The sequence below is a fragment of the Bifidobacterium aerophilum genome (genome assembly GCF_010667685.1).
Classification (GTDB): Bacteria; Actinomycetota; Actinomycetes; order Actinomycetales; family Bifidobacteriaceae; genus Bifidobacterium; species Bifidobacterium aerophilum.
This window is the reverse complement of sequence record NZ_WHZW01000014.1, coordinates 50,025-97,822: the sequence shown is the minus strand read 5'-3', so window position 1 is coordinate 97,822 and position 47,798 is coordinate 50,025. Positions and strand designations below refer to the sequence as shown.

At 63.0% G+C, this 47,798-nt stretch carries 39 protein-coding genes and 1 pseudogene; 15 read left to right on the top strand and 25 right to left on the bottom strand.

Going from position 1 to position 47,798, the window contains the following annotated elements; translation table 11 throughout:
- Nucleotides 1-202: 202 nt before the first annotated feature.
- Nucleotides 203-1,522 (bottom strand): MFS transporter, encoded by a 1,320-nt coding sequence (locus GFD25_RS07815; protein WP_204314824.1) that lies wholly within the window; start codon nt 1,520-1,522, stop codon nt 203-205.
- A 124-nt stretch (nt 1,523-1,646) separates the two neighbouring features.
- Complete coding sequence (locus GFD25_RS07810) at nt 1,647-2,288, bottom strand: helix-turn-helix domain-containing protein (RefSeq protein ID WP_163231585.1); 642 nt, start codon at nt 2,286-2,288, stop codon at nt 1,647-1,649.
- 147 nt (nt 2,289-2,435) lie between these two features.
- On the opposite strand from GFD25_RS07810, the gene GFD25_RS07805 reads away from it, so the two are divergent.
- The 3 genes from GFD25_RS07805 (at nt 2,436) to GFD25_RS07795 (ending at nt 6,429) form a co-directional block, all read left to right on the top strand.
- Nucleotides 2,436-3,947 carry an MFS transporter gene (locus GFD25_RS07805; RefSeq protein ID WP_163231583.1) on the top strand — a complete coding sequence of 504 codons (1,512 nt, stop codon included), beginning with the start codon at nt 2,436-2,438 and terminating at the stop codon, nt 3,945-3,947.
- 399 nt (nt 3,948-4,346) lie between these two features.
- Nucleotides 4,347-5,009 (top strand): TetR/AcrR family transcriptional regulator, encoded by a 663-nt coding sequence (locus GFD25_RS07800; RefSeq protein ID WP_163231581.1) that lies wholly within the window; start codon nt 4,347-4,349, stop codon nt 5,007-5,009.
- Nucleotides 5,010-5,157: 148 nt separating this feature from the next.
- A complete protein-coding gene (locus GFD25_RS07795) occupies nt 5,158-6,429 on the top strand; it encodes an MFS transporter (RefSeq protein ID WP_163231607.1) in 1,272 nt (423 codons plus the stop codon).
- A 95-nt stretch (nt 6,430-6,524) separates the two neighbouring features.
- Here GFD25_RS07795 and GFD25_RS07790 read toward each other — a convergent pair whose 3' ends face one another.
- Nucleotides 6,525-6,836, bottom strand: a complete 312-nt coding sequence (locus GFD25_RS07790) for a DUF2442 domain-containing protein (protein ID WP_163231579.1) — start codon at nt 6,834-6,836, stop codon at nt 6,525-6,527.
- Nucleotides 6,837-7,063: 227 nt separating this feature from the next.
- Complete coding sequence (locus GFD25_RS07785; RefSeq protein WP_163231577.1) at nt 7,064-7,888, bottom strand: HAD family hydrolase; 825 nt, start codon at nt 7,886-7,888, stop codon at nt 7,064-7,066.
- Between the two features lie 383 nt (nt 7,889-8,271).
- Here GFD25_RS07785 and GFD25_RS07780 point away from each other — a divergent pair, with 383 nt between their 5' ends.
- Nucleotides 8,272-8,928 (top strand): hypothetical protein, encoded by a 657-nt coding sequence (locus GFD25_RS07780; protein WP_163231576.1) that lies wholly within the window; start codon nt 8,272-8,274, stop codon nt 8,926-8,928.
- An 11-nt stretch (nt 8,929-8,939) separates the two neighbouring features.
- Here the strand turns inward: GFD25_RS07780 and GFD25_RS12240 are convergent, their stop codons facing one another.
- From GFD25_RS12240 to GFD25_RS07765, 4 genes are all read right to left on the bottom strand, one after another.
- Nucleotides 8,940-9,164 carry a hypothetical protein gene (locus GFD25_RS12240; protein ID WP_239512479.1) on the bottom strand — a complete coding sequence of 75 codons (225 nt, stop codon included), beginning with the start codon at nt 9,162-9,164 and terminating at the stop codon, nt 8,940-8,942.
- Nucleotides 9,165-9,236: 72 nt separating this feature from the next.
- A complete protein-coding gene (locus GFD25_RS07775; RefSeq protein ID WP_239512478.1) occupies nt 9,237-9,812 on the bottom strand; it encodes an MBL fold metallo-hydrolase in 576 nt (191 codons plus the stop codon).
- 243 nt (nt 9,813-10,055) lie between these two features.
- On the bottom strand, nt 10,056-11,153 hold the full coding sequence (gene ychF, locus GFD25_RS07770; RefSeq protein ID WP_163231574.1) for a redox-regulated ATPase YchF: 1,098 nt from the start codon (nt 11,151-11,153) through the stop codon (nt 10,056-10,058).
- A 143-nt stretch (nt 11,154-11,296) separates the two neighbouring features.
- The gene (locus GFD25_RS07765) at nt 11,297-13,093 is read right to left on the bottom strand and encodes a CocE/NonD family hydrolase (protein WP_163231571.1); all 1,797 of its coding nucleotides are present in this window, start codon (nt 13,091-13,093) and stop codon (nt 11,297-11,299) included.
- A 176-nt stretch (nt 13,094-13,269) separates the two neighbouring features.
- Here GFD25_RS07765 and GFD25_RS07760 point away from each other — a divergent pair, with 176 nt between their 5' ends.
- Entirely contained in the window at nt 13,270-15,618 is a 2,349-nt protein-coding gene (locus tag GFD25_RS07760; RefSeq protein ID WP_163231569.1) for a beta-L-arabinofuranosidase domain-containing protein, read from the top strand.
- Nucleotides 15,619-15,677: 59 nt separating this feature from the next.
- Here GFD25_RS07760 and GFD25_RS07755 read toward each other — a convergent pair whose 3' ends face one another.
- The 3 genes from GFD25_RS07755 to GFD25_RS07745 form a co-directional block, all read right to left on the bottom strand.
- Nucleotides 15,678-17,327 carry a peptide ABC transporter substrate-binding protein gene (locus GFD25_RS07755; RefSeq protein WP_239512477.1) on the bottom strand — a complete coding sequence of 550 codons (1,650 nt, stop codon included), beginning with the start codon at nt 17,325-17,327 and terminating at the stop codon, nt 15,678-15,680.
- A 129-nt stretch (nt 17,328-17,456) separates the two neighbouring features.
- Nucleotides 17,457-18,260, bottom strand: coding sequence for a pyrroline-5-carboxylate reductase (proC, locus tag GFD25_RS07750; protein WP_163231568.1), 804 nt, complete (start codon nt 18,258-18,260; stop codon nt 17,457-17,459).
- A gap of 43 nt (nt 18,261-18,303) precedes the next feature.
- The gene (locus tag GFD25_RS07745; protein ID WP_163231566.1) at nt 18,304-19,650 is read right to left on the bottom strand and encodes an alpha/beta fold hydrolase; all 1,347 of its coding nucleotides are present in this window, start codon (nt 19,648-19,650) and stop codon (nt 18,304-18,306) included.
- Nucleotides 19,651-19,844: 194 nt separating this feature from the next.
- On the opposite strand from GFD25_RS07745, the gene GFD25_RS07740 reads away from it, so the two are divergent.
- Entirely contained in the window at nt 19,845-22,502 is a 2,658-nt protein-coding gene (locus GFD25_RS07740; RefSeq protein ID WP_420837550.1) for a sensor histidine kinase, read from the top strand.
- Nucleotides 22,503-22,652: 150 nt separating this feature from the next.
- Nucleotides 22,653-23,384, top strand: coding sequence for a response regulator (locus GFD25_RS07735; RefSeq protein WP_163231562.1), 732 nt, complete (start codon nt 22,653-22,655; stop codon nt 23,382-23,384).
- A gap of 135 nt (nt 23,385-23,519) precedes the next feature.
- On the opposite strand, the gene GFD25_RS07730 is transcribed toward GFD25_RS07735, so the two are convergent.
- Both GFD25_RS07730 and GFD25_RS07725 read right to left on the bottom strand, forming a co-directional pair.
- Nucleotides 23,520-26,267, bottom strand: coding sequence for an ABC transporter permease (locus GFD25_RS07730; RefSeq protein ID WP_163231560.1), 2,748 nt, complete (start codon nt 26,265-26,267; stop codon nt 23,520-23,522).
- Nucleotides 26,268-26,280: 13 nt separating this feature from the next.
- Complete coding sequence (locus GFD25_RS07725) at nt 26,281-27,036, bottom strand: ABC transporter ATP-binding protein (protein ID WP_239512476.1); 756 nt, start codon at nt 27,034-27,036, stop codon at nt 26,281-26,283.
- A gap of 481 nt (nt 27,037-27,517) precedes the next feature.
- Here GFD25_RS07725 and GFD25_RS07720 point away from each other — a divergent pair, with 481 nt between their 5' ends.
- A complete protein-coding gene (locus tag GFD25_RS07720) occupies nt 27,518-29,269 on the top strand; it encodes an acetolactate synthase large subunit (RefSeq protein WP_420837551.1) in 1,752 nt (583 codons plus the stop codon).
- Nucleotides 29,270-29,294: 25 nt separating this feature from the next.
- On the opposite strand, the gene GFD25_RS07715 is transcribed toward GFD25_RS07720, so the two are convergent.
- The 5 genes from GFD25_RS07715 to GFD25_RS07695 form a co-directional block, all read right to left on the bottom strand.
- Nucleotides 29,295-30,329 carry an Lrp/AsnC family transcriptional regulator gene (locus GFD25_RS07715; RefSeq protein WP_239512475.1) on the bottom strand — a complete coding sequence of 345 codons (1,035 nt, stop codon included), beginning with the start codon at nt 30,327-30,329 and terminating at the stop codon, nt 29,295-29,297.
- An 8-nt stretch (nt 30,330-30,337) separates the two neighbouring features.
- Nucleotides 30,338-31,174, bottom strand: a complete 837-nt coding sequence (locus tag GFD25_RS07710; protein ID WP_239512474.1) for an energy-coupling factor transporter transmembrane component T family protein — start codon at nt 31,172-31,174, stop codon at nt 30,338-30,340.
- Complete coding sequence (locus GFD25_RS12400; protein WP_163231557.1) at nt 31,137-32,765, bottom strand: ABC transporter ATP-binding protein; 1,629 nt, start codon at nt 32,763-32,765, stop codon at nt 31,137-31,139. The genes GFD25_RS07710 and GFD25_RS12400 overlap by 38 nt, the downstream gene beginning before the upstream one ends.
- Nucleotides 32,766-32,898: 133 nt before the next feature.
- Nucleotides 32,899-33,438 carry an ECF transporter S component gene (locus GFD25_RS07700; RefSeq protein ID WP_163231555.1) on the bottom strand — a complete coding sequence of 180 codons (540 nt, stop codon included), beginning with the start codon at nt 33,436-33,438 and terminating at the stop codon, nt 32,899-32,901.
- 346 nt (nt 33,439-33,784) lie between these two features.
- Complete coding sequence (locus tag GFD25_RS07695) at nt 33,785-35,101, bottom strand: O-acetylhomoserine aminocarboxypropyltransferase/cysteine synthase family protein (RefSeq protein WP_163231552.1); 1,317 nt, start codon at nt 35,099-35,101, stop codon at nt 33,785-33,787.
- Between the two features lie 366 nt (nt 35,102-35,467).
- Here GFD25_RS07695 and GFD25_RS07690 point away from each other — a divergent pair, with 366 nt between their 5' ends.
- The gene (locus tag GFD25_RS07690; protein ID WP_163231550.1) at nt 35,468-36,343 is read left to right on the top strand and encodes a bifunctional hydroxymethylpyrimidine kinase/phosphomethylpyrimidine kinase; all 876 of its coding nucleotides are present in this window, start codon (nt 35,468-35,470) and stop codon (nt 36,341-36,343) included.
- 44 nt (nt 36,344-36,387) lie between these two features.
- Here the strand turns inward: GFD25_RS07690 and GFD25_RS07685 are convergent, their stop codons facing one another.
- From GFD25_RS07685 to GFD25_RS07670, 4 genes are read right to left on the bottom strand one after another with little or no spacing between them, the layout of a single operon-like run.
- Nucleotides 36,388-36,951, bottom strand: coding sequence for a M23 family metallopeptidase (locus GFD25_RS07685; RefSeq protein ID WP_163231548.1), 564 nt, complete (start codon nt 36,949-36,951; stop codon nt 36,388-36,390).
- 59 nt (nt 36,952-37,010) lie between these two features.
- A complete protein-coding gene (locus GFD25_RS07680) occupies nt 37,011-38,063 on the bottom strand; it encodes a class C sortase (RefSeq protein ID WP_239512473.1) in 1,053 nt (350 codons plus the stop codon).
- Complete coding sequence (locus GFD25_RS07675) at nt 38,015-39,103, bottom strand: hypothetical protein (protein WP_163231543.1); 1,089 nt, start codon at nt 39,101-39,103, stop codon at nt 38,015-38,017. The genes GFD25_RS07680 and GFD25_RS07675 overlap by 49 nt, the downstream gene beginning before the upstream one ends.
- Nucleotide 39,104: 1 nt before the next feature.
- Nucleotides 39,105-40,739, bottom strand: a complete 1,635-nt coding sequence (locus tag GFD25_RS07670; RefSeq protein WP_163231541.1) for a SpaA isopeptide-forming pilin-related protein — start codon at nt 40,737-40,739, stop codon at nt 39,105-39,107.
- A gap of 231 nt (nt 40,740-40,970) precedes the next feature.
- Between GFD25_RS07670 and GFD25_RS07665 the strand changes: the two genes are divergently transcribed.
- The 4 genes from GFD25_RS07665 to GFD25_RS12560 all read left to right on the top strand — a co-directional run bounded on the left by GFD25_RS07665 (nt 40,971) and on the right by GFD25_RS12560 (nt 43,083).
- On the top strand, nt 40,971-41,255 hold the full coding sequence (locus tag GFD25_RS07665) for a hypothetical protein (protein WP_163231425.1): 285 nt from the start codon (nt 40,971-40,973) through the stop codon (nt 41,253-41,255).
- A 77-nt stretch (nt 41,256-41,332) separates the two neighbouring features.
- Nucleotides 41,333-42,289 carry a tyrosine-type recombinase/integrase gene (locus tag GFD25_RS07660; RefSeq protein WP_163231539.1) on the top strand — a complete coding sequence of 319 codons (957 nt, stop codon included), beginning with the start codon at nt 41,333-41,335 and terminating at the stop codon, nt 42,287-42,289.
- Between the two features lie 179 nt (nt 42,290-42,468).
- Nucleotides 42,469-42,792 carry a hypothetical protein gene (locus GFD25_RS07655; RefSeq protein WP_163231538.1) on the top strand — a complete coding sequence of 108 codons (324 nt, stop codon included), beginning with the start codon at nt 42,469-42,471 and terminating at the stop codon, nt 42,790-42,792.
- Nucleotides 42,793-42,879: 87 nt separating this feature from the next.
- On the top strand, nt 42,880-43,083 hold the full coding sequence (locus GFD25_RS12560) for a helix-turn-helix transcriptional regulator (protein WP_163231536.1): 204 nt from the start codon (nt 42,880-42,882) through the stop codon (nt 43,081-43,083).
- 101 nt (nt 43,084-43,184) lie between these two features.
- Here GFD25_RS12560 and GFD25_RS07645 read toward each other — a convergent pair whose 3' ends face one another.
- Entirely contained in the window at nt 43,185-43,646 is a 462-nt protein-coding gene (locus GFD25_RS07645; protein ID WP_163231534.1) for a hypothetical protein, read from the bottom strand.
- Between the two features lie 157 nt (nt 43,647-43,803).
- On the opposite strand from GFD25_RS07645, the gene GFD25_RS07640 reads away from it, so the two are divergent.
- Together GFD25_RS07640 and GFD25_RS07635 are read left to right on the top strand one after the other, a co-directional pair.
- The gene (locus GFD25_RS07640; protein ID WP_163231532.1) at nt 43,804-45,966 is read left to right on the top strand and encodes a type IA DNA topoisomerase; all 2,163 of its coding nucleotides are present in this window, start codon (nt 43,804-43,806) and stop codon (nt 45,964-45,966) included.
- A 14-nt stretch (nt 45,967-45,980) separates the two neighbouring features.
- A complete protein-coding gene (locus tag GFD25_RS07635) occupies nt 45,981-46,163 on the top strand; it encodes a hypothetical protein (protein WP_163231529.1) in 183 nt (60 codons plus the stop codon).
- 82 nt (nt 46,164-46,245) lie between these two features.
- On the opposite strand, the gene GFD25_RS07630 is transcribed toward GFD25_RS07635, so the two are convergent.
- Both GFD25_RS07630 and GFD25_RS12025 read right to left on the bottom strand, forming a co-directional pair.
- A complete protein-coding gene (locus tag GFD25_RS07630; protein ID WP_338024640.1) occupies nt 46,246-47,097 on the bottom strand; it encodes a zeta toxin family protein in 852 nt (283 codons plus the stop codon).
- A 46-nt stretch (nt 47,098-47,143) separates the two neighbouring features.
- Nucleotides 47,144-47,798 (bottom strand): annotated as a pseudogene (locus tag GFD25_RS12025) (hypothetical protein); the annotation flags it as partial.

Genomic DNA, 47,798 nt, shown 5'->3' with positions numbered 1-47,798 from the left:
TACGTTTTTCAAACAACACCACGCATGGTGCGAGCGTCAGCGTCGCCACTCAATCCATCAGTTAACTAAACACGGTGTCGGACTGCGGCATCACCAGTCGAGCATGCGACGCCAACGCCGCATATCCTCGCCCGTCGGACGACGCAACGGCAAAGGCATGCGACCTGATGCCGCCCGCCTGCACGGACATTGCCCGATTGCGCTACTTGACCTTCCTGATGCAGAAGAACAGGCACGCACCCAGCAGCGAGATCACGAACGAAGCCGGGAACACGGCGCGGTAGGTACCGAACAGCGTGATGATGCCTCCGGCGATCGCGGTGCCGATGATCTGCGAGAGCGTGTTCGCGAAGTTGATGATGCCGAGATCCTTGCCCGCGGTGTCCTTGTTCGGCAGCACGGCGAGGTTGAGGGCGCCGTCGATGGAGTTGTAGACGCCGTTCGCCACGCCGGTGATCACGCCGAACGCGTACATGGCCCATGCCTGCGGCCAGATGAACGGGAAGATCGCGGCGATGCCGATGAAGATGACGGAGATCGCGACCGGCGCCTTGAGACGGCCGAATTTGTCGGCAAGCGGGCCGGCGATGACGCCGAAGACGATGCCTGTGAACATGGAGATTGAGGTCATGGTGGCGACCGCGATCTTGGTGGCGTCGACGCTCAGGTGGATGTAGTCGGTGAAGATGTACAGCTGGTACAGGCTCACGCAGGTGCCGCCGACTACCATGAGCAGCTTGCCGCCGAGCGCGAGGTAGTAGTCGCGCGCGCCGTGGACGGGCAGGAAGAAGTGGCTGAGCAGGCTGCCGGCGTCGAAGCGGACGCGCGGTTCGTCGAGGTTGGACTGCTCGTTCATGAGCAGCACGTGGACGAGACCAAGTACGAGCGAGATGCCGGCGAGCAGATACATGCCGGCCCGCGGATTGCCGAGGAACTGCGATGCGATGATGGTGATGATCTGGCAGCAGGTCCAGCCGACGCCCCAGCACATGGATGCGGTGCCACGCCAGCGCGGCGCAATGCGGTCGGACTGCTGGGCGACCATTGCCGCGGCGATGGCGTTCTCCGCGACGGCGACGACGACCCAGCCGGCGATGATCGCGCCGATCGAGGTCACGTTGGCGATGACGACGAACATAAGCGCCTGAACGATCAGCCCGCCGACAATGTACGGCTTTCGTTTGCCCCAACGCGTGCGGGTCACATCGGAAAGCGCGCCGAACACGAAGTTGGCGATCAGGCCGGCAAGCGACACGAACGACGACATCAGGGCGACGGCCGCGACCTTGCCGGCCGGGTCGAGATTGCTGAAGATCTGCGGGGTAAGGATGTTGCGTCCGGCACCGACCGGACCCATCCAGGTCAGCGGCCCGAAGAACAGGCCGGCACACAGGAGATACGGCAGCTTCGGCTGCTGCTCGTTGGTCACGCTGGAACCACCGGACTGCGGAGCTTCGGTATGCTGCGAGACCGTTTGCTTGCGACTGGCCCGACTTTGCTTCGGCATGCTGATCGACGTCATTTCGGTTCCTCTCTTTTCCGCCATGGGATCATCCGCCGCGGATGACCGTCGTCGATGAAAACGGCAGTCACAATACTCCCCCGAGAAGATTATCGTTAACCCATCGGCGCGTCGCAGCTCAACCTCACCCCGCCGCATTCGTCGGCACACCCCTGCCGACAGCTCTCGCCCGACGCTCGTAGTGGTCGACGAGCGGCAGGAACAGCTCGTCGACCGTGGCGACGATGTCCGCTTCGGACAGGGGACGCATGTCGCGCAGGATGATCGCGCGCCCGAGTTCTCCGGGCATGCGCAGCAGCGATTCCGGCAGCTCGCAGGTGATGTCGCCTCGCGCTCGCGCGTTGTCGACGGCCATCATGATGCTGGGCCGGTCGCTCATCATCGTACGTTCGTACAGTTCGTGCGCGCTCACGCCAAGCCAGCTGGCGTACACGCCGAACTTGGCCAATACCATCACCGCATCGGACTGCTTGCGGTTGAGCTGCAGGAGGATGGAGATGACGTCCCCCCTGAGCGTGCCGGTTTTCGGACACTCGATGACGGCACGTCCTCGATGCCATCGCACTGCGGCCACGAACAGTTCCGCGCGGTTCGCCCATCGCCGGTAGAGCACCGGCTTGCTGGTGTGCGCCCTGGCAGCCACGTTGTCGAAGGTGAATTCCTCGGCGCCGCATGTGGACAGTTGCTCCCACGCGGCTTCCAGAATGGCCGTCTCCAAGACCTTGCCTCGACGGCGCGTCCGCTTCTGCGTGATATCCGCTTCCATAGTCTCATCTCCATCGCACGGCATGGGCTCTGCGTTCGATCATCGTTCACGCCACCCATCACAAGATACTATAGCGTTTCTTATTCGCAGCTATCTATAATGCCCTATGGCTTATAAGAAACTAGTTCGTATCTTAAAGGATTGATTATGAATGATGCAACAGGAAAGGATCCGAACCGATCCCTGGTGTGCCTGTGCGCGGCCGAACTGGTGATGATGATCAACACCACGGCGTTCAATGTGGCGCTGCCGGACATCGCCGAATCGCTCGGAGCTGGCATGGCGGAACAACAGTGGATCGTGTCCAGCTACAATCTCGTATTCGCGGCCGTGGTGCTACTGGCCGGATTCCTCGGCGATAGGATCGGCCATCTGCGAACCATGCTTGCCGGATTGAGCATGTTCGTAGTCGCATCCGCGATCGGACTCATGGCCGGAAACGTGCCGGCGCTGCTCGTCTCGCGGTCGATCATGGGCGCCGGCGCGGGCGTGGTCATTCCGATGGGACAAGCGCTGCTCGGCATCCTGTTTCGAGGCTCCGAACTATCCCGCGCAATGACCGCATGGGCGATAGCCGGCACCTTGGGCGTCCCGTTCGGTCCACTCGTCGGCGGCGCGCTCACCGCGACGCTAGGTTGGCGCGGCATTTTCGGGTTCGACGGCGCGGTGTTTCTCGCCGTGATCGCGGTTATCCGCATGTACGTTCCATGGACGAACGCATCGCACGAATCCCGGTCGCTGCGTATGCCGTGGATGTCGGTGGCGATGATGTTCGCCGGATTCACCCTGTTTTCGACCGGTCTGGTCAATGCACAGCACGGCATCCTGTCCGCAAACGCTTGGATTCCGATGATGATCGGCGTCGTGTTGATCGCAGGATTCGTACTGCATGACCGCGCATCACGCAATCCGCTGATGGAACTCGACCTGATGAAGGACCCGTCGTTTGCCGCCTGCGCACCGGCGTTGATGATGCTGAACTTCTCGATGTACGGCATCATCTTCATCATGCCCGCTTATCTGGAAACGGTGCTGCGTCACGGCGCGCTGATCGGCGGCATGCTGCTGATGCCGTTGGTCGTCGCATCCATCGCGGGATCACGGATGAACGATTGGATCGTCTCCCGAATCGGCTCGCGCGGCACAAGCCTGCTGTCCTTGGGATGCCTGGCCGCCGGCATGCTGACGATCGGCGCCGCCATGAGATGGTCAGACGGGACGCTGCAGCAGGCGACGATGCTGACAGGCCAGATCATGGCCGGTCTCGGATTGGGAACGGGTCAGCCGGCAATGCTGACATGGGCCATGGGCCGGGTGCCGGTCGAGCGATCCGGCGCCGGCTCCAGCCTGTTGACCGTGTTCCGTCAGTTCGGATCCATCATCGGCGTGGGCATCTTCGGCAGCATACAGAGCGGACTGTATGCGGAGAGATTCCACGATCTCGCACAGTCAGCCGGGCTGAGCGCGCAATCGGCCGGTTCCGTGATGCTGGATTTCCAACAGGCGACCGAATTCGCGGACACGACGGGCGAGCTGATACGGCAGACAGCTTCCCGCGCCTACGAATCCGCGATGACCGGCAGTTTCGCCACGGCCGCCGCGGTCATTCTCGTCACCCTAGGAATCGTCGCGCTGATATCCCGCACAACGACGAGGTGAGTATCGGAAAACCGCGTGGACGTACACAATGGAAACCCCATCCCCACGGAAGGCAGTGACGCGCCGCCGTTTCTTACCCACTCGGGGTGCGCGGCGCTACCCGACGATCGCTTCTTGGAGATGTTGAGTCTGGACTCAACCGACTTGCCGTACCGCGACAGCCGTCCATTCCCTCGCACTTGCGCAGTCGGCGGATGGTCATCCAGACAGTGAAATCATGTCATGCCAAAAGTCATGTATCTGTCCTCAGACACGTTGAATTGAAGCTCGCTGCTTGTCGGTCTTTTTCATCCTGCCGCGTTGTGGATATTCAAGCACAGCGCGCGATAGTCTATTCGACCATTTGACAGACCGACCGACGGTCTGTATGCTCTGGGGAAGAAAAGAAAGGAGGAGGTCATGGCGCACCATACGCACCACGAGGACACTGAACGGCGAATCCTCGATTCCGCACGAAGGCTCTTCGCCGAGAAGGGCTACGAGAAGACATCCATCCAGGACATCCTGAACGATCTGGGTCTTTCCAAGGGCGGGCTCTATCACCATTTCAAATCGAAGGAGGCGATTCTCGACCAGCTGAACGCCGATGAGTGGGCCGTCACCTCGCGTCTCCTCGACGAACTCATCGAGCGTGATGACATGAGCGCGTTGGAGAAGTTGCGCGCACTCGTCATTTCCGCCGTGGACGCCCCCGATCACTTGGATCTCGTTCGATCCCAGCTCGCGCTCCTCAAGGATCCCGCGTTCTTCACCGCGAATATGCGCTTCTGGTCAACGAGGCTGCCGGAGTCCTTCCGCTCGCTCATCGACATGGGCGTGCAGGACGGTTCGATTCCCACGGCATATCCCGAGGAGGCGGCGCAACTGCTCTCGCTCCTCGGCAACTATTGGCTCATGCCCTGCTTCTATCCCGCCGACCGTACCGACATGGAACGGCGTATCCGCTGCCTCGCCACGATGCTTGACGCCATCGGCGTACCGGTATTCGACGAGACGCTCATCCTGCGAGCGGTCAAGGGCCTCACGGCCCTGATGCCGGAAGGGGAAGCGGCGTCCGCATAGGCCGTGCCCAGGCACACTGGTTTGCAAATTACAGCGCCCAAGTGAAAGGGCGTTTGTGCGCCCTTTGCCGGGCGCATTTTTATCATCATGACAGACCGACGGTCGGTCTGAATGGATATCCATGAATACCAAGGAAAGGAACTCGATAATGACGAACACGTCCGAATACACGACTCAACCGCAAAGCAGCCAAGCTGCAGACCCTCTTCGAGTACGCGACTTCTATCTGCTTGTCGCAGGTCTCGGCATATCGCTCTTCGCCAACCTCATGTTGCGGTTCGCCATGTCCATGTGGGTGCTTGACGAGACCGGCTCGGCCGCGGCGTTCGCTTCCATCCTCACGGCGAGTATCCTGCCCACGATTCTGCTCTCGCCCCTCGGCGGCGTGGTGGCGGACCGCAGGAACCGCCGGACCGTCATGGTGGCCCTCGACACGCTCTCCGCCGCAACGGTGCTCATTTGCGCGGCGATTTTCTCGGCTACCGGATTCAATCTGGCGGCGATCGCCGTGATGCAGGTGGTGCTCGCCGTGCTCGACGCCATGGAGACGCCCACGGTGCAGGCGGCGTTGCCGCAGATGTTCCGCTCCCACGGCGAGGACGTGATGCGCCGCGCGATGGCCGTGGTGAACGTGGTGAACCAGACGAGCACGCTCGTGCCCGCCGTGCTCGGCGGCGTGCTCTACGCGGCGGTGGGCGCCATGCCCATGATGGGCGTCACCATCGTGGGATTCGGCACGGCCGCGGTCGTGGAGTGCTTCATCCGGCTCGGCGCTCCCGAACGCGGTGACGATGGGCGCACCTCGGCCCTCGATGACCTTGTGCGCGCCGGACGTTTCCTCACTCGCGAGCGCCCCCATGTACTGCATCTGGTGCTGCTCTGCGCTGCGCTCAACTTTCTGGTGACGGGCTATGCGGAGGTCGGTTTCCCCTACATGGTGCGGACCGTGCTGGGGTTCGACTCCACGGCATACGGCCTTGCATACGGCCTCGTGGGAGTATCCGGACTGCTTGGCGCGCTCGTCGGAGGACGGGCCGCAAAGTCGCTTTCCAAGCGACGATTCCCGACGACAATCGCCGCCTTCTCGCTCACCATCCTGCCCCAGGCGCTCGTCATGGCGCTTCCCGCCGGCGATGGAGTGCGCCTTGCGACGCTCACGGCGAGCACCTGCGGAACCATGGTCGCCATCACCCTCGCGAACCTCATCGCCGTGCCGGCGATCCAGATGAGCTGCCCCGAGGACATGACCGGCAAGGTGATGTCGCTCGCGCTTTCCACGAGTATGTGTGCCCAGCCTCTCGGGCAGATCGCATACGGCTGGGCGTACAGCGTTTATCCAGCGGGAGCGGTTCTGGCGATGACGTTCATGCTGGCCGTTGCCATGTTGCCATTGGTCGCACACGTAGCGCGGAGGTTCTAGGACATGCTCCCCATCTAAAACTCCCGATGCTGCCCGACAATCACTTCTTAGTCATTGGTGAGAACTTGAACTCGGCGTGATGTCGCTTTACGACATCACGCCGAAATCAGTTCGCCATGAGCGGCGTACTCATACGAATGTTCGTACAGATACGTGGGAGAGATGTCGATGTCGCCATCACACCAAGTCAGAATCCCGTGATCAATGCGAAAGTCCTCGAACGTCTTCTCATCCCGCAGCGGGTCGAAGGCGGGGACATCGTCGTACATTTCGGTGAAATCGCACAGGCGCGTCTCGCCGGTGGAGAACGTCACCAGCATGACATGATCATCCGTGACGCGGGCCGACCGGACCTCCAGCTCCCGGGCGGGTTCATCCGCATACAGGATGCCGTTTACCTCGAACATGACGGGCTCCCTTCCTCACGAAAGCGGCTTGATACGGTCGAACGGACGTCCGGACACAGCCTCGTTCCACGCCTTGTACATCATGCGAACGATGATTCCGAAGAACCGACTCAGCTCCGGCATGCCGCACCTCCCATCCGATACCGCATATGAGTTAAATCTCTGTCTTGAGTATATTCCCGCAGCAAGAGCACCGTCGTTAGCAATCGACATGTGCATGGTCATGGTCACACAAAAAGACCCTCATCCCTTAATAAGTCGGTAAGGAAAACGCCTACCCCATCCTGCTGGTTGGACGGAGCAACGGCATCAGCGGCGGCTTTGATCCGATCATCAGCGTTTGCCATAGCGACGCCCCTCCCTGCCGCGCGCAACAATGGAACATCATTGAGCCCATCACCAAAAGCGATAACATTCCTCAAATCAGCGTCCAAGCTTTTTGCCCAGATTTGTGAAGCATGCGCCTTGTTCGCATTGGCATTTGAGATTTCCATAACACCGCCACTGGAATCGGTAACCGTAAAGTCCCTGCCAATTAGCTCACGGCAACCGTCAATATACTGATCCGCTTTGTAGTCAGGTGTTGCCATGACAAGCTCAAGAACAGGAGCATTTGGAATTGACGACATGCGTTGAGGATTCGGATCACGCAGTATTCCTCCCTGCACGTGCAGATCCCAAAATGCTTGATCGCAACCGAATCCTTCCCCGTACTCCCACCCGAATCCAGCCTGTGGATATTTATTTTTCAGCATAGCAATAATGTCAACACACTGTCTCTCATCAAGCGGTTCGGAATGAATAACATGGCACGTGGCTGTATCCACAATCTGTGCGCCGTTAGATACAAGCAAAGCGGAAAATAAAGGCAATACCGGTTCTAGTACCTGCTTTGCTAAACGGAACGGACGCGCTGACGCCGCGGCAAAAAGAACACCAGCATTTTTAGCTCGGTCAAGCATGTTTTGTAATCGAGAAGAGACCTGCTGGTTCTCGTTGAGTAACGTGCCATCGAGATCGGTAACAACGAGAATCGGCAACTTAAGACTCATAACGGCCCCCGTTCGTGCATTACAGCGATGCACATAATCGTGTCCGGCAAAAAGAGCAATTATAACAGGAATAGCCGAGGGCCTTGGAATCATCAGAATTCCAAGGCCCTCGGCGCTATGCGGCAATCACTTCTTGCTGACGTTGGGGAGAACTTGAACTCGACCGGCTCGCCCTTCTGTAACAGTCGCTCGTTCCCACGCATTGATCTCAGTCATCCGCCTTGACAGCGACTTTGCCGGCAATGTACCAGTATTCCTGAGTAAGACCACGCGAAACCCCACGAGTCGGGATGCACGCCGGGTGAACAACGCCTTATCACCCTTGGCGATGGCGCCCTCGGCGATGGAGTCGCCTGTCCGGAATGGCGGATATGAGTTGAGACATGGAGACCTCACATGCCAATCCGCCGCCCGTTGCGCCTAAGCCGCGGGACGACGTCGAGTCTGCCATCGAGCGCGCGCTCATCGATCTGCTCAACGAAGGCGCCGATCCGTCCGGCCCGACGGGGCGCGTCGAGCTGCCATCGGTCAGAACGCTGTGCGCGAAAGCGTTCGTGGCGCGCAGCACGTTCTATGCGCACTACCACCACGTTGGCGAGGTGCTCGAGACGTTGGAACGTCGACTGGTGAGGGACCTCGAGGAGCTGAACGAGCCGTTGACCGTCAGGGATGCCGATGGCGGGGATGCACATGGAGCAGCGCGCGTCACGCTCATGCCCACGCTGGACTACATCCGGGCCAACGAGGACGCGTTCCGCGCGCTGCTCGTCTCGGCGCCCGACGTTCGGTTCATTGAACGATGGAAGGACGCCATCAAGCGGCAATGCAGACTGCGGATGACCGACGGCGGTGGGGAGCCACGGACGGAAGGTCCGCGCCGTCCCACCGTCAACCGCGAGTTGATTCTGGAGATCGTCGCCTCATCGATGGTGTCGGCCACCACGTTCTGGCTGCACGACCCTTCCAAGGTACACGAGCAGGGAGTGGACGGAATCGTCAACACGGTGTTCGCCGCACTGGACGCACTGATCGTGCCGTGACGTGCGCCACTTCAGCTCAGCAGGATCGTCTCGGGACGATTCGCCGTGTCGTGGCAGGCGACCGACCGCACGCACAGCGGCGACAGGCTCTGCTCGCGGATCCATTCGAGCGAGGAGCGCTGCGCGTGACGGTCGTAGACGATGCCCGACGTAACCATGTCCCTCCATGATCGCGTGGCGTAACCGCCGTCGGCGAACAGCAGTACGTACCGGCCCGACGGCGCCGTGATCTTCATGGCCACCTGACCGTCGGTGTGGCCAGGGATGTTGATGAGCTGCACGCTGCGGTCGCCGAACAGGTCGTAGGATCATCCGGCGGGGCCCTCATGGTCGTTCCAGTCGTACAGGTCGAGGTCGATTCCCCTCCACCACGAGGCGTTGAAGCGCACGAGGCTGTTCGGGAACCGCGTGGCGCACCGCATCTCGTCCCTGGATACCATGATGCGCCGGGCGTCCCTCACGCCGCGCAGTCCATTCGCGTGATCGCAATCAAGATGGGAGATCGCCACCACGTCGAGATCGACCGGGGACAGGCCCTGCGCGGCCAGCTGCTCAGGCACGGTCATCCCCGGACCCACTACACCCTGGTTGACCCGATACAGGGACCATGAGCCGAGAGAGCGGATCTGCGCTCCACGGTCGTAGACGCCGTCCGGACTCATGTCCCGGCCCCAGCCGGTATCAAACAGGATACGGCCGTGCGGCGTGGTGACGAGGAACGCGCACACGGGCAGCCATATGCGCTTGGACGCGGGCACGAAAAAGCCCGAACCGCGGACCAGTCCGCACCCGTTGCCGAAAGGCAGATCCGGTGAGACACGCACACGACCGGCCACCATAACCTGAATGGAGATTGCTGAATTGTTGGCACTGTTGTTGGTCATGACTCCATTACAGAACGCCGTGTGATGGAGAGGCCCCGTTTCGCGCTACACAAAACGCGATTATGTCCACGATTGGCACCGTGGCTTTCTCTCCGATCCAATCGTCCGTCACGCCGGGCGCAGACCCCGGTGATACACCGTTCCCAACACAGACCACACCGCAACAGCCAGCGACCACCATGTGACGAGGGCCTTGGAATCACTGGAATTCCAAGGCCCTAGCGCTATGCGACTATGCGGCAATCACTTCTTGCTGACATTGAACTTGAACTCGACGATATCGCCGTCCTGCATGACGTAGTCGCGGCCTTCCTGGCGGAGTTTGCCTTCCTCCTTGATCTTGACCATCGAGCCGTCGGCGGCGACGAAGTCGTCGTAGGAGACGATGTCGGCCTTGATGAAGCCCTTTTCGAAGTCGGTGTGAATGACGCCGGCGGCCTGCGGGGCGGTCCAGCCCTTGTGGATCTGCCAGGCGCGCACCTCCTTCTCGCCGGCGGTCAGGAAGGTCTGCAGGCCGAGGATGTCGAAGCCGACACGGGCCAGCTGGTCGAGACCGGATTCCGCAAGACCCGCGTCCGCGAGCATCTCGCGCGCGTCGTCCTCGTCGAGATCCGTGAGGTCGGCCTCGAACTGGGCGTTGAGGAACACGGCCGGGGCCGGCGCGACGGACGCGGCAAGCTTCGTCTTGAGCTCGTCGTTGGCGAGTTCGTCGTCGTCCACGTTGAACACGTAGATGAACGGCTTGGCGGTCATCAGGTGCAGGTCGTAGATGTCGGCCTTGTCGATCTCGCCGGCGGAAGCCGCCTGGTCGATGGTGCGACCGTCTTCGAGGATGGCCTTCGCCTTCTTGACCGCGTCGAGGTACGCCGGCTCGATCTTCTTGCCGCGCAGGTCCTTCTCGAGCTTCGGCAGCGCGTTCTCGATGGTCTGCATGTCGGCGAGGATCAGCTCGGTGTTGATCGTGTCGATGTCGTCGGCCGGATCGACCTTGCCGTTGACGTGGACGATGTCGTCGTCCTTGAACGCGCGCACGACCTCGCAGATCGCGTCCGCCTCGCGGATGTTGGCGAGGAACTTGTTGCCCAGGCCTTCGCCTTCGGACGCGCCCTTGACGATGCCGGCGATGTCGACGAACGTGACGGTGGCGGGCACGACCTTCTCGGTGTGCACGAGCTTGGCGAGCACGGGCAGGCGCTTGTCGGGCAGCGGCACGATGCCGGTGTTCGGCTCGATGGTGGCGAACGGATAGTTTTCCGCGAGGACATTGTTGCGCGTCAGCGCGTTGAACATGGTGGACTTGCCGACGTTCGGCAGACCGACGATTCCGATAGTAAGAGACATGAGTCCCAGTATTGGCGGCAAGGTGGACGTTGCCGGGCGGGTCCGCGATGCGGTATGTCGTCGTCCGCCGGCCGGACGGATCAGCGGACGGCGACATATCTGTACTGGACCGCGGATAGAAACCGCCTCGTCCGCACGTGCGATCAGGCCATCGGCACCGTCAACTGCACCGAGTCGAGATCGATCTCGAAATCGGACAGCGGCACGGCGGCGAGCCGTTTCGAGTTGTTGCAGACCGCGAGCGCGATCCGGTGCCCTGCGCGCACGGTCCAGTCGGTGGCGAGCAGGTCGAACGAGACGTCCATCCATTCGCCGGTCGCCGTGGGCGTGAACGTGTCGAATGAGTCCTTGTGCGCGGTGGCGATCCAGCCGCGCGTCACCATGTTCTGCATCTCATGCGATTTGCGCGGCACGCACACCGGGTAGACAGCCTTGTCGTCGTCGGACGAGCCGCCGACCGCGGGCCGTTTCTCCTTGAGTTCGACGAGCGCGTGGATGTCCTCGCTCACCTGCACGTAGTTGCCTTCGCCGTATTCGATGAGCGAGACGCACAGGTTCGTGTCGGGTGCGGATGCCTTGACGCGCAGGCTGATGTGCGGCGTGCCGGAGATGTGCCGGTCGGCGGCGAGCGGGTCGCTCACGTACAGCAGCCGTTCGTCGCTCGCGTGACCGGATTCGCGGAACGGGATGAGTTCACGGATGCGCGCGCCCTTGATCGTGGCGACATGATCGCCCTGATCGGATTCGTCATCATCCACCGCAAACTCGCGCAGCTCGCCCAGCCGCACGTCCGCTCCCCCGCGTACGCCGAACGTATGCGCCGTCGTTCCCGGCACCGGCCAGCTCGCATATTCGTGCCAGTTGCCGTCCGGGTCCTCGATCGAAGCCTCCGGCTCGTCCATGATGCCGTTGTCGACGCCCTTGAGCCAATAGTCGAACCAGCGTTCCAGGGTCGTAAGCCACATGTCGTGGCGCACGTCGAACGGGTCGTCGTGAGCGTACTGGTGCAGCCAGATCTTGCGCGGCACGCCGTGCTCCCCCAGCGCCTTCCAGTATGTATCGACCTGGTTCATCATCACGTTGAGGTCGTTGACGCCGTGCACGAGGAACACGCTGGCCTTGAACCGATCGACATGCGCCCGGTAGTCACGCTCGGACCAGAACTCGTTGTAGTTGCGGTGTTCCTTGTCCGATCCGTCGTGCAGCCGCTGCCAGCCGCCCTTGGTGTTGAACCGCTGGAGTTTGCCGTCGGCCGTGGATTGCAGGGTGACGGCGAAGTTGTCCGGTTCGAACCAGCCGCCGTCGGCGTCGTCGCCGTTGAGCAGCGCGCCGTGCGGATGATACCAGTCGTACTGGCTGGAGATCGCGGAGATCGGCACGATGGTCTTGAGGCCTTCGATACCGGTGGCGGCCATGCCGTTGGGTACGGAGCCATCGTAGGATTTGCCGATCGCACCGACGAGTCCGGACGCCCAGTAGGCGGTCATCTCGTTGTCCGCGGTACGCTTGTCGCGGGTCATGTAGCCGGTCGCGCGGCCGTTGAGCCAGTCGACGACCGCGTTGGCGGAGGCGATGTCCTTCGGTCCGCCGATGTCGCAGAAACCTTCGGACAGCGCGGTGCCGGACGTGGCGAGCATGACGACCGCATAGCCGCGCGGCACGAAGTAGTTGTCGTAGAAGAACGGGAACTGTTTGAGCGGGCTGTTCCACTTGTCTTCGGGGTGCATGTATTCGAATTTTTCGCCATGGCGGTCATACAGCTCGTAGTACGGGCTGGGGTCCATGATGACGGGGATCGTCGCCTTCCCGTCGAGTTCGCGCGGACGGATGATGTCGGCGCGCACCAGGTCGTTGCGCCCGTCCGCGTCGCCGTCGAACGGCAGCTCGATGTAGACGAATTCGCGGATCGCGTTTTCGTATGAATGCAGTGCCTCGCTCATGCCGGCCGTCTCCTTGTTCGCGTGTCGTGTCCCATGCAACGCTACCCGCGGCCGTGCCCATCCCTGCGCGAATCTTCGGTCGCCTGCGTTCCCTAGATTGGACGGAAGGACGCTTCCGGCGCCGTATCGATGGCGGCGGCGCGACCGGTCTGGTTTTCATCGTCGGGAGGCACATCATGGCAGACACCGTTGCGGACGATCGGCGGCTTGCCGCACAGGATGCGGCGCTGTTGTACATCGGCAACACCGGCACCGTCGAATTCGATCTCGACCTGCCGAAGACCGGCGCAAACGACTCCGAAATCGTCTGGTCAAGCGATGACGAACGTTGGATCAAGCCGGACGGTACCGTGCATCAGCCGGAATACGGCCGCGGCTATCGTGATGTGACGTTGACCGCGACGGTGACGCATGGCACGGCGAGCGCGACGCGAACGTTCACGGTGCGAGTGATCGAACGGCATCATCAGGTCGCGGTGCGCGATGTGCTGCCGGTCGAGTTGGCGGTGCGGTCCGGCGCGGAGTATGCGCTGCCGACGTACACCGCCGTGCGCACCGAGGATGGCATGACGATCTCGCGGAGGATCGCCTGGCATGACGGCGTGGAGCATACGGCCCCGCGTCTGCCGCATGGCGACGGCCATTCGCATGACATACGCTGGCGTGGCGTGATCGACGGCACGGGGACGCCGGTGACCGCCGTCGTGCATGTCATCGACCATGATCCGGACGTGAGGGTGGATGCGACGGCGCGACGCGTGCCGATCGGCATCGATCATGTGCGGCTGACCGGGGACGGCGCGCTGGCCGCCGACCAACGGCATCGGATCGCCTATCTGCGCGGTCTGGACAACGACCGGCTGCTGGTCGAGTTCCGTCGTGCCGCAGGACTGGATACGCGCGGCGCACGGCCGATGACCGGCTGGGACGCGCCCGACTCCCTGCTGCGCGGACATACCACCGGGCATACGTTGTCGGCTTACGCGTTGGCGTATGCGGCCAGCGGCGACGCGACGATCGAGGCGAAACTGGCCGACCTGGTGGCCTCGCTGGCCGAAGCGCAACGGGCATTCGCCGCACGGCCGGGCGCACGGCCGGGGTTCCTGTCGGCGTATGACGAAACGCAGTTCGACCGGCTGGAGGAATACGCACCGTACCCGACGATATGGGCGCCGTATTACACGCTGCACAAGATCCTCGCAGGCCTGCTCGACGCGTATCGTCTTGCGGGCAACCGTCAGGCGCTCGACGTTGCGCGCGGCATCGGCGATTGGACGTACGAACGGCTGCACCGGCTGTCGCATGAACGGCTGCAGCGCATGTGGAGTCTGTATATCGCCGGCGAATTCGGCGGCATGAACGATGCGCTGGCCGACCTGTATGCGCTGACCGGCGACGAACGGCATCTTGCCGCCGCCCGCCTGTTCGACAACGACCGTCTGATCACGCCGTTGCGCCAGCATGTGGACGCGTTGGGCGGCATGCACGCGAACCAGCATATCCCGCAGGTCATCGGCATGGTGAAGCTGTTCGAGGCGACCGGCTCGCTGCGATATCTCGACCAGGCGAGGTTCTTCACCGATTCGGTGCTCGCCCATCACCTCTATGCGATGGGTGGCACCGGTCAGGGCGAGATGTTCCACCAGCCGGATGAGATCGGCTCGTTGTTGGCCGACGATACGGCGGAAAGCTGCGCGACGTACAACATGCTCAAGCTTGTCGCCGAACTGGAACGGTACGTGCCGTGCGCCGCGTACGCCGATTATGCCGAGTCGGCGACGATCAACCATGTCGCCGCGACGATCGATCATCGATCCGGGCACGTCGATGACGGCGACAGCATCTATTTCATGCCGACGCAGCCGGGCGGGCGCAGGGCATTCGATCCGGACGAGAACAGCTGCTGCCACGGCACCGGTTTGGAGTCGCATTTCCACGCCGCGCACGGCGCGTATTACGTGGACGAGGACGCGCTGTACGTGCGCCGGTATCTCAACGGCATGCTGGATGACGACGCGGCACGGTTGACCGTGTCCGTGGATGATGCGACGCCCGAGCGTGTGGGGATTCGCATCGACCGGCTGGATCGCGACGTGCTGTGTCTGCGGGTGCCGGGTTGGAGCGACGGCGACGTTGCCGTGAAGGCGAATGGTCGTGAGGTGTCGCTCGCGACGGTCGAATTGTCGCGTACCGGCGACGGCGAACTGGCGTTCACGGCCGACGCATTGGGGTTGGAATCGTGGGACGGCGCATGTCTTTCATTGGCTTTCATGCCACGCATGCGACTGATGCCCACTCCGGATCGGCCACGGATCGCGGCCGTGGCGTGGGGACCGTATGTGCTGGCCGCGTTGGACGACCGTGCCGGCATGCTTTCCGTGCCGGTCGACGAGACGGATCCCGATGCCGCGTTCGAACGGTCAGGGAACGGGCTTGAATTCATGCATCGGGCCACCGGCCTGCGGTTTGTGCCGTTGTTCATGATCGACGACGAGCCGTATCACCTGTATGTGCGCATACGGTGACCGTCCGGCATGATCACGGCGCGCCCGCATCGTGATTGGGCAGGCGGATCCCGTGCCCGCTACTTGGTCAGCTCGTAGAACGTGGGAACGCCCTTCCAGGTAGGCTTCGCGTTCTTGACGCCCTTGGCGAAGACCGCGCTGGAGTTCTGGTTGTACAGCGGGATCGACGGCAGGTCGTTGAGCAGGATCTCCTCGCTCTGCTGATACAGCTTGTTGGCCTCGTCCACGCTGGAGGCGCTGGCCGCCTTGTCGAGCAACGCGTCGAACTCGGGGTTCTTGTAGTCGCCGTCGTTCGACCCGTGGCCGTCGGCCGCGTTCGAGGCGTACAGCGGGGCGAGGTAGTTTTCGATCGACGGATAGTCGGCCTGCCAGCCGGCGCGGAACGCGCCCTTGATCGAACGGCTCGTGACGGCCTCATGGAACTCGCTGCTGGTCGGCATCGGGCTGGTGGCCGCGTCGATGCCGAGCACGTTCTTGATCTGGTTGATCACCGCATCGTACGTGGCCTTGTAGTCGCCGTCGGAGTTGTAGGCGATGGTGAACGTGCCGGTGAACTTGGAGATCTTGTCGGCCTTCGCCCACAGCTCCTTCGCCTTGGTCGGGTTGTATTCGAGCGTGCCCTTGTTCTCCAGGCTGTCGGAGTAGCCGGAGACGGGCGGCGCGGTGAAGTCGGATGCCGGGGTCGCGGTGCCGGCCATGATCTTGTCGCATAGCGTCTCGCGGTCGATGGCCATCGAAATGGCCTGACGCCGCAGTTTGCCTTCCTCGTCGTTCTTGAAGTGCTCAAGCGTGTCGGGGATGGTGAACGTGGCGATGCCCGAACCGGGTTCGCTGTACGAACCGAGCTTCGGATCCTTCTGGAACGTTTTGACCGCTGAGCTCGGGATGGTGGCGGACACGTCGAGGTTGCCGGACTGCACGTCGGAGTAGGACGCGTTGTTGGACGTGTAGATCTTGAAGATCAGCCCGTCGTTCTTCGGCTTCAGGTTGCCCTTGTAATCGGGGTTCCTGACCATTTCGATGCTGGAATTGTGGTCCCATTTCTTGACGATGTACGGGCCGTCGCTGACCGGCTTCTCGCCGAACGCCTTCGGATCCTTGTAGAACGATTCCGGCAACGGATTGTAGCCGGAGTAGCCGAGGATGACCGGGAACACCGAGTACGGCTTGTTGAGTTCCACGGTGAAATGCGTGTCGTCGACGACGTGCAGGCCGGACAGCTGTTCGTCGCCCTTGAGTTTGGAGGTGTCCTGCAGATCGTCGTAGCCCTTGATCATCGAGAAGAAGCTTGCGCACAGCTGTCCGTTCTTCGCGTTTGCCGTGTAGCTCCACGCCTTGGTGAAGCTTTCCGAAGTGACCGGCGTGCCGTCCGAGAACTTCCAGCCGGATTTCAGGGTGATGTCGAATTTGGTGCTGTCCGCGTTCGGCGTGATCTTGTCGGCCACTTCGTTGACGGCGGTGCCGTCGGCCTTGAACACGACCAGGCCGGAGAATGCCATGTCGATGACGTTGCCGCCCGCGGCCTCGTAGGTGTTGCCGGGGACGAGACCCTTCTGCGGCTCGCCCGAGGCGATGGTGATGACGTCGGCGCCGGACGCCGAGGCCGAACCGCCGGTCTTCGCCGATTCCGAACCGCAGCCGGACAACGACAGTCCCATGGCCAGCGCCGCGGCGGCGACCGTCATGATGCGCGATGATCCGATGTTCATGTGAGCTCCTCTCTCAAGACCGGGGACGTGGGAGATGCTCCTCGCGTTCCGTTGCATTAGAGTGAAGCTCACGTAAGTTAACGGTAATTTACAAATGGTCGCGGATGATGTAACGCGATGGCCGGAAGGCTACGCCTCGATCGCGTCGACGGCGTTGATGACCGCGCCGCGGAAGCCGTCCTTCTCGAGCTGCGCGACGCCGCGGATCGTGGTGCCGCCGGGCGAGCAGACCGCGTCCTTCATCGCGCCCGGATGCGTTTCGGTCGCCATGTAGAGCGCGCCTACGCCTTCGACCATCTTGGCGGCCAACCGGTAGGCGGTGGCGCGCTGCAGTCCGTATTTGACGCCGGCGTCGGCCAATGCCTCGAGGTACATGTCGGTGAAGGCGGGCGCGCAGCCGGCGATGCACATGGCGATGTTCATGTGCGCGGTGTCGACGCGTTCGATGAGGCTGATCGGCTCGAACAGTCGCTCGAACGTCCGTGTTTGCGCGTCGGTGAGCGTGTTGTCGGCTTCGGTGACGAGCACGCCTTTGCCGACGGCCATAGGCGTGTTCGGGATCGTGTACTGGATGTGCATGCCGTCGGCCTTGTCTCCGAACAGGTCGCGGTATTTGGCGAGGTCCCAGCCGGCGGCGATCGACACGACGATCCTGTCGGGCTTGGCCAGCTCGTCGGCGATCGGCCCGACGACCGATTCGATCTGGTACGGTTTGATCGCGATGACGACCACGTCGGCCGCAACGGCGACCTCGGTCGCGCTGCGCAGCGGGCGCGCGCCGATTTCGGCCGTGGTGCGTTCGAGCTTGTCATAGTGCGCGGCGCAGGCGACGATGCGCCCGCCCGCGACGACTCCGGCGTCGACCAGTCCCCGCGCGATGGCCTGGGCCATGTTGCCGTAGCCGATGAATCCGATGGTGAGGTCCATGCTCATGTGTGTCCTTTCGTTCGTTGGCTTCGCCGGCGTGCCCGTGCGGTCAGAACAATTCCTCGAGATCGCCGCGGTTCAGCGCCTCGGCGTACAGGTGCCTGAACACGCGGTCGCCGTGGTTGCCGTCATGCTCGAACTCGTTGGTGGTCCAATAGTGCGAGTTGCCGACGCGGCTCAACGTGTCGAGCTGCATGAGGGAATCGACGTACATGTCGTCGAAATACACGGCGGCCTGCAGCGGCACCTCGTTGCGGGCCAGTTGATCGGCGTCGTAGATCACGCCGAACCTGGTGTCTTCCATGAGCAGGTCCATCGCCGGCTTGAACGGGCGCAGGGCGCGCTCCTGTTCGAACATCCACGGGAACATCGCCTCGCCGGTGAAGTTGAGCGGGCGCACGTCGGAGCCGAATTCGGGCTTCGTGTCGCGCACGCGCTGGGCGGCCCAGCGGATCGGCTCGTCCATCTCGCCGTTCGCGTAGATGAACTCCTGCAACGGCCAGTACAGCGGACGAGACGACGTTGCGGTCTCCACCTTGGACAGGAATTCGTCCGACAGCGGAGAGGACGCGTTCGCGGAGCCGTCGCCGTCGAGGAACGCGGAGTCGAGGATCCAGTGCACGCGTTCGAAGCTCGGCTTCATGCCGAAGTCGGAGCCGAGGCACTGCAGTCGCTCCACGGTGAACGGGTCGCCGTTCGGCAGGTTCACGCCGCCGGCCGCCAATCGATCGGCCACGGCCGCGACGCGTTCGACGTCCTGCGGGTAGCGCTCGTAGAACTGTGCGGTCTTGCGCGCCATGCGCGGGAACGTGTGCTCGTAGACTTCGGCCGCGTCGGCCGGAACATGCGGGATGCCGCCGCAGGTGAAGCTCGCGGTCACGCCCTGCGGGTAGAGCGACAGGTAGGTGAGCGTGAGGAAGCCGCCGTAGCTTTGGCCGAGCGTGACCCATTTCGCGCCGCCGAATTCGGTGCGGCGCAGGTGTTCGAAGTCGCGCACGATCGAATCGGCGAGGAACAGCTTGAGATAGTCGGCCTGCGCTCGGGCGCCCGCCGGGGCGAGCTTGGCCATGACCTGCGTGTCGACGCGGTTGGAACGGCCTGTGCCGCGCTGGTCGGGAAGGATGACACGGAAGTGCTTGATCGCCTCGGCGATCCAGCCGTCGGAGGTCGGATCGAGCGGGCGCGGGCTTTCGCCGCCGGGGCCGCCCTGCAGGTATACGAGCAGCGGCAGCTCGTCGTGCACGTGTTCGGGGGCGGTGACCACGCGGTAGAACAGGCTGATCGTCTCCCCGTCGAAGCCCTTGCCCGGCTCGTGTCCGGCCCAGTCGAGCGGCACTTTGATCGAACGGTCTTCCACGTGCAGTCCGGGCACGTAGTATTCAGCAAGCAGCGTCATGCGCTCTCCCCTTTTCTTGAAGGATACGGCTGTTCTCCATATCAGCCGCACGCGGGGACAAAGCCGGCTCATCCCCGCGCATGATGGACGTGCGGTCCCGCGCCGCGATAGGCTGGTCGATTATGGGTATCGGGCAACGTGTATGGGCATCATGGGATCGGCTGACGCGCAACCGTCGCGTCCGCATGTTGGTCATGGATTCGATCACCGCGCTGTTGTTGACGTTGGTGTTCGGGCTGCTGTTCGGTTCGGCCGGCAGCGGGTTCTCCGGACCGTTGTTCTCGTACGGCACGGGCTGGCAGATGCTCTGGTCGACGGCAATGACGGCGCCGACGGCGACACGACGGCTCTGGCCCCAAGGATCGGCTCTTGCGTTCGCGGCGATGGCCGTGCTCCAGCTGATCGTCGGCCCGTCGATGGTGTTCGCGGATTTCCTGTCGCTGCTGTTGCTGTATTCGGTGATCGTCTATGGGGACCCGCGCAATACGAAGGCGTTCATCGTGCTCGCCTCGGCGCTCGGCGTGCTGGCGAGCGCGGTCATCTCATGGTCGGCGCTTGTCGGACCGTATTTCGAGCCGTATATGAGACCCGCCGATATCAGCGGCGTCGATCTGAACGGGATGCCGGAGTGTTGGCTCGTCTATGCGGACGGCCGGTTCACCGGTCAGTGCGCGCAGAACCTGATGCAGCAGACGGCGGTCTATGCCGCCGCGATCCTATCGTGCATCGTCGCGACCGTCATCGCCGCGTTCTGGCAGCGGGCACGGCTCATCACGATCCGCATGATGCAGGAGCGCAACGACGCATTGCAGGCGAGCGAGGCCGAGGAACGGCGCATCGCGGCGTTGGCGGAGCGTGCGCGCATTGCCCGAGACATGCACGACGTGGTGGCGCACACGTTGTCGATCATCATCGTGCAGTCGGACGGCGGACGGTATGCGGGCGCGCATGATCCGGCCGTGGCCAGGCACACGATGGAGACGATCCGGCACGAATCCGAACGGGCATTGCATGACATGAAACGGCTGTTCGGCGTGTTCGGGGGTTCCATGCACGCGGATTACACGGATATCGACGCGCTGGTCGAGCAGGCGCGAGCGGCCGTCGCGTCGTCGTCCGAGTCTTCATCAGCGGGAACGACGTCCCCTGTGTCGTCTCCGGCCGTTTCCGCGTCGTCCGTCGACAGCAGGATCGACCGTCACATCGACGGCACCGCACGCCCTGAGCTGCTGTCCGTGACGGCCAGCGCGGCCGTCTACCATCTCGTGCAGGAGTCGCTGACGAACGTGCGCAAGTACGCCGGTCCGAACGTGCATGTCGTCATCGGCGAACGTTGGTCCGATCATGCGCTGGATATCACCGTGACCGACGACGGCCGCGGCGCCTCGTCCGCGTTGGACGGGCATCAGCCGGGCTACGGACTGCTCGGCATGCGAGAACGCGTCGAGGCGGCCGGCGGCACGGTGACGTCCGGCCCGCGGGTCGGCGGCGGATTCGCCGTGCATGCCGTCATTCCTCTGGGCGCCGCCGTCACCGTGAAACCGTACGGCGGCATCGGCGCGGCCGCACGTCCCGCCCCTGCCGCCGCGCCGACCGGACAGGTCTCCCCCATCGCGTCGTCGACCGGGCAGGCCGATTCCTCAGTCATATCGACCGAGCGCGGCGAACGGAGACATCCCGTCACCTCAGTGCTTCCCCGGCATGACGTCCCGGCCCGGCCGCGCCCCGTCCGACCTGGCAACGACGCTTACGCGAGCGCGGGCATCCGTGCGCCGTGGACGCCTGCGCTCCCCCAGATCCCCACATGGTCGCAACTGCGCGACCGACTGCGGTCCAAACCGATCGCGCAGGCCGTGCTGGCGAACGGCGAACCGTTCAACTGGGTGGAACGCCTGTCGCAATGGACCGAACGGCATTATCTGACGACCGACATCATCGGCACGCTGTTGCTCATCATGATCATGTGCGCCAACACGATATCGATGTTCGACGGCTATCTGGACGGCGTCACCGGCGAACTTGCGGTCGGCCGGTTCATCGTGGTGACGACGATGCTGCCGTTGTGCTTCCGCCGTCGGTTCCCCGAAGGCGCGGCGCTCATGGTCGTGATCATGTCCGTGTTCCAGCTGGTGATGTTCGAGCCGGTGCTGCTCTCGAATCTGTTCGCGTTGTGCGCGTTGTATTCGGCGGTGCTGTACGGGCGTCCGACCGCATGGCGGTGGACCGGCGTCGCGTCGATCGGGGTCGCGATGCTGTTCGGGGTCAAGGTGCTGGCGAGCGATTACGGGTATGCGAGCGTGCTGCATTGGATGTTGCGTTCCGCGGATTATGCCGGGATCGGCGGTTCGCCGTTGCGTTTGTCGTTCGGGGCCGCGATGTGGTCGGGCATGATCGGCGCGATGTGCATGGGTACGATCCTGTTGGCGAGGTGGCAGAGGTCGAGCGGCGCGAACGTGCTGGTCCTGCAGGCGCGCGAGGAGGCGTTGCAGGCCGAGCAGTCCAAGCAGAAGGTGCTGGCGGCGAATATGGAGCGCGAGCGGATCAGCGCAAGCATCCAGGCCGAGGTGAGCGATACGTTGGCCTTGGTGATCGATCGGGCCGTGGCCGGCATCCGCATGTTGGACGAGGCGGAGGCGCGGGGCGAGGAGCCGTCGGCCGAGTCGATCGCGGCGGCGTTCGCGTCGATCGGCCAGCAGGGCCGTACGGCGCTCAAGCATATGCGCCAGTTGCTGAGCGTCCTGCGCGAGACCGGTTTCAGCGACGAGGCGCACGAGCACGCGCAACCCGAAATGCGGTTGCGCCCGGCCGCCTCGCTCGACGAGCAGCTCGACGCGGCCGGCACCTCCCGCTAGTCCCGTCCTCCCTCGCGTGGCGGTTTTCGCTCGCTGACGAGCCTTCAGTGAGCGAAAACCGCCACGCGCCTTCATCTTCGATGTGATTCAGGGAAGAATCAGGGTGTCGTCCACTTTCGTCTTACCGGGAAACGAATACAGTGGTGAATCATGAGTGAGAACAGGATTCGAGTGGTGATCGCGGACGACCAGGAGCTGGTGCGAGCCGGGTTCGCGATGGTGATCGGCTCCCAGCCGGACATGCAGGTGGTCGGGCAGGCCGGCGATGGTTCGCAGGCCTTGGCGTTGGCGGAATCGTCGCACCCGGACGTGGTGCTCATGGACATCCGCATGCCCGGTATGGACGGCATCGAGGCGACGCGACGCATCAGTTCGCTGCAGTCGTCGGGCGGAGACCGTCCGACGCGCGTGATCATTCTGACCACGTTCGATCTGGACGAATACGTGATGGCCGCGATCAATGCGGGCGCGTCGGGTTTCCTGCTCAAGGACACCGAGCCGGAAACGCTGCTGAGTTCCGTCCGCACGGTGTTCAACGGAAACGCGATCATCGCGCCGTCGGCCACGAAGCGGCTCATCGAAAAGATGATGCAGGACGGGTATACGAGGGATGATTCGCTGGCCGGCACATCATCTGCCACGACCGCCGCGTCGCGGTCCGGGCAACCGACGTACACCGATCCGGAATTGGAGTTGCTCACCGACCGTGAGCGCGAGGTCCTCGTCGAGATCGCGCACGGGCTGAGCAACCAGGAGATCGCGAGCAAACTGTTCATCAGCCTGCCGACCGTGAAGACGCATGTGGCGCACATTCTGGCCAAGATCAACGCGCGCGACCGGGTGCAGGCCGTCGTCTTCGCCTACGACAACGGCATCGTGTGAATCATCCCGGCTCCCCGGCTGAGGGAGCTGTCGAACGCGATAAGACCGAGGGGTAGTCAGGAAGGTTGAACCTTCTGGCTACCCCTCGGTCAGCTTCGTCGACGGCTCCCCCGAAGGGGCGCTTGGTGGCGGGAATCAGGCTTCGGCGAGAGCTTCTACCGGCGGCGTGCTCACGGCGCGGCGGGCCGGAGCGACACTGACGATGAGCGCGGCGATCGCCGCGACGGCGAGCATGATGCCGTTGCCGACCCAGTCGAACGGGAAGACCACGTCGCCGTACAGGCTGAACACCATGTAGGAGCCGAGCCAGCCGAACGCGGTGCCGAGCAGCACGCCGGCCACGCCGGAGACGAGCGAGAGCAGCAGCGCCTCGACCGCGAGCGAGCGGCGCAGCTGTCCGCGCGTCATGCCGATGGCGCGCAAGGTCGCGGATTCGCGGGTGCGTTCGATCACGGACAACGACAAGGTGTTGGCCACGCCGACAAGCGCGATGAGCACGGCGACCGCGATCAGGCCGACGAGCAACGCCATCAGCCCGTTGATCATGGTCTCCCACATCGAACGTTCGGCGATCGGCCCGGTCACGTGCACGCCGGAGCTGGCGGTGAACGTCTGCTGCACGTCGGTGAGCACGTCGTTCAGAGAGACGCCGGCGGCGGCCGCGTCGATCTTCATGAGCATCATGTGGCCGGTGGCCGTGAGGTCGCCGTTCTCGAAACGCCCGGCGCTGACGAACGCGACCGCATTGTAGTTTTCGGACACGCGCCGGTAGTCGACGTACGTCGGCTTGAGCGTGATCGTCTTGCCGGTCGAGCCGGTCGATTCGGCCGACGCATCCATACCGGTGCCGTCGCCGGAGTCGCCCGTCATGTCCGCGAACGTCGCCGTGCCGCCGTCGAAGGCCATCGTCTTGCCGGTGAACACGTCGTACTTCGGCATGAGCACCGTGTCGTCGCCGATCGCGACGTTCCTGAGATCGGCCTTCATCACCGAACGCAGCGCGTCCGCGTCACGAACCCCTACGAGCAGCACGGACAGGTCGTTGCCGTCCTTGTCGGTCGCGTACTTCATGACGGTCGGCGCGTATACGGACGCCGCAACGCCCTTGATTTTGGCCGCTTCGGCCGCCTGCGCGCCGGTCATATCGGCGCCGTCGGCGATCATGTCGACGCTGAACCGCTTGTCGAGCGCCTCCCCCATCGTCTGTTTGGCGCTTGTCGCGCCGGTCGCGATGGTCGCCACGAGCGTGACGCCGATCAGCAGCGCGGCGCCGGTCGCGGCCACACGGCGCGGGTTCTTCTGGATGTTCGCGTGCGCGACCTTGGCGGACGGTCCGGCGAGAGCCACGAGCGCGCCCACGCCGCGCATGAGCACCGGCAGCCAGAACACGGCGGACAGGACAAGGCCGAGGAAGATGAACGCGCAGCCGGCGATGGCCATGAGCAGCACGGTGGAATACGCGTCGGTGATCATGGACGTGTGTCCGGCGATCGACCGGCTCATCTGCCATGCGGCGAACACGGCCATCGTCAGTCCTGCCGCGATGAACAGCACGGAGATGATGCCGCGCACGATTCCCGCGCGGCGCGTGTCGGTCAGTTCGATCGGGCGCAGCGCCTCAAGCGGCGTGACGGCCGTCGCGGAGCGTGCGGAGCCGAGCGAGGCGAGCACGGTCATGGCGATGCCGAACGCGATCGGCACGACGAACGCCTGCCAGCTGACCACGAACCGCGCGTCCATGCCGGTCGAGGCCATGAGTCCGGACGCGCACAATCCGCCGATCAGCGCGCAGCCGAGCACCACGCCGAGCAAGGACGCGACGAGACCGAGCACGCCGGCCTCGAACAGGACGGAGCCGTACAACTGGCTTTTCTTCGCGCCGATGGTGCGCAACAGGGCGAGCGTGCGGCGGCGCTGGGCGACGAGCACCTGGAACGTGTTGGCGATGACGAGCGCGGCGACGAACATGGCAAGCACGCCGAAGCTCAGCAGGAACGTGGTGGTGATATCGGTGCCGCCGTCCACGCTGAGCGACTTGATGGCCTCCTGGTTGGCGGCCTCTCGCGAAAGGATGCGATAGTGCTTGGGCATGAGCTTGGCGAGCTTGTCGGCAGTGGCCTGCGTCTTGGCCGGGTCAGTGGCGCGGCCGCCGTTGCCGCCGCCGGCGAGGTCAAGGAACAGCTGGCTGGTGCGTACCTGTGAGAAATCGTCGACGGCCTGCAGGGCGGCCATGACGTCGTTCGAGATCACGGACGCGCCGCCGTAGGAGCCATATACGCCGTTCGGATCGTCGGTCAGGCCGACGACGCGCGCCGTGACATCGCCGGCTGCCTTCGCATCCGCGGCATCGACGGTCGACGCTTCCTCCTGCAGGCTGCGCGAGCTGAGCGTCACCGTGTCGCCGATCGTCACGCCGAGCTGCTTGGCGACGGATTTCGGCAGGGCGATCTCGCCGTTGTCGGCCGGAAGGTCGCCGTCCGCAAGACCGACCGGCAGCAGCCGCGCGTCCTTGGCGGTGCCGAGCGCGATGCCGCTGACGTTCTTGTCGCCGTTGACGACGGTGACGTCGGTCATCGTGTCGGCGCGCACGCCGTCGACGCCGTCGGTCGCGGCCACCTGGTCGAGATGGAAGTCGCTGACGGCGGTCGAATATACGGCGTTCTTCTCGTCGTCCGTCGCGGAATTCAACGCGTCATAGTCGATGGTGACGATGGTGTTCGCGCCGCCATAGCTGCCGGTCTGCTGGCGGCCGAGCGCGTCGGTCATGGTGTTGGAGAACAGGAACGTGGCGCAGATGAACGCGGTGCCGATGAGGATCGCAATGCCCGCGGGAATAAGCATCCGCGCGCTTTTCTTCATGAGTTTGAGCGTGATGGAGAACATGATGGGATTCCTTTTATCGGATGGCGGCGCGGGTGGCGCGCTCGCGTTCGGCCATGAGCAGTTCGTTCATCTGCTCGGCGTTCGGGTTCGGCACGTCGGCGACGATGCGTCCGTCGGCGAACACGATCGCGCGGTCGGCGTAGGAGGCGGCCACCGCGTCGTGCGTGACCATGATGATCGTCTGGCCGAGTTCCCTGACCGAACGCTTGAGGAAGCTCAGCACTTCGGCGCTGGAGACGGAGTCGAGGTTGCCGGTCGGCTCGTCGGCGAACACGAGGGCCGGCTTGGAGATCAGCGCGCGGGCGATGGCGACGCGCTGCTGCTGACCGCCGGACAGTTCGTTCGGTCGATGGTCGAGCCGATCCTTGAGACCGAGCGTCTCGACGAGCTGGCGGAACCAACGGCGGTCCGGCTTCTCGTTGGCGAGCGTCAGCGGCATGAGGATGTTCTGTTCGGCGGTGAACATGGGCAGCAGGTTGAAGCTTTGGAAGATGAAGCCGATCCTGTGCCTACGCAGCAGGGTGAGCTGGTTGTCGTTCATCTTGGTGATGTCCGCGCCGTCGAACACGATGCGGCCGGACGTGGCCGAGTCGAGTCCGGCGAGCGTGTGCATGAGCGTGGATTTGCCGGAGCCGGACGGGCCCATGATGGCCGTGAATTTGCCTTGTTCGAAACGCACGTTGACGCCGCGCAGCGCGTGCACGGCGGTGTCGCCCTGCCCATAGTCCTTGACCAGGTCGATCGCCTCGATGGCGGTCGGGTTGACCATGCCTTCCATGATTCCTCGTTTCCTCGTGACGGATATCGGATGATGGTTCCATATTCGCGAAGGATGGCCGTCGGCGACATCGTGCGGCAGGCGGAAACATGTCGCTCTCGACGTCATCCGCAAGGATGAACCGCCCTCGCCTGCATATCGCGCCGCAGTCATACGTCCTTCCGCGGGGCAGACCCCGGACATCGTCGGCGAAAAGCTCCACGGGCAATGGTCCCAGCGGGGCAGATCCCGGAAATCATCGGCGTTAGGCTTCGGATAACGGTGCTCCAGCGGGGCAGATTACCGAAGTCCCCGGAATCTCGCCCTGCAAACGCATCCGTCAACGGGGCGAATCTCCGAGTCCTTCCCGGATTCGCTCCTCAATCACCGCATTGTTACGTCCATATATCATCCGTAACACCGGTTCGATCATTCACTCCGCTATACTCGTCAACTCGTGACAGAACAGCATAACGAATCATTGTTCGCCCGCATCGAATCGCGCCTTCGCGACGGACTCGACCGCAACGGCGACACGCAATCCCACGACGCCGCGGCCGCGCCCCATCCGCACACCGACCGCCATCATCAGCGCAACGTCGCCGATCTCATGGTGCAATGCCTCGTGCAGGAGGGCGTCGATGTGATCTTCGGCATCCCGGGCGAGGAGAACATCCCGTTCATCGAGGCATTGGAACGCGACGGCCATATCCGCTTCGTCGTCACGCGGCACGAGCAGGGCGCCGGCTTCATGGCGCTCACCTACGCGCATCTGACCGGCAAGCCCGGCGTGTGCCTCGCCACGCTCGGCCCGGGCGCCCTGAACCTCACGCTGCCGGTGGCGTGCGCGAACGCGAGCAACACGCCGCTGGTCGCCCTGTGCGCGCAGGGCAGCGTCAGCCGCATCCACAAGGAATCGCATCAGATCATCGACCTCGTGTCGGTGTTCCGACCGATCACCCGCTGGACGAACATGATCCTGAGTCCCCATGCGGTCACCGAAACCGTGCGCAAGGGGTTCGCGCTCGCCCAGCGCAAGCGTCCGGCGGCGACCTGCATCATCCTGCCCGAGGATATCGCCGAACAGGCCGCGCCGGCCGACGCCGAGCCGCTCAGCCGCGCCCTGCAGGTACACACCGTGCCGACGCCGGCCGACATCGACGCCGCGGCCGACATCATCGCCAAGGCGAAGCATCCGATCATCCTCGCCGGCAACGGCGTGAGCCGCGCGCACGCCGACTACCAGCTGCGCGTCCTGTCCGAGCAGCTCAACGCGCCGGTGGCCACCACGTTCGAAGGCAAGGGCGTGTTCTCCGACCGGCATCGCAACGCGCTCGGCGTGGTCGGCTTCATGCGCCACGACTACGAGAACTTCGCGTTCGACGACGCCGACCTCATCATCGCGATCGGCTTTTCGATCCAGCAGTTCGACCCGGTCAAGATCAACCCGAAGAACGACAAGAAGATCATCCACATCAACACGTTCGTGGAGGACACGGACGCGCATTACACGACGACGCTGAACATCATGGCCGACATCGACGCCACGCTCACCCAGCTGATCGACACGCTGCGCGAACGCGACATCACGTTCTCGAACGCCGAATCGGACATCCGCGGCCTGCTCATGCACGAATTCGAGTCCTGCAAGGACGACGAATCGTTCCCGATGAAGCCCCAGCGCATCGTCTACGACACGCGCAAGGCGCTGAACGACAGCGACGTGGCGCTCGTGGACACGGGCGCGCTCAAGATGTGGATGGCACGCCTGTACCCGACGTATCTGCCGAACACCTGCATCATCGACAACAGCCTGTCGACGATGGGCTGGACGCTGCCCGGCGCGGTCGGCGCATCGCTGGCCCGACGCGGCCGGCCGGTGCTCGCGGTGATGGGCGACGGCAGCTTCATGATGAACATGCAGGAGATCGAAACGGCGGTGCGGCTTGGCTGCCATATCGTGATCCTCGTGTGGGTGGACGAGGCGTACGGCCTGATCAAATGGAAGATGGACCTGCACAACGGACATCACGACGACGTGGACTTCAGAAACCCCGACTTCGTGAAACTGGCCGAAAGCTTCGGCGCGCACGGCCATCTCGTCACGTCGGCCGACGACCTGAAACCCGCCATCGAAACGGCGATGATGGCCGACGGCGGCGTGCACGTGATCGCCTGCCCGGTCGACTACAGCGAAAACATCAAGCTCACCGACAAGCTCGGCGAACTGGAACTCAACAGCTGAACCTTCGAGGCCGTCCGCACCGCCGCTAGCCTTCGGCGAGCCGGGCGGCCTCGACAGGCGGTTCGAGCCAGTAACTCTCCTTCTCGACGCCGACCGTGGTCGCCCACCATATCTGCGTGACGCCGTCCAACGAACGAATCGAACGATCGACCGCATGCCACAACGCGTCATCGTCATCGGCGATCGCCTCGACCAGATAGTCCGCGCCACCAAGACCGACACCGCTCATCACATACGTGACCTCGTCGACGCCAAGCAGACGTTCGACGTCAAGCTCGTAAGGCGGGCGGACGGCCAACCCGATGAACGCCTGGCTGAACCGTCCGAGCCGCATCGGACTGACCGTGGCCATGACGCGCATCACGCCGGCGTCCTCAAGCCGTTTCACCCGGCCACGCACGGCGGCATGCGTCACACCGAGACTGGCGCCGATCGACGCGTAGCTGGCACGACCGTCCTCCTGCAACGCGTTGAACGTTTCCGCCATCCTCTCCCCCAGCACGGTCACCGGAACGTCCGCACCGACGTTCGCATCGCGCTTGCCCAGCATCGCACGCCCTCCGCACGCCTTCAGCATGCGGTTGACCACACTGACATTATGATCGTCAAGGATCAGCTTCGCACAGGAGAACACCTGCATGCGCTCCAGCCCGGGCAGCCGTCGCAAATCGGATTTGAGGAACCGATCCATCGCCGCGCTCGTGTAGACGACCGCCTCCGCGATGATGTCCGCATCGCCCAGCGCGCGCACCACATAGGTGACCTGCGGCATGGACTTGAGCCGTGCGATCGCCTCGCCGCGCTCGCCGTTGATGCGCAGGCCGACGATCACCTGGCAATAGTCGCTTAACGACAACGGGTTGACGACCGGCACCACGCTCATCACGCCGGCCGAGGTGAGCCGTCGATAGCTTTCGGTGGCCGCGTATACGGAGATGCCAAGCCGCTCGGCGAGCGCCGCCATCGGCATCCGGCCGTCGAATTGCAATGCGGATACGACTTCGAGGTCGCGCCGCCGGATGTCGATCGTCGCGTCCATGCACTCTGCTTCTTTCGTCATGTCCATGTTCATCCGATCATGATCATCGCCGCGGCCACGCCGATCGCACCGGCGACGGTCAGCGCGAGCAGCAGCCAGTCGGCGGGGCGCATGCGCAGGCTCACCCGATAGGTGCGGGCGACGCCGGGCATGCCGAGACCGCGCGATTCCATCGCCCATCCGACGCCTTGGCTCATGCGGTAGGCGCGGATGAGCACGGCCACGATGACCGGCAGATACGACTTGAACCGTGCGACCAGCGCGGAGAACGGATTGTGCGCTCCCCCGACGGCGGATCTGCCGTTCAGGTCGAGGCCGCGCGCCCGCTGCGCCGCCGAGACGGATTGGAAGATGCGGAAGAACACCGGGATGTAACGCAACGATGTGGCGAGCGTGAGGCCGGCGCGGTACGGCATGCCGAGGGCGACGAGGCCGCGGATGAGGCGTGGCTGGCTGGTGGTGAACAGGGTGAGGAAGCATGCGAAGCCGAGCGCCGGGATGCGCAGTCCCATGACGGCCGCCATGACGAGGTTCTCCCGCGTGAGCCGAAGGATGCCCCACCGCCAGATCTCATGTCCTCCGCTCGGGTCGAAGATCGGCCAGAGCACGACGATGAGCGTGATGAGCATGGCGAGGGTCCGCCATACCCATGCGATGCGTTCGGCCGGCACGCGGTCGGTGGCAAGCAGGATGTGTTCGAGAGCAAGCATCGACAGCATGAACGCCCAGTTGCGCCAGATGAGGCACATGACCAGCAGGGCGAGCGACAGCGCGAATTTGACGCGCGGGTCGGCGCGGTGCAGCCATCCGTCGCCGGGCACGTACAGGTCAGCGTCCATCGTCATTCCCTTTCGTGTGGTTCTCATGCGTCGGATCATGGCGCGAATCCTGGATATGGGCATGGTCATGATCGGATGGAGCGACGGTACGGTCAAGGCGGCCGTATTCGGCGAGGCGTCCGTCGTCCATGCGCATGACGTGCGTGCAGTACCGGGTGACGGCGGCCATGTCGTGACTGATCATGATGACGGTCGTGCCGGCGCGGTTCAATTCCGCTACCGTGTCGAGGAACCGTGTCGACAGGTTGCGGTCGAGTCCGGCGGTCGGCTCGTCGAGCACGAGAACCGGCGTATCCATCGCCAGCACCGAGGCGAGCGCAACGGCGCGGCGGTCTCCATAGCCGAGCGTGGCCGGTGAGACGTCGGCGAACCGTTCAAGACCGAACAATCGCATCGCCTTGTCGACGGCGGTCTCGACCTGTTGCGGCGTCCGTCCGAGCGCCTTCGGACCGAAGCCGATTTCCTCGCGGGTCGTGGCGCAGAAGATCTGATGGTCGGGGTTTTGGAAGACGAAGCCGACGTGCGTGGCCATCTGGCCGACGGTGTGCCTGCGCGTGTCGAGGCCGTCCACCGTCACCCGGCCGCTGACGGGAGTGAGCAGTGCGTTGAGGTGTCTGGCGAGGGTGGTCTTGCCGGAGCCGTTGCGTCCGATCAGGCCGACGAACGCGCCGCGCGGGATCGTGCAGGTCACGTCGTCCAGCGCCGGCGGACGTTGCGCCGTATCGGTACGGCCGCCGGACGCGTACCGGTAGGTGACGTGGTCCAGCGTGATGATCGGCTCGTCGCCGGATCGCGATGGCGTGGACGCATCGTCCGCGATGATGCGCAGGTCCGGTTCGACGTCGTCGGGCACCGCGACGCCCAGCCGGTCGAACAGTTCCCGGCGCTCGGAAAACAGGCTGACGTCGCCCTGTTCGGCCAGGTTGCCGTGATCGAGTACGAGGATGCGGTCGGCCCATCCGGGAAAATGCGACGTGTCCTGTTCGGCCATGACGACGGTCAGGTCATGCCGTGCACGGTTGCGGCGGAGCGCATCGAGCGCGGCAAACACTTCGCGTCGTCCGTCCGGATCGAGCGCTGCGGTCGGCTCGTCAAGGATCAGGATGTCGGGGTCGGCGGCGAGCGCCGCCGCGATCGCGACGCGTTGCATCTGCCCGCCGGACAGGCTGGTGGGTATGCGGGTGCGGTAGTCCTCCATGCCGACCAGCCGCAGCACCTCGTCGATGCGCGAGTCCATGAGTGCCGGGTCCATGCCGCGGTTTTCGAGCGGGAACGCGATTTCGTCCTCGACGGACGAGCAGAACAACTGGGATTCGGGATCCTGCTGTACGTAGCCGATTCGGGAGGACAGTTCGGCGACGCCGACGGTTGCGGTATCCATGCCGGCGACGCGTACGCTACCGGTCATTTCGCCGTCGGCAAGGTTCGGGATGATGCCGGTCAGGGCCATGCACAGCGTCGACTTGCCGGCCCCTGTCGGGCCGACCACGCCGACGAACTCGCCGGACCGGATCGTGACGGTGACGGATCCGAGGCCGTCTATGGGACGGCCGCCATCGACGACCGGCGCATATCGCCAACCGAGTTCATGCGTCTCGATCAGGGTGTCCAAACTCATTCGATCTATCCTATCGTGTGGCGTGCCGGGTCGTTGGGCGGGATGCGTCATGGCCGTGACAAGAAAATCGGCTCCCTTCGCTGCGCGAGGAGAGCCGATTCGTCACGTTGTCCCGGATGCGGGACGACGGAGATCAGGCCGAGGCCTTGACGCCGAGGTTGCCGAGACGCACCAGCGGCGGGTACGCCTTGCGCACGGCGGAGAACAGGGCGAGGCCGACGATCAGGCCGACGCCCATCTGGAAGCTGTTGCCGAGCACTTCGCCGAGGGCCGGACCCCAGCCGGAGAGGATGCCTCCGGCGATGAAGTAGCCGAACACCTTCCACACGCCGGCGAGCACGGAGACGGCGATCACGTTGAACGGCTTGAATTCCTTGAGCAGCAGGCCGACGATCAGCGCCTGTGCTCCGTCGATGACGAACGTGAAGATCGCCCACTGCGGGTAGCCGTTGATCAGGTCGGACAGGGCCGGGCCGAGACCGCCGATGATGCCGCCGATCCACGGGCCGAACGCATAGGCCGAGAAGAAGATCATGGTGTCGGACAGGTTCAGGTAGCCGCGGGTCGGCGTGGGGATCTGAACGAACATGGTCACGACGGTGGTGACGGCCGTCATGACGGCGATAAGCGGGATGGTGGCGGCGTTGAACGCCTGATGGGTGCGTGCAGTCATACTGGTTCCTCTCTCGTTGCGATGACTGATGGCGACGGAACCGCAACCGGAAGCGGCCACGAACCGCGAACCGCAGTGCGCGTCTCTTCCATCTCATTGATTCCGCGCAGTATTATACGCGGATTTGAAACCTATGAAGCGGGAGATGTTTCAAGATATCAAAATACGGAACGTGATTTCGCGTGGCTGGCGTTTATTGTACGCCGGGAGCGGGATGGCCGTACATGCCAATGGCGCGAAACGCGAAAGGCTCCTCCCCGCACGGAGAGGAGCCTTGGAGGAAGGCGGGATCGATGCGCGGCGCTACCGCGGCCGTCTCATCGCCTTACCTGGTCCTGCCTGGTTTTCACTTGGCAAGGCCGGAGGCGCGGACCGCTTCGAAGCCGCCCTTGAGGTCGTCGAGAATGTCCTCGATGTTCTCGGTGCCGATGGACAGGCGGATGGTGCCCTGATGGATGCCCTGGTCCTCGAGCTCCTCCAGCGTCTCCTGCGAGTGCGTGGTGGAGGCCGGGTGGATGACGAGGGACTTCACGTCGGCCACGTTGGCGAGCAGGCTGAACAGGTGCAGGTTGTCGATGAAGACGCGTGCCGCGTCCTTGCCGCCCTTGATGTCGAAGGTGAAGATGGAGCCGGCGCCGTTCGGGAAGTACTTCTTGTACAGCTCATGGTCGCGGCGGCCCTCGATCGCCGGGTGGGAGACGGACTCGACCTCCGGCACGGTCTGCAGGTACTCGACGACCTTCAGCGCGTTCTCGACGTGGCGCTCGACGCGCAGCGACAGGGTTTCGGTGCCCTGCAGCAGCAGGAACGCGGAGAACGGGGACAGGGTGGCGCCGGTGTCGCGCAGCAGGATGGCGCGGATGCGGGTCACGAACGCGGCGCCGCCGAGGGCCTCGTAGAAGTTGAGGCCGTGGTAGGACGGATCGGCCTCCGTCAGGGTCGGGAACTTGCCCGGCACCTCGGCCCAGTTGAACTTGCCGCCTTCGACGATCACGCCGCCGAGGGTGGTGCCGTGGCCGCCGATGAACTTGGTCGCGGATTCGACCACGACGTCGGCGCCGTGCTCAAGCGGACGGAACAGGTACGGGGTGGCGAAGGTGTTGTCGACGATCACCGGCAGATGGTGCTTGTGGGCGATCGCGGAGATGGCCTCGAAGTCCGGCAGGTCGGCGTTCGGGTTGCCAAAGGTCTCGAAGTAGACGAGCTTGGTGTTCTCCTGGATGGCGTCCTCGAAGTTCTGAGGGACCTCCGGATCGACGAAGGTGGTGGTGATGCCGTCGCGCGGCAGCGTGTGCTTGAGCAGGTTGAAGGTGCCGCCGTAGATGTTCTTGGAGGAGACGATGTGGTCGCCGGACTGGGTGATGTTGCGCACCGCGTATTCGACGGCCGCGGCGCCGGAGGCGACCGCCAGGCCGGCGGTGCCGCCTTCGAGGGCGGCGATGCGGTTCTCGAACACGCCCTGGGTGGAGTTGGTCAGACGGCCGTAGATGTTGCCCGGGTCGGCCAGTCCGAAGCGGGCTTCGGCGTGGTCGAAGTTATGGAAGACGTAGGAGGTGGTCTGGTAGATTGGCACGGCGCGGGCGTCGGTGGCCGGATCGGCCTCCTCCTGACCGACGTGCAGCTGCAGGGTCTCGAAATGGTACTTCTTGTTCGGGTCGGTCATGATGCGCTCCTTCGGTGGGGTTGCGGTTTGTTCGTTCAGTCGCCGCCCGCCGGATGGTGTCCGACCGGTTCGGCGAGGCGTTGGTTATGACCTTACGAGCATGATGGCGAAGCGCGCAAGCCGGACGCTATCACGGTTGCCTATACCCCTTTATCAACCCTTGGCATCATGAGGTTTCCGGTGCCTGGCCATCCGTGAAAAACACGGCGGTTCCGACCGCGACACGCCGTGGCGCGCCGCATTGCCCGACGCCGGCTCCGGGGACGGCGTGCCGCGCGATCAGCCATGGTCTCGTCAGGACGCGTCGCGATTACGTGATTGGTCACGAGCACGGCTAAAGTCTTGCACGACGACGAAAGGACGATTATGACCGACGACGTGATGCTGTATGACCGCGACCCGCGTTACATTCCGCGCGTGGCCGCCGTTCATGACATGTGCGGCTATGGCAAGTGCTCGCTGACCGCCGCGATACCGATCCTGTCGGCGGCCGGCTGCGACGTATGCCCGGTGCCGACCGCATTGTTCTCGGCGCATACGAGATATGCGGTGTTCACGTTCCATGACACGACCGACATCCTGAACGGCTATCTGGATGCATGGCGCAAGGAGAACGTCGATCTTGACGGCGTGTATTCCGGGTTTCTCGGATCTCCCGACCAAGTGGCGATCATCCAGCGGCTCTACCGCGAATACCCGCATGCGTTGCGACTCGTCGACCCGGTGATGGGCGACGGCGGAGAACTGTATCCCACGTACACGCCCGAACTGTGCGAGGCAATGGGAGCCCTGGCGAACGGGGCCGACGTGCTCATGCCGAACCTGACCGAGGCGGCCATCCTGACCGGACGGCGGTATCCGGGACGAAACCTTGACGACGCGGCCGTGGACGGCCTGCTCGGCGCGCTGCTGGACATGGGCGTGCGCAACGTGGTGCTCAAGGGCATCGACCGCGGCGACGGATTGATCCGCAACTATGTGGCGAGCGCCTCGACCGGAGTGTCCGCCAAACGTGAGCTGGCCCACGAGAAGCTGCCGTACATGACGCACGGCACCGGGGACGCGTTCGCCTCGGCGTTGTGCGGCGCGGTGATGGCCGGCCGCGGGCTGGCCGAATCTGCGTACATAGCCGGCGAATTCGTACGCCATGCGATGGCGTCGACGCTCAACCAGCCGCATTATGAGGAGCGCGGCGTCAGCTTCGAGCTCAACCTCGCGGAACTGACCTCGCTGGTTCGCTGACCGTACGACCATCGCCCGTCCACTCCGGCATTGGAGAACGTCGCTCAGACCACCGGCTTGAGTGCGATGCGACGTTCTCCCACTTGGCCGGTCGGATCGGCGTAATCGCCGTTCGCGCGGCGGACGCCCCAGTGCACGCAGGATCCGTCGCAGTGGTCGGATCCGCGGGAAACCCGCGCGAAGTAGTCGCCCTGCCGTATCCGCGCGCCCACGTCACGGTCGGTCACGGCGGGTTCGAAGGTCAGTATCAGCCCGTTCGCCGCAAGGCTGACCACGGATTTGCCGGCCACCTGTCCTGCGAACGATATGATGCCGTCGGACGGCGCGATCAGCTTCATATCATCCTTCGCGGCAAGGTCCACGCCACGATGCCCCGGCAGCCAGGGCTGCTCCGGCGCGTCGAAGGCCTTCGTCACCGTCGGTTCGCGCAATGGCCAGACCATGGCGGAAACGCATCCGTACGATGCGCTTTCGTCGGCCGACGCCATGCCATACGCCCGGCCGCCGCCCATGGAGCCCGCAGCCAGCGCCGACATCACGACGACACCGCACAATGCGGCGGAGAGCCGGCGGCGACGCCGTTCCTCATGGTTTCGTTCGCGCGCCATACGGCAACGCATCCGCCGTCTGCGTTCATGATCACGCATGATGTTCTCGCTTTCCCGGTTCAGTCAATTCGCCCATGCCGGCAACGACCCGTCGCACGGCGTCGGGCGCCGCGTATCGACACCGCCGCCCAGCCCGTCGCCATGAAGGTTCCGGAGACCGCCGCCGAGGCCGTTTTGGGACGGCGGTCCGCGGGAGCCGAGTCGGGCAATGGCACGATGTCGGGCATGTCCGCACGGATTCCCGTGACCAGCAGACGCCGAGTGTTGAGCATGATCGGCGTGCAGGTCACCAAGGTGACCTGGTCACGTCCCCGTTCGATCCGTAACCGATCGGTGTCCTTCGGATCGGTTTCCAGGACCCGTTCGACCCGATATCCGAGGATCTCGCCATCCGCAAGTTCGACGTAGAACGGGTCTCCCACGACCAGCTCATCGAGTCTGGTGAACAGTTCCCTGTCGGCCAGGCCGCGATGACCGGTGACGACGGCATGGGTGGACGCTCCTCCCACCGGCAGGCTGGTGCCATGCAGGTGACCCAGACCGTTCGAAAGGGCATACTCGCCGGCACCATGCCGGATGGGAAGCTCCAGACCGATCTTCGGTATGCGCAGCAACGCCATGATCGAGTCGCCCATATCCAGGGCCCGCCAATATTCCCGGTCCTCGTCGAACGTGAAATCACCGTCGGCGACGCCCTCCTCGGACAGCACCTCGCCGATGACCTGCGGCGTCGCGGCGATCTGCTCGTTGTACGCGCGGGCATGAACGACGCGTTCATGATACGAAGCCCGTGTACGGGCGGCATCCGTACGGGCCTGCGCCACCGCCGCCGCGGATGCCCGCTGCGAGATCCCCCTCGATACGCCGACCCATACGAATACCGTCACCCCGGCCACGGCGGAGACGACGCAGATGGCCAATAACGCGCGGAACCGGCGACGTACCGCATCACATCGGCGACGCGATGCGGTACGTTCCCTGCGGGTCGACGAGGGCCGTTCGCCATGGAGTATCGCCGTCCAATCCGCGGCGGCGAATTCCCGGGAACACGACGGTTCACGGTTCACCGCCGCCGTCCGAATCGACGGGATGCCACGCCGATGCCACAGCATCCGGCTCCGCACAGTCCGGCCCCGATGGCATACGACAACGGCATGCCGGTCCCGCCCGTCGACGGCATCGAGGTGGCTTGCGGCAGACGTTCCCATTGCGCGTCGAGGATCTGGTATTCGCTGTAGGTGGAGGTGGGATTGTTGCTTACCGACAGCCAGCAGGTGTCGCCCGGCTGCCAGATGACGCCGGTCGCACGGGCCTTCCACCCGGTGAACCGGTATCCCGGCCGAACGAACCCGTTGGCGGAGACCGTGGCGGGCATGCTGTAGGCGTACGCGTCGCCGTTCAGGTCGTATGCGGACACGTTCGCGGAATTGGACTGCATCGATCCGGTCCCGCCGTTGGGCGCATATCTGATCTGTTCGATGTACATCGCCCAGCTGTTGTGGTAGATAGCCCACCACGGATTCGATCCGGAGGCGGTGGGCGCCTTCACCGTGTCGCCCGGCCGGAACCGCCGCATGGTCTGCTCGCCCTGAATGACCGGAGGCTCGAATCCGCCGTTGCCGGTGATCTGGCATTGGGCGAGCGTGTAATCCCACTGACACTTGCCGCCCACGTCGAACCATTGCGACTGCCACGCGATCGGTTTCCAGTCCGCATTTCCGCTCAGTCCTTGGCCGGCGTGGTAGTCCACATCCGGAACGCCGTCCATCGACGGCATCCGGTATGAATCCTGTCCGGAAACGGTGATGCGTTTGGAGGCCTGCTCGTTGTCGTCCTTGTCGAGGAACTTCATCCAGCCTCGGGTCGGCGGACTGTTCCAGAGCGCAAGCGGCGATACGTCGTCCTGCAGGGACTGCCGGGAGTCATCGTCGCCGTTGCCATCGGCGTTGGCACTATCGCCGGAGCCGATGCCATCATCCTCGCTCACGCCGGTGGCCGCGATCGGCTCCCGCCCGATCTCCTCGTCCCGTTCCGATACGTCCGCCATGGCACAGGGCGTGAACGCCATGCCCATGCAGACGAGCACCGTGCAGACGAGCGCCGTGCCGGAACAGACGGCGGCACGAGCCCGGTATCCGATACGCTTATCCATGTCACGACCCCCATGATGCCGGTCCGATGCTGTTGCGGCGTGTCCTGCACGCCATGAGTCCGCTTGCCAGGGAGCACAGCAGCACGCCCAGGCCTCCGGCTCCCATGAGTCCCATGGTCGTACCTCCGGTCATGGGCAGTTGGGTCATGTTGTCCACGTTCTTGACGACGGCGACCGGAGTGCCGGCGGTTCCATCCGCCTTGGTCACGCCGGCGGTCAGGCCCGCATGTTCGGCACCGGCGATCGTCGTGACGCCGTCATCGTCGATCGTCACGCGGAAACTCGGTTTGACGAATCCGAAGTACCCTTTCGGCACGACCGTTTCCACGATGAGATAAGTTCCCGCACCGAGGCTGTCGTAGCTGATCATTCCCTTGTCGTCGGTGGCGCGTTCCTGGGCCTTGCCCGCCGAATCCACATAGGACCATTGCCGGGTCTTCTCGTCCCAGTTGAGCCATACGCCAAGCGTTTCGTTCTTGATGGTGAACTTCGCCCCCGCCACGGGAATCTGATGCTGGCCGGTGCTGGCCGCGCTGATCTTGCGCAGGTCGATGTCGTAGGTGGGCACGATCACGGTATCCTCGCCGGGGTCGGGCGGTTCCACTCCGGGCGGGATCGTTCCCGGACGCCATTCGACCGTCACCGTGACCGTGTTCGTGGCGGCGTTCGCCTTGTCGGCATCGACGATCTTCGCGCTATAGGACAACTCCACCTGCTGGTTCTGATAGTTGTCGATCAGCAGTTCGCTGGAAACGACACGGTATCCTTCCCCGGAAGGGGAGGGACCGGGCGTGCCGAACAGTGCGGTCACATCCTTGCCGGCGTTTTTGCCGGCCGAGATCACGGCCTTGAACGTGCCGGTCACGTATCCCATGCCTTCCATCACGTCATCGACGGTGAGGGTGTCGGCGGCAAGCGCGTTCGGCACGGTGAACCTGACCCGGAACTCGCGGGTCTCGCCGTTCGTGGCTGCGGCGCTTTCCTTCCATACGCCTTCGGCGTTCTTGATCTCCTTGTCGGGCTGCGCGACCTTGCTTTTCATGAACACGGACCCCAAAGCGGAACCGGACGCCATGGATGAGGCGCCCTTGATGGTGGTGGATGCGATGATCGGCAGTCCGGCGGAATCCGTGATCAGATAGAAGCCTTCCTCCATCGTCAATGACAACGTCGACCCGTTGGCGGTCTGGTTCGCCTTGGTCGGCTTGTGATCGGCCTTGTTCGCTTCCAATGTGGCGGCGATGACGCGCGAGGCCTGCGATCCGGTGCCCTGCCGCAGCATCTGCGAGGCGGGGTTCTGGCCGGCGCTCGCGTCCACATTGACGTTGGCGGCTTTGAGCGCCGTTGATATCCAAGTGGAGGCCGAACCACTTGCGGGGTTCGCGCTGACGGACTGCACGGTGGCCGCGTCCTTGAGCTCGACGTCCGTGTACGTGGCCAGCAGGTAGGCGTCGAATGTGTGGCCGGACAGCGAAGTGCTGTCTCCGGACGAAATGGTCAGGTTCCCATCCGCGGCCATCGCCGCAGGCGGATTCGCGGCGCCTGACGCAAGCATGGCCGTCAGACATGCCGCGGCGGCGAGACATCTGGCGATACGCCCGGCCAGGGCGGGATTCGCGTCTGTTCGTATGTTCATCATCGTTCCTTCCTCGGATGCGACCGTGTCTGATATGGCTGTGTCAGACGCTCTCCGGCGCAGGTGCCGGGCGAGTGGTTCAACGATGCCTTGCGACGCCCTCACGCGTCCAGCCGAAACGGGGTATGTGGTCGAAAGGTACCGGGTTATCCACACTCGGCGTGTCGTTCCACATTTTTTGTGGATGATTTTCGCCAATCCACATTTGTCCACATACACGTTGGCGACACGATGGACGGAAACGATGATCGGAACATCCGTGACGAAAACAAAAAAGCCCCGGGCGGACCCGAGGCTTCCAACAAGCTCCTGCGGCTGGGCTTGAACCAGCGACCGTCCGATATACAGTCGGAATCTGACGAAATCGGCTTCTACAAGGCGGTAGACGGCGAGAACCGGGATGAAGACGTCAGGACGGTATGGTTCACCGTATCGAGTCGGTTCGTCACGATGCTGTACGCGATCTGGGGTTTGAGCCTTTCGTCATCGTGCGCGTGCTGCGCCGAACACGAGTGACCGGCCTGGAATAGCATTGCTTCCGGGAGGTGATGGGGTTACATCACCTCCCTTTTTCTATGCGAAGGAGCATGCGAATGAATTACTGGAGTACCCGCCGAAACTGCGCACACGTCGAACCTCGCGACGACTGGCAAGAACCCCTTGAGCAATGGATCGAATGGCAGCGGGCACTGGGCCGATCCAAGGAGACGATGCGCACGCGCTGGTACCAGATAAACCGGTTCTCCAGAAAGGTCGATAAACCGGTGGCCGACGTGACCGGCGACGATCTGATCTTCTACATCGCCGATATGGGCACCGAGGGGCGTCGTGGCATGCGCAGCTGCATCAAGAGCTTCTACGATTGGGCCGTGCAGCACGGGATCGCGTCACGTAACCCGGCAGACGAAGTGCCGACCATGCCCATGTCGCTGCCGTCCGGCCAGATATGCCCCGAGGACCACATCGAACAGGGCATCGCCAGTCCCGAGGAAGACACGAGGCTCGCCGTCATGCTCGGAGCGTTCTGCGGTCTGCGCAGAGCCGAAATGACCCGGATCAATCTCATGAGCGACCTACAGGAAACCCCGAACGGACTGCTGCTGCTCATCCACGGCAAAGGCAACAAGGAACGCACCATGCCGGTCCCCGCACGTCTGGCGGCCGTGCTGCGCAAACGCGAAGGCATGTGGCTGTTCCCCGGAACCGTAGGCGGCCACTGCGGCGTCGATTACGTCGCAAAACGCATCAAACGAGCCACCGGCTACCCCTCGCACAGTCTCCGTCGAAGGTTCGCGACCGTCTCCTACTATCGCAACGGCTGCAACATCGTCCTCGTAAGCCGCATGCTCGGCCACGCCAACATCGCCACCACCATGCGCTACATCGGACTCGTACAGGACGAGATGCGCAACGCGGTCGAATCAGCAACCAGAACAGACCTCATCATCACCAGACCCGCCAACCCGATCGTCGGCACGGATATCGTCGTCTACGACATCAACACGGCAAGAATCGGCATGACGCACCTATCAACGGCAGAACGCGAATAGTGCATTAAAACACCATTCGCGTAAGTCATGAGGGAGCAAGTTTTTGCAGCGGAAGCAAAATTGATAAAAATGCAACTTTGCCCCTGGAAGAAAACATTACCTTGGAAAAAGCGGATCGAACTTGCTATTATACTCCGAACAGAGTATAATAAATGGTGTCAGCAAGAAAGGGACGCAACATGAAGACTCTACGACCGGTAAACAAGATCGCCGAAAAACTCAATGAGACCGGACTGTTCGAGTGGGTCAAGACCGACGACTGGTGCTTGGGCAAGCTCATCGAAATACAGACCAAGCGTCGCGGCATCGTAATGGTCGCTTCGTTCTGCCGAAAGCCGGATCGTCCGATCTGCGAGATCACCTACTACTGGCTTCCCCGCAGCGAATGGCGGCTCAGCGACGATGATTGTGTGAGGGAGATCGAGGACAAGCGTTTCAACTTCAGTGCTCTCACGTCCGACCAGGTGGTTGACGAAATCATCAAGGCCGTACCGCAGTGGTAACTTTGTCGCACAGACCGTTTGGGGCGTCGCGAACTGTTGCGTCGCCCCCGACACCGATGAACACTTTGCCGCAGACATGGAGGCGTGATGTCTTTTGAATCAATGAGGGTGCAAGCCGGGTACGCGAAACGAAAAGACCTCTCGGAACGATGCGGCGTTAGCGTGCAAAGGTTGCATGATTGGGAAACCGGATTCCGTGATCCGCGCGGCATAAGTCTCAGGACCGCGCACGAAATATCCTCGGCGCTGGGAATAACCCTCGATGACTTCTGGAATGGACTGAACGAATAGGATCGTAGAAGATCCGTCGCAGGTCTTCGACGAGCCGCATTCCATGTTGTCGGCCACTTGCAAGGGCAGGTGGCCGACAACATGTATCTAATCAATCTTGGTCAGTACTGCTGGGCAGCGTACGAATAAGACGCCGGCAAATCAGCAGAATACGTCGCTGAAATGTCTGACGCATTTTCGGAACCGGCAGAGTCGATGGACTTGTCAGCAGCTTGGTCGTCCGTTGATTCGTTCGACGTTTCCGTTCGTTCCTTACGGCTCTTCGGCGGCCATACGGCGGCCTTCTCTCGCGAGGTCATTTGCAACGCCTCGGCGATGTACGAGCGGCTGATCGATTGTTCCTTCTCCAGCGTGGCGGCGGCGGTACGGAACTCGTCGATCGCATACCGCATATCGTCCAACTGCACACCCAATTCTGCCAACGCGGCACGCCGCTGCTTCAACGCCTCGAACTCGGCTTCAAGCGCATCCGCAGCGAGCTGACGCATCACCTTGTTACGTTCCCTAGGCTTCGACATGATCGGTCCTTCCTGTCCAAAAACTCGTATCGACAGAAGCACCATAACCGGAGTCAACACAGGTTTTGGACGGACATTATCGGAAGCAACCAAGTTAACGGCGGAGCAAGTAAACGTGTTCTGTGTCCGTCCAAAAAACGCGGGTCTGGAACGAATCTGGAATGGAACAGCATAGGAAGATTCGTGCAGAAGGAGACTCGCAATGAGACTCGTGATCGCGGAGAAACGATCGGTCGCCCTCGCCATCGCGCAGGCGCTCGATCCGAACCCGCAGCAGTCGGACGACTACATCCAGGCAGACGGAAACCTTGTCTCGTGGGCGCAGGGCCACTTGGTCGATCTGACCGAACCCGACGGGTACGAACAATGGTCGGACCCGCATTGGTCGATGGGCCAACTGCCCATCATCCCGCAGCAGTGGAAGTGGAAGATCAGAAGCGAAAAAGGAGCCGGCAGCCGCTACCGTACGCTCGTTTCTCTCATGCGCCGACCGGATGTCGACACGCTCGTCAACGCGTGCGATCCCGACCGTGAGGGCGAGGGAATCTTCCACCGCATCGTCGCCCATTCCGGCATCCACAAGCCCGCATTGCGCCTATGGGTCGCCAGTCTGGACGAGCATGCGATCCGCAGCGCGTGGCAGGGCATGAAGCCCATTCACGACTATCAGGGATTGGCCGCCGCATCCGACGCGCGGGCCAAGTCCGACTGGCTGATCGGCATGAACGCGACACGCGCCTACACGCTCACATACCGCCAGAGATTGAACGTCGGACGCGTGCAAACGCCCACGCTCGCGATGATCGTCGCGCGCGACGAACAGATCGCCGGCCACAAGCCGACATTGTTCTGGACCGTGATCGCGGACATGGGCGGATGGCATCTCACCAGTTCCAGGATCGACAGCCAGGCCGTTGCGGAAAACCTGTGTGCCGAAGCCGAAAACGGCGTCTTCCGCATCCTCAAGACGGAACGCAAGACCGTGCACGACAAGCCGCCGCGATTGTACGATTTGACCTCGTTGCAGAAGGACATGAGCCGTCTTCACGGCATGACCGCAGCAGCCACGCTCGCCGCGTTACAGCACCTGTATGAACTGAAGCTCGCGACCTATCCGCGCACGGACAGCCAGTACATCACCGGCGACGACTTGCCCATGCTGCAACAGCTGACCGGCTCGCAGCGAATCGTGCAAGGCTTCGTGGACCGGCACACGCTCACGCCCGCGCCGCGACTTGAGCTGACCGTCAACGACGGCAAGGTCGCCGGGCACACGGCGATACTGCCCACGCTGCAACTCGACGGCAGCAGACTCGCCGGTCTGACCGACGGCGAACGCCATGTGGCCGTGCGAATCGTGCGCCGCATGTGGGAGGCGATCGGCGACGACCACACGCATCTCGTCACCACCGTGGAAGCGCAACTCGACGGCGGCAACGACATGATCTGGACCAGCAGATCGGACGAAACGATCAGGCCCGGATGGAAGGGCATCAGCCCCGAGCCGGCAGTCGCAGCGGAAGAAAACAACGATGAAACCGACCCTGTGCGTTCGGTCATCCCGGCGAATCTCACCGACGGCATCATCACCGGACCAGTCGGCCCCGTGACCGTCAAGCAGGGAGAGACGAAACCGCCGAAACCATATACCGAAGCCACCCTGCTGTCCGCGATGGAACACGCCAGCCGCACGCTCGAAGACAAGAACCTCAAGCACGCCTTGGACGACGACGCGTTGCATTCCGGCGGCATCGGCACGCCGGCCACGCGAGCGGGCATCATCGAACAACTCGTGTCCGGCCGTTACGTCGAACGCAAGGGCAAGCAGCTGCGATCCACCGACAAGGGACGGTTGCTCATCTCGGTCGTCACGCCGGAGCTCAAGGACGTCGCGCTGACCGCACGATGGGAACAGACCCTCACCGACCTCGCGGAGTCCCGCGACAATATCGACGGTATCGAGCGGGACTTTCTCTCACAGGTCGCGTCGTTGTGCGAAGCGATTCCTGAAAAAGCAGAAGCATCACTCGCACACGTCCCACGTCCCGCGCAGACGGACAAGGAATCGTTCGGAGCATGCCCGCGATGCGGTAAACCGGTCATCAAGACCGGCAGTCTATGGCAGTGTTCATCGAACAAAAGCGAGAAGACCGCAGACGGCGAATGGAAACAGACCGAGGGATGCGGCTTCAAGATTTTCGGCACGCTCAGCGGCAAGAAACTCACCGACGCAACCATCCGCAAACTGCTCGCCGGCAAACAGACGCGAGTATCCGGCTTCGTCAGCAGACGAACAGGCAAGGGCTTCGACGCGATCCTCGCGATCGACCCCGAACGCGGCGTACGCATGCAATTCGACCGATGAAAGGAACCGACATCATGACCAGCGAAAACGAACTGCGGGAACCCGCAAAAGACGTCAAGAACTTCTTCCCGCCCGACTTCTGGGAAACCATGAACGACGGCCCTGTCATCAGCCCAAAGGCCGACGGCAGCCAACCAAGTCCTGAAAAGAACCAAGAAGATAGAGACCGGAAGCCGCTGTTCTTCCATCGTGGTTAAGACAACGGCAAAAGGACGCGATGCAACATGTCATTTAAGGACATGTCGCATCGCGTTCCTTTTTCTCCGGAACAGGCGTATGTCAGCGTTTATACTTTGGCGTAACCAAGATGATCGGGGAATCATCCTGATTGGCGAGGCGTTGTTCAGCTCGTTCCTTGATGAGGGATAGGGTTTCTCTTTTCGACATGACGAGAGCTTTCGTATCGCGGATCACTTGTTCGGCTTCCGGATTGTCGATTCCGTCGTCCCGTAGCCCTAGTTCCACGATCGATAGCTGCTTTTTGACCTGGGATAGTTCGTCATCGGTAAGCGTTCGATCATGGTGCTTGAACCATATTTCCGCGCCATGTTTTCTGCGTATGCCCATGTCCGTTTCGTCAAAGAGACAGGTTCCGTTTCTGTCCACGATGGTGAATCGGTCAATGGCGGAATCGTCGGCGATTTGTTTGACCGATGAATACAGTCCTTTGACGGTTTCGTCATGTGCGGCTAACGGCGTCCACCGAGACGGCTTCCCATCCAGCCTGTCCTTGTAGTAGCGTTCCAAAATGGAGATGCGGGACAGTTCTTTGGGCACCGCCATGATTACGGCATGCGTGCGGCGTTCGAGGTCCTTCGCGTTTCGAGCTTCGTCCAGTACCGTGTTCGCGTTGCGCCAGGTTCCTTCAATAACGATGGAATAACCTTGTCGATTCGCTTCGGCGACACACATCGCTATCCATGTTCCGCTGGACTGTTTTGTGGCATCCGGCATTTCAAGGGGATGCTTCTCGATAAGCTCCCAGTAATCATCCTGATACTGCCGCAGATCATCGCCGATAATCTTTATCGGCGATTCCGAGGGATGAAGAGCGATGGCAAGGTTCTGCCCTCGTGTTTTCCCGGCACCCGGTTGCCCTCCGAGAAAAATAGTCAAAGGGCGGCGTGAGATGGTCGCTTTTCTGAAGACGTCATCTCTGATTTGCCGATCGAAAACGTCATGCAGATACTGTTCCGAGAAAGGATGCCGTGCCCTGATGAAGGGCGTGGCTCATTTCCTTTCCCATGCGATCCCATTTGATCTTGAACGCGATCTGTGCGCCGCGATCGAAGGGGCGCACCTCATCCCGTTCGTCCATCATCGCGCGGCGGCGTTCCGCCCATAGACGCGCCGAACGATCATCGCCGTGTCTGCGTGCCATGTTCTCCAACGCGACCATGTATCCGCCGGCCTGGGTGCCGGATTCATAGAAAATGTCATAGAGCACGGTGTCGCTCACACTATCCAGAGTGGGTCTCGGCGCATCGAGATACGCGATGTTGACTTCCGCCGGCGTGGCCGGCGTTGAGATGCCGGCGGCAAGCGTTCTGGAATCCTTCGCGATAGCAGGCATACCATCCTCCAATCTTTTACTGAGAGATTCTACACTAACAGGTTCACTGAGCAGATCACGTGTATGAAGAACGCCAAAGTCGCGCAACAGGACATATGAACTACGCCGTGACCGACTCCATTCCTCGATGCCATAACGAAAATGTCCGGCCGAAAAACGCAACGAAAACGATGAAATGGAGATAACGAAAACGACCCACCCCACAGGGGCGGGAATGTCGTAGCAAGCATAGCCGGTGTACGTACACCGGCTATGCTTG

What these genes read in the sequence shown, in the direction of transcription:
- GFD25_RS07760 (WP_163231569.1), top strand. Translation starts at nt 13,270, where the DNA reads ATGGCAGACACCGTTGCGGACGATCGGCGGCTTGCCGCACAGGATGCG.
- GFD25_RS07635 (WP_163231529.1), top strand. Translation starts at nt 45,981, where the DNA reads ATGACCAGCGAAAACGAACTGCGGGAACCCGCAAAAGACGTCAAGAAC.
- GFD25_RS07735 (WP_163231562.1), top strand. Translation starts at nt 22,653, where the DNA reads ATGAGTGAGAACAGGATTCGAGTGGTGATCGCGGACGACCAGGAGCTG.
- GFD25_RS07780 (WP_163231576.1), top strand. Translation starts at nt 8,272, where the DNA reads ATGGAGACCTCACATGCCAATCCGCCGCCCGTTGCGCCTAAGCCGCGG.
- GFD25_RS12400 (WP_163231557.1), bottom strand. Translation starts at nt 32,765, where the DNA reads ATGAGTTTGGACACCCTGATCGAGACGCATGAACTCGGTTGGCGATAT.
- GFD25_RS07695 (WP_163231552.1), bottom strand. Translation starts at nt 35,101, where the DNA reads ATGACCGACCCGAACAAGAAGTACCATTTCGAGACCCTGCAGCTGCAC.
- GFD25_RS07800 (WP_163231581.1), top strand. Translation starts at nt 4,347, where the DNA reads ATGGCGCACCATACGCACCACGAGGACACTGAACGGCGAATCCTCGAT.
- GFD25_RS07685 (WP_163231548.1), bottom strand. Translation starts at nt 36,951, where the DNA reads ATGGCGCGCGAACGAAACCATGAGGAACGGCGTCGCCGCCGGCTCTCC.
- GFD25_RS07810 (WP_163231585.1), bottom strand. Translation starts at nt 2,288, where the DNA reads ATGGAAGCGGATATCACGCAGAAGCGGACGCGCCGTCGAGGCAAGGTC.
- GFD25_RS07730 (WP_163231560.1), bottom strand. Translation starts at nt 26,267, where the DNA reads ATGTTCTCCATCACGCTCAAACTCATGAAGAAAAGCGCGCGGATGCTT.
- GFD25_RS07690 (WP_163231550.1), top strand. Translation starts at nt 35,468, where the DNA reads ATGACCGACGACGTGATGCTGTATGACCGCGACCCGCGTTACATTCCG.
- GFD25_RS07775 (WP_239512478.1), bottom strand. Translation starts at nt 9,812, where the DNA reads ATGACCAACAACAGTGCCAACAATTCAGCAATCTCCATTCAGGTTATG.
- GFD25_RS07815 (WP_204314824.1), bottom strand. Translation starts at nt 1,522, where the DNA reads ATGACGTCGATCAGCATGCCGAAGCAAAGTCGGGCCAGTCGCAAGCAA.
- GFD25_RS07755 (WP_239512477.1), bottom strand. Translation starts at nt 17,327, where the DNA reads ATGAACATCGGATCATCGCGCATCATGACGGTCGCCGCCGCGGCGCTG.
- GFD25_RS07640 (WP_163231532.1), top strand. Translation starts at nt 43,804, where the DNA reads ATGAGACTCGTGATCGCGGAGAAACGATCGGTCGCCCTCGCCATCGCG.
- proC (WP_163231568.1), bottom strand. Translation starts at nt 18,260, where the DNA reads ATGAGCATGGACCTCACCATCGGATTCATCGGCTACGGCAACATGGCC.
- GFD25_RS07790 (WP_163231579.1), bottom strand. Translation starts at nt 6,836, where the DNA reads ATGTTCGAGGTAAACGGCATCCTGTATGCGGATGAACCCGCCCGGGAG.
- GFD25_RS07680 (WP_239512473.1), bottom strand. Translation starts at nt 38,063, where the DNA reads ATGCTGTGGCATCGGCGTGGCATCCCGTCGATTCGGACGGCGGCGGTG.
- GFD25_RS07745 (WP_163231566.1), bottom strand. Translation starts at nt 19,650, where the DNA reads ATGACGCTGCTTGCTGAATACTACGTGCCCGGACTGCACGTGGAAGAC.
- GFD25_RS07670 (WP_163231541.1), bottom strand. Translation starts at nt 40,739, where the DNA reads ATGAACATACGAACAGACGCGAATCCCGCCCTGGCCGGGCGTATCGCC.
- GFD25_RS12560 (WP_163231536.1), top strand. Translation starts at nt 42,880, where the DNA reads ATGTCTTTTGAATCAATGAGGGTGCAAGCCGGGTACGCGAAACGAAAA.
- GFD25_RS07675 (WP_163231543.1), bottom strand. Translation starts at nt 39,103, where the DNA reads ATGGATAAGCGTATCGGATACCGGGCTCGTGCCGCCGTCTGTTCCGGC.
- GFD25_RS07765 (WP_163231571.1), bottom strand. Translation starts at nt 13,093, where the DNA reads ATGAGCGAGGCACTGCATTCATACGAAAACGCGATCCGCGAATTCGTC.
- GFD25_RS07785 (WP_163231577.1), bottom strand. Translation starts at nt 7,888, where the DNA reads ATGAGTCTTAAGTTGCCGATTCTCGTTGTTACCGATCTCGATGGCACG.
- ychF (WP_163231574.1), bottom strand. Translation starts at nt 11,153, where the DNA reads ATGTCTCTTACTATCGGAATCGTCGGTCTGCCGAACGTCGGCAAGTCC.
- GFD25_RS07660 (WP_163231539.1), top strand. Translation starts at nt 41,333, where the DNA reads ATGAATTACTGGAGTACCCGCCGAAACTGCGCACACGTCGAACCTCGC.
- GFD25_RS07645 (WP_163231534.1), bottom strand. Translation starts at nt 43,646, where the DNA reads ATGGTGCTTCTGTCGATACGAGTTTTTGGACAGGAAGGACCGATCATG.
- GFD25_RS07740 (WP_420837550.1), top strand. Translation starts at nt 19,845, where the DNA reads ATGGATTCGATCACCGCGCTGTTGTTGACGTTGGTGTTCGGGCTGCTG.
- GFD25_RS07805 (WP_163231583.1), top strand. Translation starts at nt 2,436, where the DNA reads ATGAATGATGCAACAGGAAAGGATCCGAACCGATCCCTGGTGTGCCTG.
- GFD25_RS07700 (WP_163231555.1), bottom strand. Translation starts at nt 33,438, where the DNA reads ATGACTGCACGCACCCATCAGGCGTTCAACGCCGCCACCATCCCGCTT.
- GFD25_RS07710 (WP_239512474.1), bottom strand. Translation starts at nt 31,174, where the DNA reads ATGAGAACCACACGAAAGGGAATGACGATGGACGCTGACCTGTACGTG.
- GFD25_RS07725 (WP_239512476.1), bottom strand. Translation starts at nt 27,036, where the DNA reads ATGGTCAACCCGACCGCCATCGAGGCGATCGACCTGGTCAAGGACTAT.
- GFD25_RS07715 (WP_239512475.1), bottom strand. Translation starts at nt 30,329, where the DNA reads ATGACGAAAGAAGCAGAGTGCATGGACGCGACGATCGACATCCGGCGG.
- GFD25_RS07665 (WP_163231425.1), top strand. Translation starts at nt 40,971, where the DNA reads ATGGACGGAAACGATGATCGGAACATCCGTGACGAAAACAAAAAAGCC.
- GFD25_RS12240 (WP_239512479.1), bottom strand. Translation starts at nt 9,164, where the DNA reads ATGAAGATCACGGCGCCGTCGGGCCGGTACGTACTGCTGTTCGCCGAC.
- GFD25_RS07655 (WP_163231538.1), top strand. Translation starts at nt 42,469, where the DNA reads ATGAAGACTCTACGACCGGTAAACAAGATCGCCGAAAAACTCAATGAG.
- GFD25_RS07795 (WP_163231607.1), top strand. Translation starts at nt 5,158, where the DNA reads ATGACGAACACGTCCGAATACACGACTCAACCGCAAAGCAGCCAAGCT.